44 protein-coding genes are annotated in these 46717 nt (G+C 64.0%); 22 read left to right on the top strand and 22 right to left on the bottom strand.

Annotated elements, in window-relative coordinates:
* A partial coding sequence (locus tag ACQKQA_RS17720) for a DEAD/DEAH box helicase (RefSeq protein WP_427560140.1) occupies window positions 1–424 on the bottom strand: 424 nt, incomplete at its 3' end.
* Between the two features lie 315 nt (window positions 425–739).
* On the opposite strand from ACQKQA_RS17720, the gene ACQKQA_RS17715 reads away from it, so the two are divergent.
* Entirely contained in the window at window positions 740–3628 is a 2889-nt protein-coding gene (locus ACQKQA_RS17715; protein ID WP_427560138.1) for a discoidin domain-containing protein, read from the top strand.
* Between the two features lie 58 nt (window positions 3629–3686).
* On the opposite strand, the gene yedA is transcribed toward ACQKQA_RS17715, so the two are convergent.
* Window positions 3687–4601 (bottom strand): drug/metabolite exporter YedA, encoded by a 915-nt coding sequence (yedA, locus tag ACQKQA_RS17710; RefSeq protein ID WP_427560135.1) that lies wholly within the window; start codon window positions 4599–4601, stop codon window positions 3687–3689.
* Between the two features lie 162 nt (window positions 4602–4763).
* On the opposite strand from yedA, the gene ACQKQA_RS17705 reads away from it, so the two are divergent.
* A complete protein-coding gene (locus ACQKQA_RS17705; RefSeq protein ID WP_427560132.1) occupies window positions 4764–5216 on the top strand; it encodes an Lrp/AsnC family transcriptional regulator in 453 nt (150 codons plus the stop codon).
* Between the two features lie 146 nt (window positions 5217–5362).
* Here ACQKQA_RS17705 and ACQKQA_RS17700 read toward each other — a convergent pair whose 3' ends face one another.
* The 3 genes from ACQKQA_RS17700 to ACQKQA_RS17690 all read right to left on the bottom strand — a co-directional run bounded on the left by ACQKQA_RS17700 (window position 5363) and on the right by ACQKQA_RS17690 (window position 7412).
* Entirely contained in the window at window positions 5363–5974 is a 612-nt protein-coding gene (locus ACQKQA_RS17700) for a 3'-5' exonuclease (RefSeq protein WP_427560129.1), read from the bottom strand.
* A gap of 32 nt (window positions 5975–6006) precedes the next feature.
* Window positions 6007–6486 carry an NYN domain-containing protein gene (locus tag ACQKQA_RS17695; RefSeq protein ID WP_427560126.1) on the bottom strand — a complete coding sequence of 160 codons (480 nt, stop codon included), beginning with the start codon at window positions 6484–6486 and terminating at the stop codon, window positions 6007–6009.
* Window positions 6487–6623: 137 nt separating this feature from the next.
* On the bottom strand, window positions 6624–7412 hold the full coding sequence (locus ACQKQA_RS17690; RefSeq protein ID WP_427560123.1) for a DUF2076 domain-containing protein: 789 nt from the start codon (window positions 7410–7412) through the stop codon (window positions 6624–6626).
* A 178-nt stretch (window positions 7413–7590) separates the two neighbouring features.
* Between ACQKQA_RS17690 and ACQKQA_RS17685 the strand changes: the two genes are divergently transcribed.
* Complete coding sequence (locus ACQKQA_RS17685) at window positions 7591–8250, top strand: YciC family protein (protein ID WP_427560121.1); 660 nt, start codon at window positions 7591–7593, stop codon at window positions 8248–8250.
* Window positions 8251–8340: 90 nt separating this feature from the next.
* Complete coding sequence (locus ACQKQA_RS17680; protein ID WP_427560118.1) at window positions 8341–9420, top strand: endonuclease/exonuclease/phosphatase family protein; 1080 nt, start codon at window positions 8341–8343, stop codon at window positions 9418–9420.
* A gap of 13 nt (window positions 9421–9433) precedes the next feature.
* Here ACQKQA_RS17680 and hrpB read toward each other — a convergent pair whose 3' ends face one another.
* Window positions 9434–11965 (bottom strand): ATP-dependent helicase HrpB, encoded by a 2532-nt coding sequence (hrpB, locus tag ACQKQA_RS17675; RefSeq protein WP_427560115.1) that lies wholly within the window; start codon window positions 11963–11965, stop codon window positions 9434–9436.
* A gap of 117 nt (window positions 11966–12082) precedes the next feature.
* Here hrpB and ACQKQA_RS17670 point away from each other — a divergent pair, with 117 nt between their 5' ends.
* Both ACQKQA_RS17670 and ACQKQA_RS17665 read left to right on the top strand, forming a co-directional pair.
* Complete coding sequence (locus ACQKQA_RS17670; RefSeq protein WP_427560112.1) at window positions 12083–12502, top strand: polyribonucleotide nucleotidyltransferase; 420 nt, start codon at window positions 12083–12085, stop codon at window positions 12500–12502.
* A 31-nt stretch (window positions 12503–12533) separates the two neighbouring features.
* A complete protein-coding gene (locus ACQKQA_RS17665) occupies window positions 12534–13430 on the top strand; it encodes a cation diffusion facilitator family transporter (RefSeq protein WP_427560109.1) in 897 nt (298 codons plus the stop codon).
* On the opposite strand, the gene ACQKQA_RS17660 is transcribed toward ACQKQA_RS17665, so the two are convergent.
* A complete protein-coding gene (locus tag ACQKQA_RS17660) occupies window positions 13424–14419 on the bottom strand; it encodes a DUF6515 family protein (protein WP_427560106.1) in 996 nt (331 codons plus the stop codon). The genes ACQKQA_RS17665 and ACQKQA_RS17660 overlap by 7 nt on opposite strands.
* A 449-nt stretch (window positions 14420–14868) precedes the next feature.
* On the opposite strand from ACQKQA_RS17660, the gene ACQKQA_RS17655 reads away from it, so the two are divergent.
* Window positions 14869–15348, top strand: a complete 480-nt coding sequence (locus ACQKQA_RS17655; protein WP_009045772.1) for an Lrp/AsnC family transcriptional regulator — start codon at window positions 14869–14871, stop codon at window positions 15346–15348.
* Between the two features lie 120 nt (window positions 15349–15468).
* The gene (locus tag ACQKQA_RS17650) at window positions 15469–15678 is read left to right on the top strand and encodes a DUF2788 domain-containing protein (RefSeq protein WP_007927060.1); all 210 of its coding nucleotides are present in this window, start codon (window positions 15469–15471) and stop codon (window positions 15676–15678) included.
* Here the strand turns inward: ACQKQA_RS17650 and ACQKQA_RS17645 are convergent.
* The 4 genes from ACQKQA_RS17645 to ACQKQA_RS17630 all read right to left on the bottom strand — a co-directional run bounded on the left by ACQKQA_RS17645 (window position 15673) and on the right by ACQKQA_RS17630 (window position 22053).
* A complete protein-coding gene (locus ACQKQA_RS17645) occupies window positions 15673–16239 on the bottom strand; it encodes a pseudouridine synthase (RefSeq protein ID WP_427560102.1) in 567 nt (188 codons plus the stop codon). The genes ACQKQA_RS17650 and ACQKQA_RS17645 overlap by 6 nt on opposite strands.
* A gap of 142 nt (window positions 16240–16381) precedes the next feature.
* Complete coding sequence (gene amn, locus ACQKQA_RS17640; RefSeq protein WP_427560100.1) at window positions 16382–17854, bottom strand: AMP nucleosidase; 1473 nt, start codon at window positions 17852–17854, stop codon at window positions 16382–16384.
* A 92-nt stretch (window positions 17855–17946) separates the two neighbouring features.
* A complete protein-coding gene (locus ACQKQA_RS17635) occupies window positions 17947–19596 on the bottom strand; it encodes an acyl-CoA dehydrogenase family protein (RefSeq protein ID WP_427560097.1) in 1650 nt (549 codons plus the stop codon).
* Window positions 19597–19671: 75 nt separating this feature from the next.
* The gene (locus ACQKQA_RS17630; protein WP_427560094.1) at window positions 19672–22053 is read right to left on the bottom strand and encodes a hybrid sensor histidine kinase/response regulator; all 2382 of its coding nucleotides are present in this window, start codon (window positions 22051–22053) and stop codon (window positions 19672–19674) included.
* A 291-nt stretch (window positions 22054–22344) separates the two neighbouring features.
* Here ACQKQA_RS17630 and ACQKQA_RS17625 point away from each other — a divergent pair, with 291 nt between their 5' ends.
* The 4 genes from ACQKQA_RS17625 to ACQKQA_RS17610 all read left to right on the top strand — a co-directional run bounded on the left by ACQKQA_RS17625 (window position 22345) and on the right by ACQKQA_RS17610 (window position 25857).
* On the top strand, window positions 22345–23142 hold the full coding sequence (locus ACQKQA_RS17625; RefSeq protein ID WP_427560092.1) for a hydroxymethylpyrimidine/phosphomethylpyrimidine kinase: 798 nt from the start codon (window positions 22345–22347) through the stop codon (window positions 23140–23142).
* 17 nt (window positions 23143–23159) lie between these two features.
* Window positions 23160–23777 (top strand): thiamine phosphate synthase, encoded by a 618-nt coding sequence (gene thiE / locus ACQKQA_RS17620; RefSeq protein WP_427560089.1) that lies wholly within the window; start codon window positions 23160–23162, stop codon window positions 23775–23777.
* A gap of 24 nt (window positions 23778–23801) precedes the next feature.
* Complete coding sequence (hemL, locus tag ACQKQA_RS17615; protein WP_427560086.1) at window positions 23802–25085, top strand: glutamate-1-semialdehyde 2,1-aminomutase; 1284 nt, start codon at window positions 23802–23804, stop codon at window positions 25083–25085.
* A 217-nt stretch (window positions 25086–25302) separates the two neighbouring features.
* Window positions 25303–25857, top strand: a complete 555-nt coding sequence (locus ACQKQA_RS17610) for a tetratricopeptide repeat protein (protein ID WP_427560084.1) — start codon at window positions 25303–25305, stop codon at window positions 25855–25857.
* Window positions 25858–25901: 44 nt separating this feature from the next.
* Here the strand turns inward: ACQKQA_RS17610 and ACQKQA_RS17605 are convergent, their stop codons facing one another.
* Window positions 25902–26228 carry a DUF1820 family protein gene (locus ACQKQA_RS17605; protein ID WP_007927079.1) on the bottom strand — a complete coding sequence of 109 codons (327 nt, stop codon included), beginning with the start codon at window positions 26226–26228 and terminating at the stop codon, window positions 25902–25904.
* A gap of 136 nt (window positions 26229–26364) precedes the next feature.
* On the opposite strand from ACQKQA_RS17605, the gene miaB reads away from it, so the two are divergent.
* From miaB to lnt, 5 genes are all read left to right on the top strand, one after another.
* Window positions 26365–27693 (top strand): tRNA (N6-isopentenyl adenosine(37)-C2)-methylthiotransferase MiaB, encoded by a 1329-nt coding sequence (gene miaB, locus ACQKQA_RS17600; protein ID WP_427560082.1) that lies wholly within the window; start codon window positions 26365–26367, stop codon window positions 27691–27693.
* Between the two features lie 152 nt (window positions 27694–27845).
* Window positions 27846–28865 carry a PhoH family protein gene (locus ACQKQA_RS17595; protein WP_427560080.1) on the top strand — a complete coding sequence of 340 codons (1020 nt, stop codon included), beginning with the start codon at window positions 27846–27848 and terminating at the stop codon, window positions 28863–28865.
* Window positions 28858–29352 carry an rRNA maturation RNase YbeY gene (ybeY, locus tag ACQKQA_RS17590; RefSeq protein WP_427560077.1) on the top strand — a complete coding sequence of 165 codons (495 nt, stop codon included), beginning with the start codon at window positions 28858–28860 and terminating at the stop codon, window positions 29350–29352. Before ACQKQA_RS17595 ends, ybeY begins: the two co-directional genes overlap by 8 nt.
* 5 nt (window positions 29353–29357) lie before the next feature.
* Window positions 29358–30197 carry an HlyC/CorC family transporter gene (locus tag ACQKQA_RS17585; RefSeq protein ID WP_427560074.1) on the top strand — a complete coding sequence of 280 codons (840 nt, stop codon included), beginning with the start codon at window positions 29358–29360 and terminating at the stop codon, window positions 30195–30197.
* Between the two features lie 8 nt (window positions 30198–30205).
* The gene (gene lnt, locus ACQKQA_RS17580; protein ID WP_427560071.1) at window positions 30206–31729 is read left to right on the top strand and encodes an apolipoprotein N-acyltransferase; all 1524 of its coding nucleotides are present in this window, start codon (window positions 30206–30208) and stop codon (window positions 31727–31729) included.
* Window positions 31730–31798: 69 nt separating this feature from the next.
* On the opposite strand, the gene ACQKQA_RS17575 is transcribed toward lnt, so the two are convergent.
* Window positions 31799–32569, bottom strand: a complete 771-nt coding sequence (locus ACQKQA_RS17575) for a YdcF family protein (protein WP_427560068.1) — start codon at window positions 32567–32569, stop codon at window positions 31799–31801.
* A gap of 127 nt (window positions 32570–32696) precedes the next feature.
* Window positions 32697–33017, bottom strand: a complete 321-nt coding sequence (locus tag ACQKQA_RS17570) for a hypothetical protein (RefSeq protein ID WP_427560066.1) — start codon at window positions 33015–33017, stop codon at window positions 32697–32699.
* 259 nt (window positions 33018–33276) lie between these two features.
* Between ACQKQA_RS17570 and leuS the strand changes: the two genes are divergently transcribed.
* From leuS to ACQKQA_RS17545, 5 genes are all read left to right on the top strand, one after another.
* Window positions 33277–35883 (top strand): leucine--tRNA ligase, encoded by a 2607-nt coding sequence (gene leuS / locus ACQKQA_RS17565; RefSeq protein WP_427560063.1) that lies wholly within the window; start codon window positions 33277–33279, stop codon window positions 35881–35883.
* 89 nt (window positions 35884–35972) lie between these two features.
* The gene (gene lptE / locus ACQKQA_RS17560; protein ID WP_427560060.1) at window positions 35973–36578 is read left to right on the top strand and encodes an LPS assembly lipoprotein LptE; all 606 of its coding nucleotides are present in this window, start codon (window positions 35973–35975) and stop codon (window positions 36576–36578) included.
* A gap of 39 nt (window positions 36579–36617) precedes the next feature.
* A complete protein-coding gene (gene holA / locus ACQKQA_RS17555; protein WP_427560057.1) occupies window positions 36618–37655 on the top strand; it encodes a DNA polymerase III subunit delta in 1038 nt (345 codons plus the stop codon).
* Between the two features lie 134 nt (window positions 37656–37789).
* Window positions 37790–37951, top strand: a complete 162-nt coding sequence (arfA, locus tag ACQKQA_RS17550) for an alternative ribosome rescue factor ArfA (protein ID WP_007927093.1) — start codon at window positions 37790–37792, stop codon at window positions 37949–37951.
* Between the two features lie 61 nt (window positions 37952–38012).
* Window positions 38013–39335 carry a lytic murein transglycosylase gene (locus ACQKQA_RS17545; protein ID WP_427560054.1) on the top strand — a complete coding sequence of 441 codons (1323 nt, stop codon included), beginning with the start codon at window positions 38013–38015 and terminating at the stop codon, window positions 39333–39335.
* 74 nt (window positions 39336–39409) lie between these two features.
* Here the strand turns inward: ACQKQA_RS17545 and ACQKQA_RS17540 are convergent, their stop codons facing one another.
* The 8 genes from ACQKQA_RS17540 to rodA form a co-directional block, all read right to left on the bottom strand.
* Complete coding sequence (locus ACQKQA_RS17540) at window positions 39410–40357, bottom strand: S66 peptidase family protein (RefSeq protein ID WP_427560051.1); 948 nt, start codon at window positions 40355–40357, stop codon at window positions 39410–39412.
* A 168-nt stretch (window positions 40358–40525) separates the two neighbouring features.
* A complete protein-coding gene (lipA, locus tag ACQKQA_RS17535; protein WP_427560049.1) occupies window positions 40526–41548 on the bottom strand; it encodes a lipoyl synthase in 1023 nt (340 codons plus the stop codon).
* 1 nt (window position 41549) lies between these two features.
* Window positions 41550–42197 carry a lipoyl(octanoyl) transferase LipB gene (lipB, locus tag ACQKQA_RS17530; protein WP_427560046.1) on the bottom strand — a complete coding sequence of 216 codons (648 nt, stop codon included), beginning with the start codon at window positions 42195–42197 and terminating at the stop codon, window positions 41550–41552.
* Window positions 42197–42472 (bottom strand): DUF493 domain-containing protein, encoded by a 276-nt coding sequence (locus ACQKQA_RS17525; RefSeq protein ID WP_427560043.1) that lies wholly within the window; start codon window positions 42470–42472, stop codon window positions 42197–42199. The genes lipB and ACQKQA_RS17525 overlap by 1 nt, the downstream gene beginning before the upstream one ends.
* Before the next feature lie 80 nt (window positions 42473–42552).
* On the bottom strand, window positions 42553–43710 hold the full coding sequence (locus ACQKQA_RS17520; RefSeq protein ID WP_427560040.1) for a D-alanyl-D-alanine carboxypeptidase family protein: 1158 nt from the start codon (window positions 43708–43710) through the stop codon (window positions 42553–42555).
* A 183-nt stretch (window positions 43711–43893) separates the two neighbouring features.
* The gene (locus ACQKQA_RS17515; RefSeq protein ID WP_427560037.1) at window positions 43894–44895 is read right to left on the bottom strand and encodes a septal ring lytic transglycosylase RlpA family protein; all 1002 of its coding nucleotides are present in this window, start codon (window positions 44893–44895) and stop codon (window positions 43894–43896) included.
* Window positions 44895–45908 carry a lytic murein transglycosylase B gene (gene mltB, locus ACQKQA_RS17510; RefSeq protein ID WP_427560034.1) on the bottom strand — a complete coding sequence of 338 codons (1014 nt, stop codon included), beginning with the start codon at window positions 45906–45908 and terminating at the stop codon, window positions 44895–44897. Before mltB ends, ACQKQA_RS17515 begins: the two co-directional genes overlap by 1 nt.
* Before the next feature lie 17 nt (window positions 45909–45925).
* Window positions 45926–46717: rod shape-determining protein RodA (gene rodA / locus ACQKQA_RS17505; RefSeq protein WP_427560031.1), on the bottom strand; the 792-nt coding region annotated here is incomplete at its 5' end.

The following is a 46717-nucleotide window of genomic DNA, read 5'->3' as shown; positions in this document are numbered from 1 at the left end:
GAGCTGGCCGCCGGTGTGGATCACCGTCACCTGCGGCGCTTCCATCAGCGCCTGGGCCGCGCAGCTTCATCATCTGCGGGTTGATGCTGACGCCGCCGTACACCGCATAAGTGCGCAATGGCAGGTTCGCAGCGTACTGGCGCACCGCTTCGTGCACCTGCTCGGCCAGTTCGCGGGTCGGCACCAGGATCAACGCCCGCACCGAGTTGGCCGCGACCTTCGGCCCTTCCATGGTCAGCAGTTGCAGCAGCGGCAAGGCGAAGCCGGCGGTCTTGCCGGTGCCGGTCTGCGCGGCGGCCATCAGGTCGCGACCGCCCAGCACCGCGGGAATGGCTTGCGCCTGCACCGGGGTCGGGGTCTGGTAGCCAAGCGTTTCGAGGGCGCGCAGCAAGGGTTCGATCAGGCCGAGAGTGGCGAATGTCATGGGGATACCGTAGGGAAAAGGTCAGCGCTGGTGTGCAATGCGCGGCAGTTTACCCTAATTTGCCCGGCTTTCTCCTCGGACAGCAGCCTTTCATCCGGCCGGACGGGCCGCTCCCACGGGCGCGAAAAAAGGCTGCGGGTCCCGAATTCACGGCGCCTCGTACGGGTACGAAAATCCGCCCGCTCGATGTACAGAGCAATGACCCACCGCCTATGATTTCGCCGCCGGCACACCTTCTCATTCATCACTTACCTGCGCATCCACCTTGTCGATCCTGATCGGCAGGGATACGGCTGCGCTGTTTCAGGAAAGGTTATGCCCAGCTTCAGATTGACCGCGCTTTCTCGCGCCCACCGCCTTTACTGCGCCGGCCTCACCGCAGCGCTGTTGCTGCCATTGAGCGGCGACCTGCTGGCCCAGCCAGCCCCTTCGTCGCCCCCTGCCACGCAAAATCAGAACGCCCTGAGCGGACATTTCATCAACCTCAACGCTGTCGCTTCGGGCGCTCGCAGTGCAGCCGAAGCCGGCACCGAACGCCTGCGCCAGGAAACCGGCCTGAGCATCGGCCCTGTCGCGCCGGCCCAGGGCGACGACTACAAGGACCTCAAGGTCCTGGTCGGCAAAAGCCTGAACCTCAGCCGCAGCCAGCAGGCCGAGGACGAAATGATTGTCGCCAGCCGTCCCGACGGCAGCTTCATTGCCCTGTTGCCGCAAGCCAACGCGATGATCCGCGGTAGCGCCGATGGCCAGCAGACGCTGCTGCGCTTCGACGGCCCCAACCGTCCCGCCCACGCTCCGGACGCTCTGGAAGCCCCGCAGCAGGCCATTTCCAACCTGCTCGAATCGGCTGCAGGCCAGCGCAGCTACCAGCTCGATCGCAACGCCGCGGGCGAGATTGTCATCGACCTGCTGGCAGGCTTCTCGGATCGATCCGCGGCGTTCGTCGGCGACGCTGAAGCCTATGCCCTGGCCCAGGTCGTGGCGATCAACCGAGCGGTGAAACAGTCGCTGATCCAGGGCGTGCGCGTACGCCTGGTCGGCACCCAGGTGGTGCGCGAGGACATGCCGATCACCACGGGCTCGCTGGCCCAGATCAGCACCCTGTTCGCCGAGGGCATCAAACAGTACAGCCCGGATCTGGTCACCAGCTTCGTGCGCGGCATCCCGGGCGAGGACACCGCCATCGGCTGGGCCTACGTCAATGGGCGCTACTCGATCAACTACATCAACAGCGCGGTCGCATTCCGCCATGAACTGGGGCACAACATCGGCGGCAGCCACTGCTCGGACGGCAAGAGCTATCGCTTCGGCTACAACAACGGCCGGGTCGGCACCATCCTCTGCGGCAACCATGTGCCGTACTACTCCAACCCCGATGTCAATGACAGCCGCGGAGTGCCGCTGGGCGACGCGCAAACCGCGAACATGGCCCGGGTCTGGCGCGAAAACGCGGCGAAGATCTCGGCTTACGCACCGGCCGTGGTGCCCCTGGCCGACGAGCAAGGCACCCAGCTGTTGCAACAGTCCGTCAACCTGGCCAAGGGCGAACTGCGCTACTTCCCTCTGGATGTGAAGCCCGGTACCCAGCGCCTGGCATTCAGCGTGACTCACGGTCCGCTGAACGAGCCGGCAGGCAAGGTCCAGTTGCTGCTCAAGCGTGGCGCCCAGCCAAGTGTCGACGACTATGACTACCGCTCGCTGGAGAACAACGGCGTGGCACTGGGGGTCAACGACCCGCAGCCCGGCCGTTGGTATCTGGCCGTGCGCGCGGAAAAGAACAAGACCGTGACCGATATGGTGGTCGAGGGTCATGCCTTCGCCCTCCTGAACGAAACCGTCAAGGCTCGCTACGTCCGCCTGGTGGCCAACTCCTCGGTGGATGGCAAGGAAAACGCCAGCATCGCCGAACTGCACCTGGCCGATGCCCGCGGCAAGTCACTGCCTCGCAGCTGGCGCATCCACTCGGCCAGCAGCACCCTGGCCGGCTCGCCGGGCAGCAATATCATCGACGGCAATCCCAAGACCTTCTGGGCCTCCGCCGCTGGCGCCGGCTATCCCCACCAGTTGGTGATCGACCTGGGCAGCGAGAGCAGCTTCTCCCAGTTGCACTACCTGCCGCGCCAGGACCAGGGCCTGAGCGGCAATATCAAGGCTTACCAGGTGTATGGTGGCGCCGGGCCGGACGGCCCGTGGACCTTGCTCGCCGACGGCGAATTCAGTGCCGACAACGAGGTCAAGTCGGCCTCGCTCAAACCCGTGGAGAACGTCCTGCCGCCCGTGGCGAAGATCAGCGGCAAGACCGAGGCCGAAGCCGGCCAGCAGGTGGTGCTGGATGCCTCGGCCTCCAGCGACCCGCAAGGCCATGCCCTGGACTTCGCCTGGGAAGCCACGCCGGCCCTGGACTTCGCCCTGGACGGTCCGCGCCTGAGCTTTATCGCCCCCGAGCTGGCCAGCGACACCCGCTATCGCTTCGACCTGAAGCTGAGCAACGGCAAGCAGAGCAGCAGCGCCAGCCATGAAGTGCTGGTCAAGGCCAACGGCAACGCGACCAGCTGCAAAGCCCCATGGGAGGCCGGCAAGGTCTACACGGAGAAAAACGAAGTGCAGCACAAGGGCCGCCAGTACATGGCCCGCTGGTGGGTCCAGGGCAGCGAGCCCGGCAACCCGGCCTTCACCGGCGCCGACGGCAGCGGCAAGGTCTGGAAAGACCTGGGCCCATGCGACGGCGACACGCCGGTCGAACCGCCGGTGGCGAACATCAACGGCGTCTCCCAGGCCAAGGCCGGTGAGCAGGTGCGGCTCGATGCCTCGGGCTCCAGCGATCCGGCGGGGCTGCCCCTGGAGTACCGCTGGAGCGTCAGCCCGAGCCTGAGTTTCCAGGCCAAGGGCCCGCAGCTGACGTTCATCGCACCGAAGAACGCCAAGGACACCCGTTACCGTTTCAGCCTCGAGCTGAGCAACGGTCATCGCAGCGTGCTCAGCGAGCACAGCGTGAAGGTCAGCGCCGACGGCGGCGGGCAACCCGGCCTGTGCCAGGGGCCGTGGAACGCCAGGAACGCCTACGTGACCGGTAACAAGGTCAGCCACAACGGCCACTTCTATACCGCGCGCTGGTGGACCCAGGGCAACGAGCCGGGCAACCCGGCCTACACCGGCGGCGAAGGCAGCGGCAAGGTCTGGCGCGACGACGGCGCCTGCAACTGATATCCCGGGCGAACGCGCCGCGTTCGCCCCGTATTGTTGAAAACCGCGACCGCCTGCCTCAGGCGGTCGTTTCCTCCGCCATGACCTTCACTTTCGGCTTTTGCCATTGCGGCAGGCCGATCAGCACCACGGCACTGATGATCACCACCATCGCCATGGCCTCTTCCAGGCCAATGGTCTCGCCGACGAACACGATCCCCAGCAGCACTGCCACCGCCGGATTGACGTAGGCGTAACTGGTGGCCGCCGCCGGACGCACATGCTTGAGCAGGTACATGTAGGCATTGAAAGCGATGATCGAACCGAAGGCCGTCAGGTAGGCCAGGGCCGCCCATCCTTCCAGGGGCGGGACCTCCACCAGCCGCTCGCCACTCAGCCAGCTGCCAATCAGCAGCACCACGCCGCCCACCAGCATTTCGGCGGCGCTGGCCATCGCCCCCTGGGGCAACGGCAAGTGTTTGCTCCACACCGAACCGAAGGCCCAGGCCGCCGCCGCGAACACCAACAGGGCCGCGCCCGTCGGGCTCGCCTGCAGGTTGGAACCGAGGTTGAGCATGGCGATGCCGATCAGCCCGAGGGCGATCCCGGCCCATTCCAGGCGGGTGTTGCGCGCGCCCCAGAAATAACCGCACAGCAGGGTGAACAGCGGCACCGTGGCCACCGCCAGCGCCGCCACTCCGGACGCCACGCCCATGTGTTCGGCGACGGTGACCGCGCCATTGCCGCAGCTCAGCAGCAGGATGCCGATCATCCCCGCCGCCCGCCATTGCGCCCAGGTCGGCGCCGGCACCCCGCGCCAGCGCAGGAAGCCATACATCAGGCTACCGGCGATGACGAAACGGATGCCGCCGAGCATCAGCGGCGGCCAGTACTCGACCCCGATGCGGATCACCAGGTAGGTCGACCCCCAGATCACGTACAACGCAAAAAAAGCGGCAATCAACGGCAAGGGAAAACGGCGGAGGCCAGACATGGGCAAGGCTCGGAGACAGGCAAGGGAGAGCGATATTTTAGAAAGCCGGCAGCCGGAACTTAAGTTACAAAACCTGTTTAAAGCATCGGTACACTTTTCAATACACGGAGATTCTGGCTATAAACCATACTTTCGAAAGTCGCTGCGTTTGGAAGCCTCGCCATGGACAAATATGACCGCATGCTCCTCGCCGCCCTGCTGGAAAACGGCCGGGCGAGCTACGCCGAACTGGCGCGCAAAGTGAATCTCTCCGCCCCGGCCGTGGCCGAACGGGTGACCAAGCTGGAAGCCAGCGGGGTCATCACCGGCTACCAGGCCAAGGTCGACCTGGCCAAGCTCGGGCTACCGATCCAGTGCGTGATCGAGTTGCGCATGGCCCAGCACGGCAACCTGAAGGTCTACGACGAATTGAGCCGGATCCCGCAACTGACCGAATGCCACCGGGTCACCGGCGATCCGTGCGTGATCATGCGCGCCGCCGTCGGCTCGATGACGGAACTGGAGGAGCTGATCAACCGCGTCGCCCAGTTCGGTTTCAGCAAGACCTCGATCGTGCTCTCCAGCGCCATCGAACAGCGCGTACCGCTGGGACACCTGGAAAGCAACGGCAAATAAACCAACCACCGCCCTGTAGCCGCTGCCGAGCCCTGGCGAGGCTGCGATCGGCTCCGCAGGAGACGCGCTCTTGAGGCCCCCGGAAGGCTCTTCGAGCCTTATCGCAGCCTCGCCAAGGCTCGGCAGCGGCTACAAGGATTGAGGGGTCAGACGCCGCGCTGGCGCTTGAGGTGTTCGCCGATCTTGGCCGCCGGCACTTTCTGCAGCTTGCACAAAAAGTCGTGGGACAGCTCCCGCACCCCGTGTTTCTGCCGCAGTTCCTGCAACAGATGCGCGGTGAGGTTGGCGGCCATTTCCGCATCGGCCATGGCCCGGTGAGCCTGGCCGGTATGGGGCAGGCTGGCGAAGGTGGTGAGGGTGCCGAGCTTGTGATTGGGCGCCGCCGGCATCAGGCGCCGGGCCAGCAATAGGGAACAGGCGAAGTTCTGCAGGCGGGTGCGCTTGATCCGACCCAGCTCGAAATCCCAGAACTTCTGGTCGAACGCGGCGTTGTGCGCCAGCAGCGGCGTGGTGCCGACGAACTCGTTGACCTCGTTCATCACCTGCTCGGCCGGCGGCGCGCCGCGCAGCATGGCGTTGCTGATGCCGGTCAACTGCTCGATAAAGGCCGGCACCCGCACGCCGGCATTCATCAGGCTCTGGTAACGCTCGACGATGCGCCCCTGTTCGAGAATCACCACGGCGATTTCCGTGGCCCGGCAACTGCTGCTCGGGGCGATCCCGGTGGTTTCAAAGTCGATGACGGCGATGCGTTCCAAACCTGTCCAGCTCCGTACAAAAAATAGTCAGCTCAGTTTTTGAGCAATAGCGCGCCTTCGATCGGCACATAGCGCGTGGCGGCGCGGATCAGCGAATTGGCGGTCAGCCCCGGCACGCCGTAAGCCACCGCTTCGACGCCGTGCTTGCTGATGATCCGTTCGAGCAACAGGTCGAAATCGCCGTCGCCCGAGGCCAGCACCACTTCGTCGACATGGGCGGCGGCATCCATGATGTCAATGGTGATGCCAACGTCCCAGTCGCCCTTGGCCGAGCCGTCGCTGCGCTGGATATAGGGTTTGAGTTTTACCGTGAAGCCCAGGTTGCGCAGGATCTGCTGGAACTGCTGCTGCTTGCTGTCACCCCGGTCGATGGCATAGGCATAGGCTTCGACTATCTGCCCCTGCTTGCTGATATCGGCCCACAGGGCGGCATAGTTGAAGTGACAGCCATAGACCTGACGCACGGTGTAATAGAGATTCTGGACATCGGCGAACACAGCGATTTTTTTCACCGCTCATCCTCATGGCGCTCACGCGCGCGAACTGGGCCGGGGCTCAAACCCTGAAAAGTCGCCCAGTATGCCAGCCAGAAGGAAGGTTCCGCGAATAATCGGTCCGGGACGCCCAGGCGTTCCGGACCGATGGCGGGTCAGACGAAGGAATCGTCGTCGGAAAAGAACGAACTGTCGTCGCTGCCGTAGTCGGCATCGCTGAAGCCGCCCTGGTCGTTGTTGCCCCAGGAATCGTTGTTGGCCACGCGCTGCTCGTCGTTGCCCCAGCCGCCGCTGTTATCGCTGGCCGGCGCCGGTTCTTCCTTGATCACCTCGACGATTTCCTGCGGCTGCTGGTTGCCGTGGAACAAGCTGCTCAGGCCCTGGGCCAGCATCACGCCACCGGCCACGCCGGCCGCGGTCTTCAACGCGCCGCCGAGAAAGCTGCTGCCTGCCGCCTGTTGTGGCGCGGCATAGTTCTGCTGGGGATAACCCTGTGGTGGGTAATTCGGTGGCGCAGCGCCGAAGTTCTGCTGCGGCTGCGGGTTGAACGCCGGGCGTGCCGGTTCGCGCCAGCCACCGCCGGACGACACCGGAGCGCTTTGGGTCGGCGCCGGCTGCGGATCGCGGGACGCGCCGCCAAAGATGCTCGAAAGGAACCCGCCGCCGCTGGGCGCCGGTGCCGCGGCCTGGGCCTTGGCCTGTTGCAGTTCGGCCTGCAGTTGCTGGACCTGCTGGGCGAGTTGTTTGTTCTGCTCGTCGAGGCTCTTGAGCGCGGCCTCTTGCACCAGGATCGCCTGGGTCATGAAATACCCGGCGCCAGGCTGCCGGGCCAGATGCTCCTTGATCCGCGTCTCCGCCTGGGCGTCGCGCGGGGCTGAATCCTTCTCGGCTTGCTGCAACCGTGAAAACAGTCCATCGATCAGGGTTTGCTCTTCGCTGTTCATGGCGACCTCTTTAGATTGCCGGTAAAAAACGGGGCCTTGCCGTCATGCACAAGGTGCAACCAGTAATGGGGCTGCCGCGCGGGCTTTCAATGGCCTTTACCTAACGTTTACGTTTGCTCGCCCCGGGGCTGCATCGGTTAAAGTGTCCAACCGCTTTTTCGATCTGCGATAACCATTGATGAATCCGTTAACCGTTCTGCGCGACTCCCTGTACTTCTGCCAGCGCAACCTGGGGCGTATCGTCCAGCTGTGCCTGCCGCTGGTGGTCCTCGAAGCGCTGCTGCAGCAAGCCGTGGACAGCTCGCTGGGCCCCGAGGCCTTTCCCGGCTACAGCGTGGTCGTCGGCCTGCTGATCTACCCGCTGTACACCGGGGTGCTGATCCTGTTCCTCGACGCCCGCAGCCGCGGCGAATCGCCCATGGCCCGCGACCTGCTGGCCGCGGCCGTGAGCCTGTGGCCGCGCTTCGCCCTGCTGACCGCCATCAACACCCTGCTGATCCTGCTGGGCCTGTCGCTGTATTTCCTGCCCGGCCTGTGGCTGATGGTGACCCTGGCCTTCGCCGAATACCTGCTGGTGCTCCGGGGCCTGCAACCTTTGGCCGCGATCCGCGAAAGCTTCCGCCTGACCCGCGGGCACTTCCTGCGGATCCTGGTGTGCATCCTGGCGGTGATGGCCCCGCTGTGGCTGCTCAAGGGCGCCAGCATGGCCGCCTACCCCGACCCCAGCCCGCTGCTGTCGCTGCTGATCGAAAGCGCCCACAGCTTCCTGCAGTTGTTCACCAGCGTGGTGGTGTTCCGCCTGTTCATGCTGATCGGCGATGCCCCCGCCAACGACTGATCCCCCGGGGCCGACCGCTCTACCTCTTGGGTGGCGGCCCTGCTCTCGGTTATGCTCGGGCTCCATCCCGCAACGCCATAAGCCGAGCCGATGCCCCGACTATTGCGCTCCATCCTCCTGGGCCTGCTGATCAGCGCGGGCCTGTTGTCCGCCATGGTCTACAGCCTGACCTGGCGCCCAGCCCCCAAGGAGTCGCTGCCGGTCGCCTGCACCGGCAAGGCGCCCAGCCTCGTCCCCGGCCAGGCGCTGAAGGTGATGACCTGGAACGTGCAGTACCTGGCGGGCAAGCGCTATGTGTTCTGGAACGACCAGGCCCAGGGGCCGGACGAGCGCCCGACCCGGGAAGACATGGCGTTCAGCCTGGACGAAGTGGCCCGGGTGATTCGCGACGAGCAGCCGGACATCCTGCTGCTGCAGGAACTGGACGACGGCGCCAAGGCCAGCGACTACCAGGACCAGCTCAAGCTACTGCAGGAACGCCTGGCCGACCTCTACCCCTGCAGCACCCAGGCTTTCGACTGGAAGGCCGACTTCGTCCCCTCCCCGCATATCTTCGGCAGCGTCGGCCGGCAACTGGCGACCCTGAGCCGCCTGCGCATCGACCACGCCGAACGCCTGCAATTGCCGGTGCCTGCGGCCAATCTGGTGAGCCGCCAGTTCCAGCCGAAAAACGCCGTGCTGGTGAGCTACCTGCCCCTGAGCGACGGCGGGCAGGTGGCCGTGCTCAACACCCACCTGGACCGCGCGACACGACACCCTGAAGCACTGCAGGCCCAGGTGAACGCAGTGACCAAGGTGCTGGACCGTTTCGAGGCCCGGGGTACGCCCTGGCTGATCGGCGGCGACTTCAACCTGCTGCCCCTGGGACAGTACCAGCGGCTCGCCCCCGAACAGCGCGCGCCCTACCTCGCCGACAGCGCGCTGCACACGCTCTGGGACAAGTACCCGATGATCCCCACCAACAACGAGGCCAGCGGCATCGACCGCGCCCTGTGGCTGACCCACTACCCCAACGACCCGGCCCTTGACGGCCCGGACCGCACCGTCGACTACCTGTTCCACAGCCCGCGGATCAAGCGGGTCCAGGCCCAGGTCCGGCAGGACGACACCCTGCGCATCTCCGACCACCTGCCGCTGATCGCCCGTTTCCTGCTGCCTGCCGCGCTGTAACCGTGGCCCAGGGTTACTTGCGCGGCTTGGCCCGGGCCGTGGCTTCGGCTACCAGCGGGTCATCCGGCCAGTAATGTTTCGGGTAACGGCCCTTGAGGTCCTTCTTCACCTCGGCGTAGGTACTGCGCCAGAAGTTCGCCAAGTCCTGGGTGACCTGCACCGGGCGCCGCGCCGGGGACAGCAGGTGCAGCTTGACCACTTGCCGGCCGCCGGCGATCCGTGGCGTTTCGGCGAGGCCGAACAGCTCCTGCAGACGCACCGCAAGAATCGGCGGCTGTTCGCTGTAATCGAGGCGGATCGACGAGCCGGACGGCACCGTCAAATGGTGCGGCGCCAGCTCGTCCAGGCATTGTGGCAGCGGCCAGGGCAGCAGGTTGTGGACAATGCCGGCCAGTTCCAGGTTGGCGAAGTGACTGAGCCGCGACACCTTGCCCAGGTACGGCAGCAGCCAGTTTTCCAGGCCCTTGAGCAAGGCCGCGTCACTGACATCCGGCCACTCGCTTTCGCCCTTGGCCTGCAGATCGAGCTGGCGCAACAGGGCCACCCGGGCCTGCCACTGGCGCAGCTCCGGGGTCCAGGGCAACATTTCCAGGCCCTTGCGCCGCACCAGGTTGACCAGGGCCTGGCTACGCGCCGCCTCGTCCAGCCCGGTCAACGGTTCGCGGCTGAGCACCAGTTCGCCCACCTTGCGCTGACGCTCGGCACGCAACACGCCTTCGCGCTCGTCCCAATCCAGTTGGTCGACACTGCGTACCTGCTCGGCCAGGACCGAGTCGAACAGCGCCGGGTCGAAATCCGCTGCCAGATAGATGCGTTCTTCGCGCTGTCCCTGGCGGCTGCCCAGGTCGGCGACCACCAGCCAGGGCTGTTTCATCAAGCTGTCGGTCTCGCTGAACAGCGCCGCCCGGCCGTTGGCCAGCCGGTACTCGGCGCCGCCGGGGCGGCGTTGCTGGGCGACCCGGTCCGGATAGGCCAACGCCAGCAAGGCGCCCAGCCAGCGCGGATGGTCCGGGTCCGCCACCGCCTCACCGGGCTGCCCGCGCAGATAACCGCGGTACTGCCGAGCCAGCTGGCGAGCGCGCTGCACCCCACCCTGCGCGCCGCGGGCCGCGCGTTCTTCGCCAGACAGCAGCACCAGGCGACTGTGCAGGTCGGCACCGCCGCCCCGCAGGATGTCGCGCTCGCCGAGCAAGGCGGCGACGTCGCAGGCCATGTTCGCCAGCCCCAGGGCTTGGCCGCGCAGCAGCAGGTGGGCAATGCGCGGATGCGCCGGCAACTCGGCCATGGCCTGGCCGTGGGGTGTCAGCTTCCAGTCCTCGCCGGCCTGGGCCATCAGGGCGCCGAGGCGTTCGAGCAGGTCCTGGGCCTGGGCATAGGCCGCGCTGGGCGGCACATCCAGCCACACCAGCTGCGCCGGCGCCACGCCCCAGCGCGCCAGCTGCAGGGCCAGGCCCGCCAGGTCGGCCTGGAGAATCTCCGCGCTGCCGTAGGCCGCCAGTTGCTCGTGCTGGTCCTGGGACCACAGGCGATAGCACACCCCCGGCTCCAGGCGCCCGGCCCGGCCGGCGCGCTGGGTGGCGCTGGCCCGGGAGATACGCTGGGTGTCGAGACGGGTCATGCCGCTGCCCGGATCGAAGCGCGGCACCCGCGCCAGCCCGGCGTCGACCACCACTCGCACACCGTCGATGGTCAGGCTGGTCTCGGCAATGTTCGTGGCCAGCACCACCTTGCGCTTGCCAACGGGCGCTGGCTCGATGGCCGCGCGCTGCGCCGCCAGGTCCAGCTCGCCATGCAGCGGGCAGAGCAGAATATCCGAGCGCTCGCCCAGGGCATCGGCCAATTGCTGATGCACCCGGCGGATCTCCGCCTGCCCCGGCAGGAACACCAGGACGCTGCCGCTTTCATCGTTCAGCGCCTCAAGAAGGGTCTGCACCAGCCGCGGCTCGATGAACTCGCCCGGCTGGAAAGGCCGCCCCCAACGCACATCGACCGGGAACATTCGGCCCTGGCTGCGCAGGATCGGCGCATCGTCCAGCAGCCCGGCCAGGCGTTCGCCCTCCAGGGTCGCCGACATCAGGAGGATTTTCAGCGGCTGCTCGTCGCGGAACAGATCACGACCGTTCAGGCTCAGGGCCAGGGCCAGATCGGCATCGAGACTGCGTTCGTGGAATTCGTCGAAGATCAGCAGGCCGACGCCTTCCAGCGCCGGGTCGTCCTGCAGGCGGCGGGTCAGAATGCCCTCGGTGACCACCTCGATCCGGGTGTTCGGGCCGACCTTGCTGTCGAGGCGGATCCGGTAGCCCACGGTTTCGCCGACCTTCTCCCCCAGCTCGCTGGCCAGCCGTTCGGCCGCCGCCCGCGCCGCCAGGCGCCGGGGTTCGAGTATGAGAATGCGTTGTCCGGCCAGCCAGGGTTCGTTCAACAGGGCCAAAGGCACGCGGGTGGTCTTACCGGCGCCGGGCGGTGCTTCGAGCACAGCCTCATGGCGTGTCGCCAGGGCTTCACGCAGGGCGGGTAAAACTTCATCAATTGGCAAAGAATTCATACTGGCTCCCAAACAGAGGCGCGAGTATAACGGCGAACTGCCCGGCGTTAATCACGGTCTGAATAGGGACCGACAACGCTTCATCCTTGCTCTTTCGTGTCTGCTCAGGAGATTCACATGCGCACTCCCTCCCGCATCATCGGCGGCGTCCTGGTTGCCACCCTGCTGACTCAGCTCACCGCCTGCGGTTCGATCTTCTTCCCCGACCGGCGCGGCCAGATCGACGGCAAGATCGACCCGGTGGTGGCCGTGCTCGACGCCGTGGGCCTGCTGTTCTATGTGATTCCGGGGCTGATCGCCTTCGGCATCGACTTCGCCACCGGCGCCATCTACCTGGAGCCGGGCAAGACCGCCCAGGTCGATCCACAGAAACTGCGGCAAGCCATAGGCGCCGACGGCCAGGTCGATAACCACAAGTTGCAGGCTATTCTCGAAAGCGAGCTGGGCCGCAGCTTCCCCCTGGACGACCCGCGCCTGATCCAGCACAAGGGCAACGTGCAGCAACTAGCCTTGTACGGTCTGCAGCCAGCCGCCTGACCCTCGCGCTTTCTGAAGGAACCAGCCTTGTATGAGCAGTAGCCCGGAACACGCGCGCCTGTTGCGCCTGGCGACCCGCGCCTCACTGGCGGTGGCCAGTATCCTGATCGTGGCCAAAGCCATCGCCTGGTGGCTGAGCGGCTCGGTCAGCCTGCTGGCCGGCCTGACCGATTCGCTGCTCGATGGCGCCGCGTCGTTCCTCAACCTGCTGGCAGTGCATTACGCCCTGCGCCCGGCCGACGACGATCACCGCTACGGCCACGGCAAGGCCGAGTCGCTGTCGGGCATGGCCCAGGCGCTGTTCATCGCCGTGAGCGCGGTGCTGATCGGGGTGCAGGCCATCGAACGCCTGCAGAACCCGGAACCCCTGGGCGCGCCCTGGGTCGGTATCGGCGTGATGCTGCTGTCGCTGGTGCTGACCATGGCGCTGCTGATGGTGCAGTACCGGGTGATCCGCGAAACCGGCTCCACCGCGGTGCGCGCCGACTCGCTGCACTATCGCTCCGACCTGCTGCTCAACGGCAGCATCCTGCTGGCGCTGCTGCTGGCCAGTTTCGGCTGGCAGCAACTGGACGCCTGGTTCGGCCTGGCGATCGCCGTCTATATCCTGTGGAGCGCGATCCAGATCGCCCGCGAAAGCGTGGCGGTGCTGATGGATGAGGAGCTGCCGCCCGAGGTCAGCCAGCACATGCTGGAACTGGCGTGCAGCGTTCCCGGGGTCCTCGGCGCCCATGACTTGCGCACGCGGATTTCCGGCAGCCGCTGGTTCGTGCAACTGCATCTGGAACTGCCGGGGGAACTGACCCTGTCAGTGGCCCACGGCCTCACCGACCAGGCCGCCGAGGCGATTCAGGCGGTCTACCCGAAGGCCGAGGTGCTGGTGCACGCCGACCCACAAGAAGTGGTATTGGCCGCCCGGGCTCAGTAAGTCACTTGATAACCGCGCGAGCTCAGGCAACTGCCCTGGGCCTGGCGGTAGGTCTGGACGACCTCCGGCGCCGGTGGATAAGTCATGTTCGCCGGGTCGAAGCCGCTCTGCTGCCCCCCCCAGCGATAACAGTCATAGCGGTCCTGATTGATCTGCTGCGGGCTCTGCCCCCTGACCGGGTACGCCAGCACGTTGTAATCATTGCCGGCCTGCTGCGGTGGCGGGCTGGCCACGGGCGGCTCGACCACCACGTATTGCTGGGTACTGGCCTCGTAGCTGTAATAGGCGCCCGCGGCCAGGAAGAACAGCGCGCTGCCGATCCACACCTCCCGCGCATAGTCCGGCAGGTAGGTCACGCGAATCCCGTAGGGCGGGCGCACCACCACATAACGCGGCCCCTGCGGGCGGTACCAGTAGCCACCGGAGAAGAAATAGTCCTGGCCGCGATACGGCACGCGGTAATGGTGGTCCGGGAAGCGATCGATCACATAGCCCGGCCGATATTGCGGACCTGGCCCCCAGCCGTTGCCACGCCCGTCCGGACGGCCCGGCCAGCGGTGATCGTCGTGACGTGAACCGGGGCCGCCGGCCTGCCAGTACGGGTTGTAGTCGTTACGCCGGGGGATGTCCTGGTAATAGCCCTGGCGCGGTTCCTGGGTCTGGCGAACGGTATCGGGACGGCCCTGGATCGGCAGGTTGGCGGACGGTTGTGCCGGACGCCCCTGATCGTTCGGCCCGTGGTTCTGCCAGCGCCCGTTCTGGACGTTGCGCTCGAACTGCTGGCTGTTGTCGCCGCGAATGATTTCATTCTGCTGGTGCGATTGATGGCCTTCGCCTCGCCCCTGGCTGTTGCCCGGATACCCGTCATCACCGCGCTGGCCGCCGTTGGACCAGCCACGGCCGTCATTGCGGTCCTCGGCGAGCAGTGGCGCACTGACGCACACACACAGCAAACCAACACCTGCCAAACGCCAGATGCGCGATTTCATGCTATTCCTCACTGCGGATGGGGGCCTGTAAATTAAGACTGGAAAAGCCCAGGCCGGTTCTGCCACAGGTTATCAGTCGCGACACTTATTTATTGAACGCCCCACGGGGATATTTCCCGCCTTTCGCGCAGGCAATAAAAAAGGGGGACCCGTCGGCCCCCCTTTGGAATTTCGTCCGTGCTCGACGCTTATGACGCCGGCTCACCTCACGCCGTCTTCTGGACAGTGTGCAGCCCGGGGGCCGGCTCAACCCTGTGGGATTGGCGGCCGCGGCAGGCCTGATTCGGCGGGCCGCAGTGGACTCTATGTCCGGGCAGTGATTCTGGTGATAAGAATAGGCCTGGCGCGCCGACAAATGATTGCTAAGATTGCTCAATCAAACATCACTTGCGCAATTTTTAACCCTAGACAGATAATATCGCGCAATAGTTACGAAAAAGGCCCGATCCATGAGCAAACTTGACCGATACGACCTCAGCATTTTGGCGGAACTGCAGCGCGACGCCCGCATCTCCAACCAGGAACTGGCCGAACGCATCGGCCTGTCGCCTTCGCCGTGCTCGCGTCGGGTCAAGCAACTGGAAGACGACGGCTACATTTCCCGCCAGGTCGCCCTGCTGGACCGCAAAATGCTCGGCCTGAGCCTGACCGCCTATGTGCTGATCGGCATGGACCGTCACACCCCCGAACGTTTCGAGAACTTCGAGGCGGCGATCCGCAGCCTGCCGCAAGTCCTCGAATGCAGCCTGGTGACCGGAATGGACGCCGACTACCAGCTCAAGGTGGTGGTGCCGGACATGGATCACTACCAGAAGCTGCTGCTCGGCCACCTGACCCGCATCGAAGGCGTGACCAGCGTGCGCTCCAGCTTCGTGCTCAACCAGGTGCTCAACAGCACCGAATTGCCGCTGACTCACCTGCGCAACTGATCGGTTCCTACAGGTAAGGCGGCCTGTGACGACGAAGCGCACCTGGGTCAATGCCGCGCCGCGCGCCCTTGGCGTATACTCGCCCCCGCCTTTTAGCCTTGCCCGCGCTGGAGATGTTCAATGGATCCTGCAGTATTCGAAGAGTGGATGATGACTGGCCTTGTGACCATCCTGATCATTTTCATGGCCTTCATCGTCTGGGATCTGGCGAAGAAGTCCAAGGCCGGGCGTTTCGGCTCGTTCATTCTGTTCTTCGTCCTCGGCCTGGGCGTGGCCGCGTTCATCATCAAGAGCGTGGTGATCGGCCTGATCGAGTCCGGCGCCTTATAAGCGCGCCGGCACTTCCTTCCACTGGCCCTGATCGAGCCCATCGATCGTCCAGTCGCCGATCCTCACCCGCACCAGACGCAGGGTCGGCAAGCCCACCGCGGCGGTCATGCGCCGCACCTGGCGGTTGCGCCCCTCACGAATGATCAACTCCAGCCAGCTGGTGGGCACGCTCTTGCGAAAGCGCACTGGCGGGTTGCGCGGCCACAGCTCTGGCTCTTCCAGCTGCCGGGCCTGGGCCGGCAGGGTCATGCCGTCATTCAATTCCACACCATCACGCAGACGCTGCAATTGTTCGATCGTGGGCTCTCCCTCCACCTGCACCCAGTAGGTCTTGGCCAGTTTGTGCTTGGGGTCGGCGATGCGCGCCTGCAACTGGCCATCGTTGGTCAGCAGCAACAGACCTTCGCTGTCGCGGTCCAGGCGGCCGGCCGGGTAGATGCCGGGGATCGCGATGAAATCCTTGAGGGTCGCCCGCCCTTCGCCGTCGCTGAACTGGGTCAGCACATCGAAGGGTTTGTTGAACAGGATCAGCTTCGGTTCGGCCGGTGGCGCTTTCGCCACACGACGCGGCGCGGAAGACGAAGGACGCTTCGCGCCAGGATGGCGGGAAGCGGGACGAGGAGGACGAGACATGGCGAAAGGAACATCTAACGGTCAGGACCGCTCATGCTAGTGGCCTGACCGTCAAATGACCATCCCGCGATCAGCGGAACGGCGGTTCGTCGAAGCTGCGCAGTTTGCGCGAGTGCAGCGAATTGAGCTCGGTACGCAGCAGGTCCACCGCGGCGATGCCGATCTTCAGGTGCTGGCTGACCGCGCGCTCATAAAACGCGTTGGCCGAACCCGGCAGCTTGATTTCGCTGTGCAGCGGCTTGTCCGACACGCAGAGCAAGGTGCCGTACGGCACCCGCAGGCGATAACCCTGGGCGGCGATGGTGCCGCTTTCCATGTCCACCGCCACCGCGCGGGACAGGTTGATCAGCGGCCGCTCCTGGGCCCAGCGCAGCTCCCAGTTGCGGTCGTCGTAAGTCAGCACGGTGCCAGTGCGCAGGCGTTTTTTCAGGTCGTCGCCCTTCTCCCCGGTCACGTTGGCGGCGGCCTGCTGCAGCGCCAGCTGCACTTCGGCCAGGGCCGGGATCGGAATGTTCGGCGGCACCACCCGATCGAGAATGCCGTCGCGACGCATGTAGGCGTGGGCCAGCACGTAGTCGCCGATGGTCTGCGACTGCCGCAGGCCGCCGCAGTGGCCGATCATCAGCCAGCAATGCGGACGCAATACTGCCAGGTGGTCGGTGATGTTCTTCGCGTTGGACGGGCCGACACCGATGTTCACCAGGGTCACGCCATGGCCGTCGCTGGCCAGCAGGTGATAAGCCGGCATCTGGTAACGGTGCCACACCACTCCTGCGGCGATCGCCGAGGCTTCGCCGTGGTCCATACCCTTCTCGATGATCACGTTGCCCGGCAGGACCATGCGCACAAAGCGCGGATCGCTGCGCAGTTGCTCAAGGCCATGGGTGATGAACTGGTCGACATAGCGGTGGTAGTTGGTCAGCAGGATCCATGGCTGCACATGGCGCCAGTCGCTGCCGGTGTAATGCACCAGGCGGCGCAGGGAGAAGTCCACCCGCGCGGCATCGAACAGCGCCAGGGGCAAGGGATCGGTATTTTCCCAATCGTACAGGCCGTCGGCGATGCCGTCGGTGGCGGCGGACAGGTCGGTGCTGGGGAACACCCGCGCCAGCACCGCGGCGGTGACACCGGAGCCGGCCAGCTCATCGCCCTGCTCGACCACATAGGGATACGGGATGTTCTGCTCGCTGACACCCACTTCCACGGTCACGGTGAAGTCGTGCATCAGTGGCACCAGCTGTTCCAGCAGGTATTTGCGGAAGGCCGCGGGCTGCGTGACGGTGACGCTGTAGGTGCCCGGCAACTGGACCTTGGCGTAAGCGCGGGTGGTCTGTGGGACCTCGCCCTGGCAGTGATAGGTCAGGCGCAACTCCGGGTAGCGGAACAGGGCGCGCTGCTCGGCGTCCGGCTCGACACGATCCTTGAGGTAACGCTTGAGCGCCTGGCTCAGCGCCGTGGTGGCCCGCTCATGCAAAGCGGCAAGCCGGTCCACGGCTTGCTCGGCGGTTTGAACGACAATAAAAGCTTCGGTCACGGTAAGCATCCTGTGTTCTGATCTTGCAGGCGTTCATCTTGCCTGCAACACCGGCTCACGGGAACAACGGAATATCCGCCAGGAATGAGCCTGCCCCTTGGTCAGAAACCTGTCGGCGTGGAACGCGCGACAATCGCCTCCACCTCCAGGCCCCGCTGCAAGGTGCCGTAGACCCTTCCTGCCGAACCCAGGCGACTGACAATAAAAGCATCGCTGACCGCCGCGTTGCCGGCCTCCAGCAACAGCTTGGCCTGCAGTCCCAAGGCGATGTCTTCGGTCAGCTGGCGGGCGCGGTACTGAATGTCGTCGGTGTCCCGGAAGGCATCTTTCAGGCGGGCGATATGCTCGGCCAGACGCTTGTCGCCATGGCCATCGCCCAGCTCGGCGAACAGCGCGTCGAGCACCCCCGGCTCCTTCGACAAGGCCCGCAGCACGTCCAGGCACTGCACGTTGCCGGAGCCTTCCCAGGTCGAGTTGACCGGGGCTTCGCGATACAGCCGCGGCAGGATGCTCTCCTCGACATACCCCGCGCCGCCCATGCACTCCGCAGCCTCGTTGATCATCGCCGGGGCCCGCTTGCAGATCCAGTATTTGCCCACCGCTGTCACCAGCCGCGAGAACAGCACCTCCTGCGGGTCGTCCTGATGGTCCAGCGCCCGGCCCATGCGCAGGCTCAAGGCCAGCGCCGCCTCGCTTTCCAGCGCCAGGTCGGCCAGCACGTTCTGCATCAGCGGCTGCTCGCCGAGCACCCGGCCGCCCACCGTCCGATGGGCGCAGTGGTGGCTGGCCTGGGTCAGGGCCTGGCGCATCAGGGAGCTGGAGCCGACCATGCAGTCGAAGCGGGTCATGGCGACCATCTCGATGATGGTCGGTACACCGCGCCCTTCCTCGCCGATCATCCACGCCAGGGCGCCACGGAACTCCACTTCGCTGGACGCGTTGGAGCAATTGCCGAGCTTGTTTTTCAGGCGCTGGATATAGAACTGATTGCGACTGTCGTCCGGGCGGTGCCGCGGCAGCAGGAAGCAGGTCAGGCCTTTGTCGGTCTGGGCCAGGGTCAGGAAGGCATCGCACATCGGCGCCGAACAGAACCATTTGTGGCCCACCAGTTCATAGGCCTGCCCCGGCCCGGTGGCGCCCACCGGGTAGGCACGGGTGGTATTGGCCCGCACATCGGTACCGCCCTGCTTCTCGGTCATCGCCATGCCGATGGTCACGCCCGCCTTATGGGCCATACCGACATTGCGTGGGTCATATTCGGTGGCCAGCACCTTGGGCAGCCACTGTTCGGCGAGATCCGCCTGCAACTTCAGCGCCGGGACACAGGCAAAGGTCATGGTCAGCGGGCAACCGCTGCCGGCCTCGGCCTGGCTGTGCAGGTAACTCATGGCGGCGCGGGCGACATGCGCTCCATCCTGGGGATGAGCCCAGGGCAACGACGTCAGGCCGTGTTCGATGGCGGTGCGCATCAGTTGGTGATACGCCGGGTGAAACTCCACCAGGTCGAGGCGATGACCGTAACGGTCATGGCTGGTGAACACCGGCTTGTTCTGGTTGGCCAGGAACCCTGCTTCCATCAGCGGCCCGCCGGCCAGGGCACCATAGGCGTCGATCCGCGATTCGGCCCATCCGGCACCGAAACGCCGCGCCCATTCCTGCAACGGCAGATCGATTCGATAGAGGTTGGTACCGTCCAGGGAAGGGGGCTGATTGGTGACTTCGTGGGTCTCGGCGAACTGGTGCAGGTTCATGTCGGGGCTCCTTCAGGGGTGTGCCAGAACCTCAGTTAAGCACCCCCTCCCCGGCGAACAAAGTGGCATACCCGCCTAAATGCCGGCGCTTTCACCCTGCTCCGGGGCGAGCACACGACGCGCCAGAACGCTTTGCAACTCCTCGAATTTCACCGGCCTGGACAGGTGCTCCAGCAGACGGCGCTCAGCCTCCAGCCCCTGTGCTGCGGCCGACACCAGCAGCACTGGCAACCTGGCGCAACCCGGCAGGCCGTGGACCTGATCGTAGAGCTTGAGTGCCTCGGCCCGCTCGATCTGGCAATCGAGCAGCAGCGCATCCACCGACTCCCGGCGCAACAACGCCAGCGCCCCGCGGGCGTTCTCGGCGGTGCGCACCTGATACCCCAGCTTGAGCAACATGCCGCGGATCACCAACTGATTGATGCTGTTGTCGTCCACCAGCAGCACGCTGCAATCCTGCGGCATGCGCCGGGCGCAGCGGACCGGCGAAGCCGGCGGGATCGCCTGGGGCTGCGCGCCGTCCAGGTCGAACGTCACCTCCAGGCGGAAACAGCTGCCGCGCCCCGGCTCCGATTCGTGGGTCAGGTGGCCGCCCAGCAGCTCCACCAGTTGCCGACAGATCGCCAGCCCCACACCCAGCCCGCCATATTCACGGGTCATCGAACCATCGAGCTGGAAGAAGCGCTGATACAGCGAGGCCTCATCCAGATTGACGAAACCGATGCCGGTGTCGATCACCGCGAAGCTCATCGCTACCCTTCCTGCCGCCACAGGCTTGCCGGTCACCCGCAGGACCAGGCCGCCCACCCGGGTGAACTTGATGGCGTTATCCAGCAGGCACTCCAGGCACTGGTTCAACTTGCCGCGATCGCCCGACAGCCGGTCGGGCAAGCCGGCGGCCAGGTCGACATCGAAACCCAACCCCTTGGCCGAGGCATTGGCCCACAGGTGGCTGTGCAAGGCATCGAGCATCGAGCGCAGGCTGAACGTCTCGCGCTGGGCCTTGAGCTTGCCGGCCTGCAACTCGGTCAGGGTCAGGATCCCGTTGACCATGCGCATCATGTCCCGCGCCGAACTGGCGGCGGTCTGCTGGTACTGCTCCAGTTCCGGATCGAGATCGACGGTCTGCATCAGTTCCAGGGAACCGATCACCCCGTTCATTGGCGTGCGCAGTTCATGGGTCAGGGTGGCGAGGAATTCGTCCTTGAGCCGGTTGCTGTGGGCCAGCTGCTGGTTGAGCACTTCGAGCTTCTGCCCGGCATCGAGCAGGGTCTGCGCCTGTTGCTCGCGCATCGAGTTGATACGGTCGGCCAGGGCCAGCGACAACAGCGCCACTTCGATGGCCGAACCGATCTGGCTGGAATACATGGTCAGGAACATATTGGGCAGATAGCCCAGCACCATCAGGGTATTGACGATCCCGCCCAGCAGGAACGCCGACCAGGCGATGATGAAATAACGCGCCACCCGCATGCCGCGGCACCAGGCGACGATGCCGGAAGCGAAGATCACCACGGTGAAGATCAGCGCCAGGGCCGTGGCCAGGCGCAACGCCAGGGCATAGCTGGTCATCAGCGACAGGACCACCACCACGGCGCTGCACAGGATCAGCACCAGCAGCAGGCGGTCGACCCAGCGGCTGTGACGGGCGGTCTGCAGGAAGCTGCGGGCGAACTGGCTGCCGAACAAGGCCGCCGCACCAATGAAAAACGGCGTCGCGGCGTTGGCCCACCAGGGGTTGTTCGGCCAGAAGTACTCCACCGCGGCACCGTTCACCGACAGCTGATACAGCCCGAACGAGGCGATGTAGACGATGTAATAGAGGTAACTGGTGTCGCGCACGCTCAGGTAGATGAACAGGTTGTAGACCAGCATCCCCAGCAAGACGCCATAGATCAGGCCAAGCACATACAGGCGCACCGGCTGTGCTTCCAGGTAGGCCGTGCTGGACCAGAGCGTCATCGGCGCCTGGACCGAGCCCTGGCTCTGCAGGCGCAGGAACAGGGTCTTTTGCTCGTAGGGCGCAAAGCTCAGGTCGAACAGGTAATTGTTCTGGCGGATCTGTCGGCTGTCGAACGGCAAGGCATCGCCGGTGCGCTCGGCCAGGCGGTAGCCACCGGCTCCGTCGGGCACATACAGGTCCAGATGATCGAGCGGCGGATAGGCCAGTTCCAGCAGCCAGCTCTGGCGTATGGAGGGATTGGCGGGGCGGTAGCTGAGGTCGATCTTCAGCCAGAATGCCGAGCGGGAATAACCGGCGTTGAGGGTGTCCTGGTCATGGCGCTTGAAGCTGCCGGCCATGGCCGGTGCGCTGACGTCCGCGATCGTTGCCTGACCACCCACGTCTTCGAATACCTGCATCACCCGGCCCAAGGGAAGGCTTCGGGTGAACTCGTCGAACTCGGCCGCGCCAACCAGCATCGGCAAGCTCAACAGCAACATCAGCAAATAGCGCATAAAGCCCCAGCGTGGCTTGTCCGGTTGTGTCAGGAGCCCCCCATTTCCCTTTGAGTAGACGTAAAACCGGCATTACCTGTTATTGGTTTGGATCCACTCTAGCATAGCCGTTGGTGGCCAATGAACACCACGAAAAATTTTAGTCTAAAGGCTCTAGAACGGGCGTTTCAGCGCTATCCATTGATCTAGAGCTGTTGCTTCGGTCAGGTTGTCGCCAAGGTGGAAAAACCGGTCCCGGCCAACACGCGAGGAGCCGTGCAAAAAAGACGTTTGGTGGTAAGCTCGCGCACCATGAATATCTACAGCTCTCGCCCCGTTGTCCTCTGTCTCTCCGGCCACGACCCCAGTGGTGGCGCCGGCCTGCAGGCAGATATCGAAGCCCTGCTCGCCCAGGGTTGCCATGCCGCTCCCGCGGTGACCGCGCTGACCGTGCAGGACACGGTCAACGTCAGCGACTTCCGCGTGCTGGATCGCGAGTGGGTATTGGCCCAGGCCAACGCCGTGCTCAACGACTCCACCGTTGCGGCAGTCAAGCTGGGCATGCTCGGCTCGCTGGAAATGGTCGACACCGTGGTCGAACTGCTGCAGGCGCACCCGCACCTGCCGATGGTCTGCGATCCGGTATTGCGGGCCGGCGGCGGCGGACGCCTGGGCAAGGACGAGGTCGGCTACGCCATGCGCGAACGCCTGCTGCCCCTGGCCACCATCGCCACGCCTAATCTTCCGGAAGCGCGGATCCTTGCCGAATTGCCCGAAGGCAGCGCGGACCAGTGTGCGGAAAAACTCCTGCCGTTCGTCAAGCACCTGCTGATCACCGGCGGCCATGGCGACGAGCATGAAGTGCACAATCGCCTGTACAGCCGCGACGGCAGCCGCCACACCTACACCTGCCAGCGCCTGCCGGGCAGCTATCACGGCTCCGGTTGCACCCTGGCCAGCGCCCTGGCCGGACGCCTGGCCCACGGCGAACACCTTGCCAGCGCCGTGAAGTCGGCCCTCGATTACACCTGGCGCACCCTGCGCGACGCCGAGCAACTGGGCCAAGGCCAGTTCGTCCCGCGCCGCCTGCCGCTGGATTTCTGCTCGTAAGCCATGAGGCCCGCTCGATGAAACTACGTGGTCTGTATGCCATTACCGACAGCCAACTGTTGGCCGGCAAGTTCTTGCAGTACGTGGAGGCGGCGCTCGAAGGTGGCGTCACCCTCCTGCAATACCGCGACAAGAGCGACGACGAGGCCCGTCGCCTGCGCGAAGCCGAAGCCCTGCAAGGCTTGTGCGAACGCTACAAGACCCAGCTGATCATCAACGACGACGCCGAGCTGGCCGCGCGCATCGGCGCCGGCGTGCACCTGGGCCAGACCGACGGTCCGCTGACCCCGGCCCGGGCCCTGCTCGGCCGCCAGGCGATCATCGGCTCGACCTGCCACGCCCGGTTGGAGCTGGCCGAACAGGCCGCCAACGAAGGCGCCAGCTATGTCGCCTTCGGTCGCTTCTTCAATTCCACCACCAAGCCCGGCGCACCGACCGCCAGCCTGGAGCTGCTGGACCAGGCCCGCTCCCGGCTGCAACTGCCGATCTGCGCGATCGGCGGCATCACCCTGGAGAACGCCGCACCGCTGGTGGCCCATGGCGCCGACCTGCTGGCGGTGATCCATGGCCTGTTCGGCGCCGACAGCGCCCAGGAAGTGACCCGCCGCGCCCGTGCCTTCAACGCCCTCTTCTAACCGCTGATTTCAGAGAGCCCGATCATGTCTCGTTCCGAAACCCTGTTTGCCAATGCCCAGAAGCACATCCCCGGTGGCGTGAACTCGCCCGTGCGCGCGTTCAAGAGCGTGGGTGGCACGCCATTGTTCTTCAAACACGCCGAAGGCGCCTACGTCACTGACGAAGACGACAAGCGCTATGTGGACTATGTCGGCTCCTGGGGCCCGATGATCCTCGGCCACAGCCATCCGGACGTGCTGGACGCGGTACGCAAGCAGCTGGAGCACGGCCTGTCCTACGGCGCCCCGACCGCCATGGAAACCGAGATGGCCGACCTGGTCTGCTCCATCGTGCCGTCCATGGAGATGGTGCGCATGGTCAGCTCGGGCACCGAAGCGACCATGAGCGCGATCCGCCTGGCCCGTGGCTACACCGGCCGCGACAGCATCATCAAGTTCGAAGGCTGCTACCACGGCCACTCCGACAGCCTGCTGGTCAAGGCTGGCTCCGGCGCCCTGACCCAGGGCGTGCCCAGCTCGGCCGGCGTACCGGCGGCCTTTGCCAAACACACCCTGACCCTGCCGTTCAACGACATCGACGCGGTCGAGCAGATGCTCGCTGAGGTCGGCCAGGAAGTGGCCTGCATCATCGTCGAGCCGGTGGCCGGCAACATGAACTGCGTGCCACCGGCCCCGGGCTTCCTCGAAGGCCTGCGCAGCCTGTGCGACAAACACGGCGTGGTGCTGATTTTCGACGAAGTCATGACCGGCTTCCGCGTTGCCCTCGGCGGTGCCCAGGCGCACTACGGCGTGACCCCGGACCTCTCCACCTTCGGCAAGATCATCGGCGGCGGCATGCCTGTGGGCTGCTTCGGCGGCAAACGCAAGATCATGGAACACATCGCCCCGCTGGGCCCGGTCTACCAGGCCGGCACCCTGTCGGGCAATCCGCTGGCCATGGCCGCCGGCCTGACCACCCTGCGCCTGATCAGCCGTCCGGGCTTCCATGCCGAGCTGAGCGACTACACCAGCCGCCTGCTCGACGGCCTGCAGCAACGCGCGGACGCCGCGGGCATCCCGTTCGTGACCACCCAGGCGGGCGGCATGTTCGGCCTGTACTTCAGCGGCGCCGATGACATCGTCACCTTCGACGACGTGATGGCCAGCGATGCTAACCTGTTCAAACGCTTCTTCCACCTGATGCTCGAAGGCGGCGTCTATCTGGCCCCGAGTGCCTTCGAAGCCGGCTTCACCTCGATCGCCCACGGCGAAACCGAGCTGAAACTGACCCTGGACGCAGCCGAACGCGCGTTCGCCGCCCTGAAGTAACCCTCCCCGCAAAACCGGCGTCCCGCACTTGCTGACGCCGGCTTTACGCCGTATTTCCACCTCGCACCTCGAAACCGCGCCGAATGCGGCGGATATCGCGGCCGCGCAGCAGAAAAACGAGTAAAGACTTTGTAAGGTTGGCCCTGCTTATTTCATAATGCGCGCTTATTGGATCCCTCGATGGGTCCGCGCGCCCTTCAGAGGTAAGTCGATTCCCATGAACCGCACCGGCCGCGCCCTTGCACTGGGCTGCCTGTTGCTCCTTCAGCCCCTGCTCGCGGATGCACAAGCAGGCGGCAACTCGTTGTTGATCCCAGCGATGGGTCGCTGCACCCTCAATACTCAGTCACAGGATCAGTCCGAGGCCCTGGCGGTCTGCCAGAAGGCCGCTGACGAAGGGGATGCGCAAGCGCAATACGAGTTGGGCGAGTTCTACTACGAAGGTAAAAACACCCCGCGCGATCTCAATCAGGCCCTGAGCTACTTTGAAAAGGCCTCGCTGCAGGGCCACGCCCAAGCGCAGTTCAAGCTCGGCACCATGTTCTTCCACGGTGAAGGCGTGCCGGCCAACAACGTTCAGGCCTATATCGTGCTGAAGATGGCGGCGGTCAACGGCGCCGAGGATGCACTGGACACAGCCGACGAAGTGGCCGAACACATGCGGCGTGACGAGCTGGAAGTCGCCACCCAGGTGCTGGGGCAGATTTTCCGCAAGTACCTGATGGAACTGCAGAGCGCCGACGGGCGTTCGCCCTTTTCACCCCTGCCTTGAAAACCGGCTCGCGATAGAGCGCGGCGCCCTGCTCGATACCGCCCTTACTTCTCCGGCATCGGCATCGGAAACGGCATCACATTGCTCACGCCGCGGGCCTCGCTGATCTTCGGCGTCCCCAGGCGCTCGACCTCGTCGATGCGCACGATCGAATGCATCGGTACAAAGCTGCGCACCACACCTTCGAACTGGGCCTTGAGCTTCTCTTCGCTCGGGTCGACGACCACCTGCGTGCGCTCGCCAAAGACGAACTCTTCCACTTCCAGGAAGCCCCACAGATCGCTCTGGTAGATCTGCTTGGCGTACATTTCGAACACCTGTCCCTGGTTGAGGAAAATCACCTTGTAGATTGGAGCTTCGCGTTTGGTCATGGTGGGCGGGTAACACATCGGGGGGATATAAAAGAGGGCGCGTACTATAGCACAGCCACCGGACGCGCAGCGGTAGGAACCGTGGGCCATGTTCCCTATAATGCGCGGTTCTTCGAATCACGTGATGACCCTCTCCATGGCCAAGAAGCTTTACATAGAAACCCACGGTTGCCAGATGAACGAGTACGACAGCTCGCGCATGGTCGATCTGCTGGGTGAACACCAGGCCCTGGAAGTCACTGCCCGCGCCGAAGACGCGGACGTCATCCTGCTCAACACCTGCTCGATCCGCGAACGGGCCCAGGACCGGGTGTACTCCCAGCTGGGCCGCTGGCGCGAGTTGAAGCTGGCCAACCCGGAGATGGTCATTGCCGTCGGTGGTTGCGTGGCCAGCCAGGAAGGCGCGGCCATCCGTGACCGGGCCCCCTACGTCGACGTGGTCTTCGGCCCGCAGACCCTGCACCGCCTGCCGGAAATGATCGATGCGGCCCGCGTCAGCAAGCTGCCGCAGGTCGACGTCTCGTTCCCGGAGATCGAAAAGTTCGACCATCTGCCGGAGCCGCGCATCGATGGCCCGAGCGCCTATGTCTCGGTGATGGAAGGCTGCAGCAAGTACTGCACCTTCTGCGTGGTGCCTTACACCCGCGGCGAGGAAGTCAGCCGGCCGTTCGACGACGTGATCTCGGAAATCATCCACCTGGCGGAAAACGGCGTACGCGAAGTCACCCTGCTGGGGCAGAACGTCAACGGCTATCGCGGCCAGACCCACGACGGACGCCTGGCCGACCTGGCCGAACTGATCCGCGTGGTCGCGGCGGTCGAGGGCATCGAGCGCATCCGCTACACCACCTCCCATCCGCTGGAATTCTCCGACAGCCTGATCCAGGCCCACGCCGAAGTCCCGCAGTTGGTGAAGCACCTGCACTTGCCGGTGCAATCCGGTTCCGACCGGATCCTGGCGGCCATGAAGCGCAACCACACTGCGCTGGAGTACAAGTCCAAGCTGCGCAAACTGCGCGCCGCCGTGCCGGGCATTTGCATCAGCTCGGACTTCATCGTCGGTTTCCCCGGCGAGACCGAAAAAGACTTCGAGCAGACCATGAAACTGATCGCCGACGTCGGCTTCGACTTCTCCTACTCCTTCGTCTATAGCCAGCGCCCGGGCACCCCGGCGGCCGACCTGGCGGACGACACCCCGGAAGAGGTGAAAAAGGAACGCCTGAACGCGCTGCAGCACCGGCTGAACCAGCAAGGGTTCGAAATCAGCCGACAAATGGTCGGTTCGATCCAGCGCATCCTGGTTACCGACTACTCGAAGAAAGACCCGGGCGAGTTGCAGGGGCGGACCGAGAACAACCGTATCGTCAACTTCCGCTGCGATAATCCGACCCTGATCGGCCAGTTCGCCGACGTGCACATCGACTCCGCCCAGCCTCACTCGCTACGCGGATCGCTGCTGCAATGACGCCTGCGCAAGCCGGTCTGCCAGCGCTTGGCAGCCGGCTTCCCTGGAAAATGGGATGAAAGACATTGCTTCGTATAAGAGCTTTCGCACCCAGGCCACTGGCGTTATCCTTGAATTCATCCTTATTGCCGTTGGGCGGCTAAAAAAAAACCTTGAACGCACCCATAGAACCCCATCGTTTTATCCTCGAGCCCTTTGAGGCTCGCCGCTTCGCCAATCTGTGCGGGCAGTTCGACGAGCATTTGCGCTTGATCGAACAGCGCCTGACCATCGAGATCCGCAACCGCGGCAATCAGTTCGAACTGATCGGCGAACCCAAGCACACCACCTCCGCGGAAAACCTCCTGCGCCGCCTGTACCGGGAAACCAAAGGCACCGAGCTGTCGCCGGACATGGTGCACCTGTTCCTCCAGGAATCGGCCGTCGAGGAGCTGAACAATCACCCGGTTGCCGAAGCGTCCGTGGCCCTGCGTACCAAGAAAGGCATGATTCGCCCACGGGGCTTGAATCAGCAGCGCTACGTCAAGGAAATCCTCGGCAACGACATCAACTTCGGCATCGGCCCGGCCGGCACCGGCAAGACCTACCTGGCCGTGGCCTGTGCGGTAGACGCCCTGGAGCGCGAGCAGGTACGGCGCATCCTGCTGGTGCGTCCGGCGGTCGAAGCCGGCGAGAAACTCGGCTTCCTGCCCGGCGACCTGGCCCAGAAGATCGACCCGTACCTGCGCCCACTGTATGACGCGCTGTATGAAATGCTTGGCTTCGAACAGGTGGCCAAACTGATCGAGCGCCAGGTCATCGAGATCGCTCCACTGGCGTACATGCGCGGCCGCACCCTGAACAACAGCTTCATCATCCTCGACGAGAGCCAGAACACCACCGTCGAACAGATGAAGATGTTCCTGACCCGGATCGGCTTCGGCTCCACCGCCGTGATCACGGGGGACATCACCCAGGTCGACCTGCCCAAGGGCACCAAGTCCGGCCTGGCCCATGTGATCAATGTGCTCAAGGACGTTCCGGGCATCAGCTTCACCCACTTCATGCCCAAGGACGTAGTCCGTCATCCGCTGGTGCAACGCATCGTCGAAGCCTACGAGCGCTTCGAGCAGCGCCTGGCCGACGAGTCCACCCAGCCCTCCGCGGAAAAAGGCAATCGCCACGATGCTTGAGCTTGATCTGCAACTGGCAAGCGCCAAGCCAGCGCCCAGCGAAGCCCTGTTCCGCCAATGGTGTGAACTGGCCCTGCGCCAGCGCACGGCCGACTCGGAACTGACCATTCGTCTGGTGGACGAACCCGAAGGCCGCGAACTGAACCGCACCTGGCGGCAGAAGGATTACGCCACCAACGTCCTGTCGTTCCCCGCCGATGTGCCAGACGATCTGCTGGACATTCCGTTGCTCGGCGACCTGGTGATCTGCACCGAAGTGGTCGAGCGCGAAGCCGCCGAACAAGGCAAGGACCTCCAGGCCCACTGGGCCCATCTGGTGATTCACGGCTGCTTGCATCTATTGGGCTATGACCATATAGATGACGACGAAGCCGAAGAAATGGAAGCACTGGAACGAACGTTGCTTGCAGAACTGGGTCATCCCGACCCTTATGCGGACGACGAAACCGAAGAACATCCATCTGTAACAACCAAGGATTTAGAGTAATCGCTATGAGCGAAGACCGATCGAGCAGCGGGCAAAAGTCGTGGCTGGGTAAACTGACCCAGGCTTTTGCCCATGAGCCGAAAAACCGCCAGGAGCTGCTGGAGCTGCTGCGTGAAGCCCATCAGAACAAGTTGCTGGACAGCGAAGCGCTGGCCATCGTCGAAGGCGCCATCCAGGTCGCTGACCTGCAGGTACGGGACATCATGGTTCCGCGCTCGCAGATGATCAGCATCAAGGCGACCCAGACCCCCCGCGAATTCCTGCCGTCCGTCCTCGATTCCGCGCACTCGCGTTATCCGGTGATCGGCGAAAGCCATGACGACGTGATGGGCGTCCTGCTGGCCAAGGACCTGCTGCCGCTGATCCTCAAGGAGAACGGTGACAGCTTCAACATCAAGGACCTGCTGCGTCCGGCGACCTTCGTCCCCGAGTCCAAGCGCCTGAACGTGCTGCTGCGCGAGTTCCGCGCCAACCATAACCACATGGCTATCGTCATCGACGAATATGGCGGCGTGGCGGGCCTGGTGACCATCGAGGACGTGCTGGAGCAGATCGTCGGCGACATCGAAGACGAGCACGACGTCGAGGAAGACAGCTACATCAAGCCCCTGCCGAGCGGCGACTTCCTGATCAAGGCGCTGACGCCGATCGAGAACTTCAACGACTTCTTCGACAGCGAGTTCTCCGACGATGAGTTCGACACCGTCGGCGGCTTGGTGATGAGCGCGTTCGGGCACCTGCCCAAACGCAACGAAATCACGGAAATCGGTGCCTATCGCTTCCGCATCCTGAATGCCGACAGCCGCCGCATCCACCTGCTGCGACTCACGCCTATTCCGCGTTAAGGACCGACATGCTGCGCTTAACCCGCCCCGGCTGGCCCGGTAACCTGCTGGCCATGGCGGCTGGCGCAATCACCACCCTGGCCCTGGCGCCGTACGACATCTGGCCGCTGGCACTGCTGGCGGTCGGCTTCTTTTATGCCGGCCTGCGTCAGCTGACACCGCGTCAGGCGCTGTGGCGCGGCTGGAGCTTCGGCTTCGGCCTGTTCGGCGCCGGCACCAGCTGGATCTACGTCAGTATCCATACCTACGGCGGCGCCTCGGCGCTGCTGGCCGGTTTGCTGATGCTGGCCTTCATTGCCGCCATCGCCTGGTTCTTCGCCCTGCCGGCCTGGCTCTGGGCGCGCTGGCTGCGCCGCAATGAAGCGCCCCTGGCCGACGCCCTGGCCTTCGCCGCCCTGTGGGTGGGCCAGGAAGCTTTCCGCGGCTGGTTCCTGACGGGCTTCCCCTGGCTTTATTCCGGCTACAGCCAACTCGACGGCCCCTTGGCCGGCCTGGCCCCGCTGGGCGGCATGTGGCTGATCTCCTTCAGCCTGGCGCTGACCGCGGCCCTGCTCTACAACCTGCCGAGCCTGATCCGCGCCGGACGCAAAGCCTTCATCGCCGCCGGCCTGGTGTTGCTGGTCGCGCCCTGGGTGATCGGCATGGCTCTCAAAGGGCATGCCTGGACCAGCCCGGCGGGCGAGCCACTGAGCGTCGCGGCGATCCAGGGCAATATCGAACAGAGCCTGAAATGGGACCCCGCGCAACTCAACTCCCAGCTGGCGCTGTACCGCGACATGAGCTTCAGCTCCAAGCGCGTGGACCTGCTGGTGTGGCCGGAAACCGCGGTACCCGTGCTCAAGGAGTCGGCCGAAGGCTACCTGCAGATGATGGGCAGTTTTGCCGCCGACCGGCATTCGGCGCTGATCACCGGCGTCCCGATCCGCGAGGTGGTGCATCACCAGAAGCGCTACTTCAACGGCATTACCGTGGTCGGCGAAGGCGACGGCGAGTACCTCAAGCAGAAACTCGTGCCCTTCGGTGAGTACGTCCCCCTGCAGGACCTGCTGCGAGGCCTGATCGCCTTCTTCGACCTGCCCATGTCGGACTTCGCCCGCGGCCCTGCCGACCAGCCCTTGCTGCAAGCCAAGGGCTATCAGATCGCGCCGTTCATCTGCTACGAAGTGGTTTACCCGGAATTCGCCGCGGGCCTGTCGGCGCGCAGCGACCTGTTGCTGACCATCAGCAACGACACCTGGTTCGGCACCTCGATCGGCCCGCTGCAACACCTGCAGATGGCCCAGATGCGCGCCCTGGAAGCCGGCCGCTGGATGATCCGCGCGACCAACAACGGGGTCACCGGCCTGATCGATCCGTTCGGCAAGATCACCGTACAGATCCCCCAGTTCGAACGCGGGATTCTCTACGGCGAGGTGGTGCCAATGCACAACCTGACGCCTTACCTGCAATGGCGCTCCTGGCCACTGCTCATCCTGTGCGCCCTGCTGTTCGGCTGGGCCTTGCTGGCCAGCCGGATCGCCAAGACCGTCTGAGCCCGTCGCGAGCCAGCTCGCTCCTGCAGCCGTTAACCTCCTGCAGAAGCGAGCTGGCTCGCGATAGACCTAGGGCTCTGCGCGATAGAACAGCTTGTACCCCACCAGACCCACCGCCTCGTTCAGCAACTGGCCGCTCTGCCAGATCGACTTGAACTCCGGCATCCAGCCGCCCAGCGGCCTGGCATTATCCACCCCGAGGAACCCCACGGGCGCCGGCACCACCGTGAAACCTGCCTGTTCGAAGCTCCAGACCGCACGTTGCATATGCCAGGCCTGGGTCACCAGCACCACACGCTTGACGCCCTGCGGCTCCAGCACTTGCGCGGTGAATTGGGCGTTTTCCCAGGTCGTGCGGCTGCGCCCTTCCTGCCAGCGCACCGTCACGTCGAAATCATTGAGCAATGACTCGGCCATCAACGCCGCTTCCGTGGGCGGCGTACCGTAATGCAAGCCACCGCTGGTCAGGATCGGCAGTCCGGAAGCCTTGGCCAGGCGCGCCGCATAACGCTGGCGCTCCAGTCCGACACCGGTCGGCTGGTCGGTACCCCAGGCCGGGTCGCCACGCTCGCGCCCGGAGCCCAGCACCACGATCGCATCGGCGTGCTCGGCGAGGGTCGACCACTGGCTTTGCGTCAGCGCCGGTTTGTTCTCCAGGGCACTCGCGCCCCACTCCACCATGACCGGCAGGCTCATCAGCCAGAACCCACCCAGGCCCAGGGCAAAGCACACCGCGGCAAGCCGCGGCCTGGAACGGCGAAACCACCAGGCAAGCAAAAGCAGAAGCAATAGAAGGCCTGGCGGCAGGAGCAGTTGTTTGACGAAATAACGAAAAGGCATCGAGCATCTCCAAAGATGCTCGAAGCCTAAGTGGGTAAAAGCAATGCAACAACAGATACGAAACAGATTTCACGCACAAGGTAGGCGACATTGACGCTACGCAGTTGCCCGAACGGGCTGCGCAGGCTCATTTGAAATGCAGGGACCGGACCTTTACCGCATCCCCGGCGGGTACCTTGTCTTTCAACCAGATGATATTGGCCGGAGGTGGAGTCACTTCATGCCTGAGGCATTCGAGCACGCTCAATCGCGTTTCACGCTCGCTACGATCCAGATAGGCCTTGATCATCTCGAATTCGGCATGACTCAGGCCACGCAACTCCAATTCCACAGGTCGCTCATTACGCAAGCTTCCTGCTGTTTTCGCTGCATCCAGGGCCAAAGCCAGACGATCTATCAGTCGTTCGTACAACTCGGGTTTTGTAGCTTTTCGCTGCGACTCAACCATCCACTCACCTCATGAAAGTAAGACTCACTCCCCTTTTTGAGCTTAGTCGCGCTGCCGAAACCGTCCCGGTGCCGCGACCAACGGCCCAAGGCGCGTAATCAGGGTTTCCCTCGGTAGAGCGCGGTCATGTATGCTACGGCGCTTCCTGTAACTCCACTTCCAGCTCGCCTGGGTAGCGAAAACGCCACATCTGGCGCCATCACCGCCCAACGTTGCATTGAAGAGGATTAGGCCACCCCTATTCAGTTCAAAAGTAGCCATGCACGAACACTATCAGCCCCGTGAGATCGAAGCCGCCGCCCAGTCGTTCTGGGATGAGCAAAAGTCCTTTGAAGTCAGCGAACAGCCAGGCAAGGAAACGTACTACTGCCTGTCGATGTTCCCTTACCCCAGCGGCAAGCTACACATGGGGCACGTGCGTAACTACACCATCGGCGACGTGATTTCCCGCTACCAGCGCATGCAAGGCAAGAACGTGCTGCAACCCATGGGTTGGGACGCCTTCGGCATGCCGGCGGAAAACGCCGCGATGAAGAACAACGTCGCACCGGCCAAGTGGACCTACGAAAACATCGCCTATATGAAGTCCCAGCTGCGCAGCCTGGGCCTGGCAGTGGACTGGTCCCGCGAAGTCACGACCTGCAAGCCGGACTACTACCGCTGGGAACAATGGCTGTTCACCCGCCTGTTCGAAAAAGGCGTGATCTACCGCAAGAACGGCACCGTGAACTGGGACCCGGTCGACCAGACCGTCCTGGCCAACGAGCAGGTGATCGACGGTCGCGGCTGGCGCTCCGGCGCGCTGATCGAAAAACGCGAAATCCCGATGTACTACTTCAAGATCACCGCCTACGCGGATGAACTGCTGGAGAGTCTCGACGAGCTGCCGGGCTGGCCTGAGCAGGTCAAGACCATGCAACGCAACTGGATCGGCAAATCCCGTGGCATGGAAGTGCAATTCCCCTACGACCTGGCCTCCATCGGCGAAGCGGGCGCACTGAAAGTCTTCACCACCCGTCCTGACACCCTGATGGGCGCGACCTATGTCGCCGTGGCCGCCGAGCACCCGCTGGCTACCCTGGCGGCGCAGAACGATCCAGCGCTGCAAGCCTTCATCGCCGAGTGCAAGGGCGGCAGCGTCGCCGAAGCCGACATCGCCACTCAAGAGAAGAAAGGCCTGCCGACCTCGCTGTTCGTCGAGCACCCGCTGACCGGCGAAAAGCTGCCGGTATGGGTCGCCAACTACGTGCTGATGCACTACGGCGATGGCGCGGTGATGGCTGTTCCGGCCCACGACGAGCGCGACTACGAGTTCGCCAGCAAGTACAACCTGCCGATCAAGAACGTGGTGCGCACCAGCGCCGGCGACAAAACGCCTGCGCCTTGGCAGGACGCCTACGGCGAGCACGGCGAACTGATCAACTCCGGTGAATTCGACGGCCTGGACTTCGCCGGCGCCTTCGACGCCATCGAAGTGGCCCTGCTGAAGAAGAACCTCGGCCAATCCCGCACCCAGTTCCGCCTGCGTGACTGGGGCATCAGCCGCCAGCGCTACTGGGGCTGCCCGATCCCGATCATCCACTGCGACAGCTGCGGCGATGTACCGGTACCGGAAGACCAGCTGCCCGTAGTACTGCCGGAAGACGTGGTGCCGGACGGCGCCGGCTCGCCTCTGGCGCGCATGCCCGAGTTCTACGAGTGCAACTGCCCGAAATGCGGCAAGCCTGCCAAGCGCGAAACCGACACCATGGACACCTTCGTCGAGTCCTCGTGGTACTACGCGCGCTACGCTTCGCCAAAATATGAAGGTGGCCTGGTCGACCCGGCCGCGGCCAACCACTGGCTGCCGGTGGACCAGTACATCGGCGGTATCGAACACGCGATCCTGCACCTGCTCTACGCCCGCTTCTTCCACAAGCTGATGCGCGACGAAGGCCTGGTCAACTCCAACGAGCCGTTCAAGAACCTGCTGACCCAGGGCATGGTGGTCGCCGAGACCTACTACCGCCGCGAAGCCAACGGTGCCTACACCTGGTACAACCCAGCCGACGTCGAGCTGGAGCGTGACAGCAAGGCCAAGATCGTTGGCGCCAAGCTGATCAGCGACGGCCTGCCGGTGGAAATCGGCGGTACCGAGAAAATGGCCAAGTCGAAGAACAACGGCGTCGACCCTCAGTCGATGATCGAACAATACGGCGCAGACACCTGCCGCCTGTTCATGATGTTCGCTTCGCCACCTGACATGAGCCTGGAATGGTCCGACTCCGGCGTCGAAGGCTCCCACCGCTTCCTCAAGCGCGTCTGGCGCCTGGCCCAGGCCCACGTGGCCCAGGGTCTGCCGGGCACACTGGACCTGACGGCACTGAACGACGAACAGAAAGTCATTCGTCGCGCCATCCACCTGGCGATCAAGCAAGCCAGCCAGGACGTCGGCCAGCACCATAAATTCAACACCGCCATCGCTCAGGTCATGACGCTGATGAACGTGCTGGAAAAAGCCCCGCAAGCCACCGCGCAGGATCGTGCCCTGCTGCAGGAAGGCCTGGAAACCGTGGCCCTGCTGCTGGCGCCGATCACTCCGCACATCAGCCACGAGCTGTGGAGCCGGCTGGGGCGCAGCGGCGCCATCATCGACGCCGGCTGGCCACAACTGGACGAGAACGCACTGGTACAGGACAGCCTGCAACTGGTGGTCCAGGTCAACGGCAAACTGCGTGGGCAGATCGAAATGCCGGCCAGCGCCAGCCGCGAAGAGGTCGAAGCCGCCGCTCGAACCAACGAGAACGTGCTGCGCTTCACCGAAGGCCTGACGATTCGCAAAGTGATCGTCGTGCCCGGCAAGCTGGTCAATATCGTCGCTAGCTAATTGGATCAGGCGCCAGCCCGGAGGCCGGCGCCGCATAAAACCTCCAGGGCCGCCCTGTCGGCCCACATGGTTTCAAGGGGAGCAACAAGATGATCAAACGCAATCTGCTGGTGATGGGCCTGGCTGTACTGCTGAGCGCCTGCGGTTTTCACCTGCGCGGCACCGGCACCACCGAACTGGCGATCAAGGAACTCGACCTGAACGCCCGTGATGCCTACGGCGATACCGTGACCCAACTGCGCCAGGTCCTGCAGAACAGCGGCGTCAAGGTCTACGCCGGCGCGCCCTACAAGCTGGTACTGACTCGCGAACAGGAATCCCAGCGCAGCCTCAGCTACGCCGGCGCCGGTCGTTCGGCCGAGTATGAAATGACCACCGCGCTGAACTACGAAATCCTGGGTCAGAACAACCTGAGCCTGCTCAGCGACAAGCTGCAAGTGCAGAAGGTCTACATCCACGACGGCAACAACCTGGTGGGCTCCGACCAGGAATCGCTGGAAGTGCGCAAGGAAATGCGTCGCGACCTCGTGCAGAACATGATGCTGCGCCTGCAACTGCTGACTCCAGCCCAGCTGGATAAACTGCAGCAGACCGCGAAAGCCCGCGCCAAAGCCGAGGCTGAAGCCCTGGAAGCCGCACAGAAGGCTGAGGCGGAAACACCGCAACAGTCGCCTATGCAGCTGCCGAACCAGTAAGCCTTGTGGGGCGCTCAAGCGCCCCGCTTGCCCCTTCTTATGAAACTCGCCCCCGCTCAACTCGGCAAACACCTGCAAGGTCCGCTCGCACCGGTCTACGTCATCAGTGGCGATGATCCGTTGCTGTGCCAGGAAGCCGCCGACGCCATTCGCACCGCAGCCCGCCAACAGGGCTTCGATGAACGCCAGGTCTTCAGCGCCGACGCCAATTTCGATTGGGGCACGCTGCTGCAGGCCGGCGCGAGCATGTCGCTGTTCGCCGAAAAGCGCCTGCTGGAGCTGCGCCTGCCTTCCGGCAAGCCCGGCGACAAAGGCGCCGCGGCCTTTATCGAATACTGTTCCCGGCCGGCCGAAGACACCCTGCTGCTGGTCAGCCTGCCCAAGCTCGACGGCAGTGCGCAAAAGACCAAATGGGGCAAGGCGCTGATCGAGGGCGAGCAGACCCAGTTCATCCAGATCTGGCCGGTGGATGCCAACCAACTGCCACAGTGGATTCGCCAGCGCCTGTCCCAGGCCGGACTTTCTGCCAGCCAGGACGCCGTGGAACTGATCGCGGCCAGGGTGGAAGGCAACCTGCTGGCCGCCGCCCAGGAAATCGAAAAGCTCAAGCTGATGGCCGAAGGCGGCCAGATCACGGTGGAGACCGTGCAGGCGGCTGTGGCCGACAGCGCTCGCTTCGACGTTTTCGGGCTGGTGGACGCCATCCTCAACGGCGAGGCGGCCCATGCCCTGCGCATGCTCGAAGGGTTGCGCGGCGAAGGTGTCGAGCCGCCCGTGATTCTCTGGGCGCTGGCCCGGGAGCTACGGGCGCTGGCCAACATGTCGCTGCAGTACAGCCAGGGCACGCCGCTGGACAAGGTGTTCAGCCAGGCCCGCCCGCCCGTCTGGGACAAACGCAAGCCGCTGATGAGCAAAGCCCTGCAGCGCTATTCGGCGCCGCGCTGGGCGCAACTGTTGCTCGATGCCCAGCGTATCGATGCGCAGATCAAGGGACAGGCCACCGGCTCGCCCTGGAGCAGCCTCAGTCGCCTGTCGCTGCTGATGGCTGGGCAACGCCTGCCCCTTCCCGCCGAGTAAACCCGGCGCCTCCCCACAGGAAATAGCGGGATACGCGAACGTTGCTGAAAAGCCCTACATATCACAGGGCTGGACAGCCGGGCAAAGCTGGCCGATCATCTGCGGCGCATCACCCACCTCAAGAGAGTATCCCCATGAGCAAGCCATCCAAGCATGGCCCCAACAAGGCCAAATCCATCATCGCCCAGCCACTGTTCCGCAGCCGTCAGGAACGACCCGCCAAGGGCAAAGGCAGCTACCGCCGCGAAGCCTTCCAGTCTAAAAGCTGGGAGGCTTCTTACTTTCTGGCCGCCTGAAGCGGAGAACCCCGCTGGCGTGATAAGGTCTGTACCTGATTCGTATTCTCTGGACCTGTGCATGCCCTTTTGTCTTTCCCGTCGTTGGCACCTGCGCCAACTGATCGCTGCCTCCAGCCTTGCCCTGCTCGTCGCCTGCGCGGAAAAACCCACCGCCGCCGATGCCCAGCCGCTCCCCAGTATTCAAGCCGCCCCTCTCGCCGCGCCTGCAACCGCCACTCCGCTGGCTGTCGACAACCTGGATATCCAGCCGACCCAGACCTTTGCCCAATGGCAGGCCGGATTCCGCATCGAAGCCCTGAACGCCGGGATCCGCGCCGATCTTTTCGACCGGGTGTTCGCCGGCATCACCCCGGACATGAGCGTGATCAAGGCCGACCGCAGCCAGCCTGAATTCGCCCGCCCCGTGTGGGAATACCTCGACGGCGCCCTGTCGCCGCTGCGCGTGCGCAAGGGCCAGGCACTGATCAATCAGTACGCCGACATCCTGCAGCAGATCGAACAGCGCTATGGCGTCGATCGCCAGGCCCTGGTGGCGGTCTGGGGCATGGAAAGCAATTTTGGTGAGTTCCAGGGCAATAAATCGGTGATCCGCTCCCTCGCGACCCTGGCCTACGAAGGCCGGCGCCCGGCCTTCGCCAACAGCCAGTTGCTGGCCGCCCTGCAGATTCTCCAGCACGGTGATATTCAACCCGAGAAGATGCTCGGTTCCTGGGCGGGTGCCATGGGCCAGACCCAGTTCATTCCGACCACCTACAACACCCACGCCGTGGATTTCGACGGCGATGGCCGCCGCGATATCTGGAACAGCCCGGCCGATGCCCTGGCCTCGACCGCGCACTATCTGCAAAGCTCTGGCTGGCAGAAAGGCCAACCGTGGGGCTTCGAGGTGCAGCTGGCGAACGGTTTCGACTACGCACTGGCTGACGGCGCGATCCGCAAACCGGTGGCCGAATGGCTGCGCCTGGGCATGAAGCTGCCCAACGGTGCCAGCGTTCCGCCCGGCTCCGAACAGCTTTCCGCGGCCTTGCTGCTGCCGGCGGGCTATCGCGGCCCGGCGTTCCTGATCCTCGACAACTTCCGCGCCGTTCTGAAGTACAACAACTCTTCGTCCTACGCCCTGGCAGTGAACCTGTTGTCGCAACGCTTCAACGGTTCGGGCCTGATCAACGGCCTCTGGCCGAAAGACGACATGCCCCTCAGCCGAACCGAACGTATCGAGTTGCAGAACCTGCTCAGCGCCAACAATTACGACGCCGGAAACCCGGACGGCATTATCGGCGCCAATACCCGCAAGGCGATTCGCAGCGCGCAGCAATCCCTGGGCTGGCCCGCCGACGGCTATCCGACCCACAAGCTGCTGGAGAGCCTGCGTTCCCGTTGAGGCCTATCTGAAAGGGGTGCTATCGCGAGCAAGCTCGCTCCAGGGGAGCGGGCTGCTCGCGATAGCCGGGTGAATCAGCCGAAGACCACATCCTGCTCGAGGATCAACCGCTGCTCCCCCGCGTCCAGCCTGACCATGGCCCCCAACGGCAGCGTCAGGTTCGGATCGCAATGCCCGCTGCGCCACCCGCTCAGCACCGGGATGCCCAGGGGCTCGAAGGTTTGCTTGAGCAGCCCGCCAAGCGCCTCGGGCTCGACGCCCGCCACATCCCCCACCAGCACGCCACGCAACCTGTCGAGCTTGCCCGCCAGGCGCAGGTGCGTGAGCAGACGGTCAATCCGGTACAACGGCTCGTTGATGTCTTCGATAAACAGAATGATGCCGTCGGCATCGATCTCGAACGGCGTACCCATGGTCGCGGCAATCAGCGACAGATTGCCTCCCAACAACTGGCCACAGCCAATGCCAGGCTCGATGGTGGCCAAGGGATAAGCCGCCGGATGTGCCAGCAGGCTGCCGGCCTTCAATTGCCCCCCAAGCAGGTTGAACAACGAGGACTCGGTCGGCGGCTGCTTGTCTCCCAGCAGGTCGGCATTGAGCATCGGCCCATGGAAGGTCACGAAGCCCGCATAACGATTGATGGCCAGGTGCAGCGCGGTGATGTCGCTATAACCGACAAACGGCTTGGCGTGGCGACGCAGCAGGTCGAAATCGATCCGGTCGAGCAGCCGTGGGCTGCCGTAACCACCGCGCAGGCAGAGGATCGCGTCGACCTCCTCATCGGCGAAGGCGGCATGCAGATCGTTCAGGCGGACCTCGTCGCTACCTGCCAGATAGCCATCCTTCTGTTCGACCCCAGGGTAGATCCGCAGCGAATAACCGCGCGCGCGCATCCACTGGATGGCTTTTTCCTGATCCAGGGCCGCGGGGCCGGCGGGGGCAATCAAGCCGATCAGCCCTTGCGCAGGCAGCGCCGGTACTGGCCGCTGGGCACAAGGGACATCAGTCGGGTGAAGGGTCATCCAATGGTTCTCCCTGGGTGGATTCTCTGATGCACAGTAGCCATGAACGCGGGTAAACAGAAGCGTTGAAACGCCACGGTGCTTGCGGGAAAGGTCTTTGCAGGAGGAGAGACGCGGGTGTAACGGCGGATGACGCCCGCAAGGCGAGGACCTTGCGGGCGCATTACATCAGGAAACCAGGCCTTCTTTGGCCAGCTTGGCCTGCTCGTCGGCGTGGTAGGAAGAACGTACCAGCGGGCCCGAAGCGACGTTCTTGAAGCCCATCTTGTAACCTTCCTCGGCGAACCAGGCGAAGGTGTCCGGGTGTACGAAACGCTGCACCGGCAAGTGGCTGCGGGACGGCTGCAGGTACTGGCCGAGGGTCAGCATGTCGATGTCGTGTTCGCGCATGCGCTTCATGACTTCGATGACTTCGTCGTCGGTCTCGCCCAGGCCCAGCATCAGGCCGGACTTGGTCGGTACGTGGGGCACCAGTTGCTTGAACTTCTGCAGCAGGGTCAGCGACCACTGGTAATCCGAACCCGGACGCGCGGCCTTGTACAGACGCGGCACGGTTTCCAGGTTGTGGTTGAACACATCCGGCGGCTCGGCAGCGGTGATTTCCAGCGCGACATCCATGCGGCCACGGTAGTCCGGGACCAGGGTTTCCAGCTGCACGTTCGGCGACAGCTTGCGGATTTCGCGGATGCAGTCGGCGAAGTGCTGGGCACCGCCGTCACGCAGGTCGTCGCGGTCGACCGAGGTGATCACCACGTACTTCAGGCGCAGGTCGGCGATGGCTACCGCCAGGTTCAGCGGCTCGTCGACATCCAGTGGCTTCGGACGACCATGGCCAACGTCGCAGAACGGGCAGCGACGGGTGCAGATGTCACCCATGATCATGAAGGTCGCGGTACCGCCGGAGAAGCACTCGCCCAGGTTCGGGCAGGATGCCTCTTCGCAGACGCTGTGCAGTTTGTGCTTGCGCAGCAATTGCTTGATCCGGTCGACTTCCGGGGAAACCGGAATACGCACGCGAATCCAGTCCGGTTTCTTCGGCAGTTCGGTGGTCGGAATGATCTTCACCGGGATACGCGCGACCTTCTCGGCACCGCGCAATTTAACGCCGGCTTCAACTTTCGCACGGGCCGGGCGCTCGGAAACATCCAGCGTCGGGATCAGGGTTTGCACAGCGTCTTGCGCAGTAGTCATATCAGTCGATTCCGCCCGTTAGGGTCGTCTGCTCAGCATAGTCGAGGTGTTTGACGAGCTGCGCGCGCAGCCGGGCACTTACCTCGGCAAATTCAATCGGTCCTGTGTGGTCGCTCAACTGGGTCATCGCCAGCCCGGCATAGCCACAGGGGTTAATCCGTAGAAACGGCTGCAGATCCATGTCCACGTTCAAGGCCAGGCCATGAAAGGAACAACCATGGCGGATCCGCAGGCCCAGGGAGGCGATTTTCGCGCCATCGACGTAGACACCGGGAGCATCCGGCTTGGCGGCCGCGGTCACGCCGTAACTGGCCAGCAACTCGACCAGGCATTGCTCCATCCGGCTGACCAGGTCACGCACGCCAAAACCCAGGCGACGAACATCCAGCAGCAGATAGGCCACCAGTTGGCCGGGGCCGTGATAAGTCACCTGACCACCCCGGTCGACCTGCACCACCGGGATATCCCCGGGCAGCAACAGGTGTTCGGCCTTGCCCGCCTGCCCCTGGGTAAAGACCGGCGGGTGCTGCACCAGCCAGACTTCATCGGGGGCGTCGGTGCCGCGTTCGTTGGTAAAGCGTTGCATGGCCTGCCAGACCGGCTCGTAGGCCATCTGGCCGAGCTCGCGAAAGCCCAGCGTTTGCGACATCACAACACCATGTGTACGAAGCCGGTGGCCCGCAATTCGCTGTTGATGTCGTACAGCTGCTCCTGGCCGGTGGCGAGGATGTGCAACTGGATGGTCGTGTACTTGCCGTTGGTGCTCTGGCGCTCGGCCAGGGTCTTGTGGTCAACGGTCGCGTGTTTTTCAAGGATCGCGATGATCTTGTCCTTGAAACCCACGCCGGTGTCGCCGATTACCTTAATCGGGTAATCCGCGCAGGGGAATTCGATCTTTGGCGCCTTTACTTCGGTGTCTGTCATGGCGTAACGGCCTCGTAAGCCGTGGCGACGGACGAGGCCCCCACTCTACTTCAGAGGGAGGGCCGCGCGGGTCGACAATATCAGTTGAACAAGCCGTAGAAGAATAGACGGATGCTATCCCACATGCGGCGGAAGATACCACCTTCGTCGACCGCGTCCAGAGCGATCAGATCGGCGCTGTGCACCACCTTGTCGTCCAGTTTCACTTCGACTTTACCGATCACGTCGCCCTTGGCGATAGGCGCGACCAGCTGTGGATTCATGGTCATGCTGGCAGCGAGTTTCTTCAGCTGGCCTTTTGGCATGGTCATGGTCAGGTCCTCAGCCAGACCGGCCTTGACCTGGGAGGTCGTGCCTTTCCAGACCGGGGCCTGAGCCAGCTCGGTGCCCTTCTGGTAGAAGGTCTGGGTTTCGAAGAAGCGGAAACCGTAGGTCAGCAGCTTCTGGGTCTCGGCCGCGCGAGCCTGCTCGCTGTTGGTGCCGAATACCACGGCGATCAGACGCATGCCATCACGAACGGCCGAAGACACCATGCAGTAGCCGGCTTCGTCGGTGTGACCGGTTTTCAGACCGTCGACGGTCTTGTCACGCCACAGCAACAGGTTGCGGTTGGGCTGCTTGATGCCGTTCCAGAAGAACTCTTTCTGCGAGTAGATCGCGTAGTGAGCCGGGTCTTCGTGAATGATCGCGCGAGCCAGTACCGCCATGTCGTGCGCCGACGAGTAGTGCTCGGGGTTCGGCAGGCCGGTCGGGTTCATGAAGTGGCTGTTGCTCATGCCCAGGTCGCCGGCGGTCTTGTTCATTATGTCGGCGAAGGCGTCTTCGCTGCCGGCGATATGCTCGGAAACCGCGACGCTGGCGTCGTTACCCGACTGAATGATGATGCCGTGCAGCAGGTCGCTGACGGTGACCTGCGAACCCACCTTGATGAACATCCGCGAACCGCCGGTACGCCAGGCGTTTTCGCTGACGGTCACCGGGTCGTTCTCGCCGATCTGGCCGCGACGGATTTCCAGGGTCGCGATATAGGCTGTCATCAGCTTGGTCAGGCTGGCTGGCGGCAGACGCTGGTCACCGTTGTTCTCCACCAGCACGTTACCGCTGCTGGCATCCATGAGCACATAGGACTTGGCGGCCAGCTGCGGCGGTGACGGCATCACTTCTACCGCCCAGGCGGCAGGCGTGATGATCAGCGGGACAAGCAGGCACAGGCGTTTGGCAAAGGTGGTGATGTTCATCCGTCTCTCGAAATTGCTAATGGAAACTTGTCCTTGCGGACAAAACTATTCAGACAGCCTTCTAAAGGGCTGTCGCGTGTTCAGTTGTTCACTCACTGACCCTTGCCGGGTTTTTGTTGTACGACGAGCCAACAACCTGGTTCCCCCCCAATGACCGCAGGCGAACCATGAATCAGTAGCCGCTTACTCGGCGGTTACCAGGCTCGGCTGCCCCAGATTGGCCAGCCGGACACTGTTCTGCACTTGCTGGATCTCACCCGGCGAGCCGATCGGCCCCAGGCGTACCCGGTGCAGGGTCTGTTGATTGCGCACGATCGAGCTGATGAACACCGGAGCGCTCACCATCCCGCTCAGCTTCGAGCGCAGGAGCTCGGCAGCGTCCGGGTTGGCGAAGGCGCCCACCTGCAGATACTGGCCAGAGGCTTGCGCAGAAGCGTTTTTTTTTGCATCCACCTGCACCGGCACCATGGCCGCGGCGTGCTGCTGCGGAGGCGGAGTCCACTGCTCGACGGTTCCGGCGGACGCCGTCATCACCGGCGCAGCCTTGGGTTCGTTGAGCATCAACGGCGCCGGCCGGCCACGCTGGGCCCACCACTCCTGCGGGTCGATGCCTTCGACCTTGACCCGGGCGGTGCCGATCTCGGCGTAACCGAGCTTCTTGGCCGCAGCGTAGGACAAATCGATGATCCGGTCCGAATAGAACGGCCCACGGTCGTTGACCCGCAAGATCACGCTCTTGTTGTTGTCCAGGTTGGTCACCCGGACATAACTCGGCAGCGGCAGGGTCTTGTGCGCGGCACTCATGCCGTACAGGTCATACACCTCGCCATTGGCGGTGTTCTGCCCGTGGAACTTGGTGCCGTACCAGGACGCCGTGCCCGAAGCGACGTAGCGCTTGGATTCGGCCATCGGGAAATAGGTCTTGCCCAGCACCGTATAAGGGTTGGCCTTGTACGGGCCGGTGTGCAGGGTCGGCGTGGCGTCGGGGATGCGCGATACATCGACATCCCACCAGGGCGCGCCGTCTTTGTGGGCGCGGTTGATGTCCAGGCCTGGCGTCGAACGTACGACCGAAGGGCCGCCTTTCTGCTTCGGCGCCTGGGTCGACGAACAACTGGCCACCAGCAAGGACAATGCGGCAAGCGCCACCAGCTTCAGGGGTTTGCGGTTTGGCGATGCCAGCATTACTTGACGCCCCGTGCTTGGACCAGCTGTTCAGAGAGCTGATGTACGGCCATGGCGTACATCACGCTGCGGTTATAACGCGTGATCGCGTAGAAATTCTTCAGGCCCATCCAGTATTCGGGGCCATTGTCGCCTTCCAGGCGAAAAGCCGTGACCGGCATATCGTCGCGCAGCGCATCATGACTCGACCACCCCAGCGCCCGCAACTCCCCGACGGTTTTCGTCGGCTCGATACCGCTGGTCAGGCCTTCGTCGACCCGATCGCCGCGCACGTCGGCCCGGCTGACCACCGGCTGCCCGGCCTCCCAGCCGTGACGCTTGAAATAGCTGGCGACGCTGCCGATGGCATCGTCCGGATTGTTCCAGATATTGATGTGGCCATCGCCGTCGAAATCCACAGCATAGGCGCGAAAACTGCTCGGCATGAACTGCGGCAGCCCCATGGCACCGGCGTAGGAACCCTTCAGGGTCAGCGGATCGACCTGTTCCTCGCGAGCCAGCAGCAGGAACTCGCGCAATTCCTTGCGGAAGAACTCGGCACGCGGCGGGTAATCGAAGCCCAGGGTCGACAGCGCGTCGATCACCCGGTAGTTGCCGGTATTACGGCCAAAGAAGGTCTCGACGCCAATGATCGACACGATCACCTGGGCCGGCACGCCGTATTCCTGCTCGGCACGGGCCAGTACCGCCTCGTGCTGGCGCCAGAAGTCCACGCCCCGGGCGATACGGGCGTCGGTGATGAACATCGGCCGGTACTCTTTCCACTGTTTGACCCGCTCGGCAGGCCGGGAAATGGCGTCGAGGATCGACTGCTTGCGCTCGGCCTCGCGGAACACACCCATCAACTGTTCGCCCGCAAAACCGTAGTCACGGGTCATTTCGCCCACGAATTCGGCCACTTGGGGCGAGCCCTCGTATTCGCCGCCGGCCAGCGCTTCCTGCGCCGCGCCAAGGATGCCTACCAGACCGACCCACGGTGCGTACCGAGCGGTCCAGCCACGCATTGCTTGCATTGAATTCTTCACCTTATTCAAACCTGTGCGATCCACTTGCGATGGGTATGGATCGACATCAAAACCCCAAACGCTGACAGCAGCGTCACCAGCGAAGTTCCTCCGTAGCTAATGAACGGCAACGGCACCCCCACGACCGGCAACAGGCCACTGACCATACCGATGTTGACGAAAACGTAAACAAAAAACGTCATGGTCAGGGCGCCGGCGAGCAACTTGCCGAACAGCGTCTGCGCCTGGGCGGTAATCACCAGACCCCGACCGATCAACAGCAGGTAGATCAGCAGCAAGGCGCAAATGCCCACCAGGCCGAACTCCTCGCCCATGACCGCGATAATAAAGTCGGTGTGGCTCTCGGGCAAAAAGTCCAGGTGGGACTGGGTGCCCAGCAACCAGCCCTTGCCGAAGACGCCGCCGGAACCGATGGCCGCCTTGGACTGGATGATGTTCCAGCCAGTGCCCAGCGGATCGCTTTCCGGGTCGAGGAAGGTCAGGATCCGCTGCTTCTGGTAGTCGTGCATGATGAAGAACCACATGGCGATCGCCACCGGCACCGCAGCGGCCAGCACGCTGAGGATCCAGCGCCAACGCAGGCCGCCCATGAACAGCACGAAGGCGCCACCGGCAAGAATCAGCAGCGAGGTGCCGAGGTCCGGCTGGCGCACGATCAGGATGAACGGAATACCGATCAGGACCAGGCTGATGCCCACATGCTTGAGCTGCGGCGGCAAGGTGCGCTTGGCCAGGTACCAGGCGATGGTCGCCGGCATGATGATCTTCATGAACTCCGAGGGCTGGAAGCGGATCAC

It is taken from the genome of Pseudomonas sp. NPDC089530 (assembly GCF_050280705.1).
Taxonomy (GTDB): Bacteria; Pseudomonadota; Gammaproteobacteria; order Pseudomonadales; family Pseudomonadaceae; genus Aquipseudomonas.
This window is presented reverse-complemented; position numbering and strand designations above follow the sequence as displayed.

Coding starts and splice junctions, on each gene's coding strand:
- ACQKQA_RS17585 (WP_427560074.1), top strand. CDS start 29,358: ATGAGCGAAGACCGATCGAGCAGCGGGCAAAAGTCGTGGCTGGGTAAA.
- ACQKQA_RS17660 (WP_427560106.1), bottom strand. CDS start 14,419: ATGAAATCGCGCATCTGGCGTTTGGCAGGTGTTGGTTTGCTGTGTGTG.
- lipA (WP_427560049.1), bottom strand. CDS start 41,548: ATGACTACTGCGCAAGACGCTGTGCAAACCCTGATCCCGACGCTGGAT.
- lipB (WP_427560046.1), bottom strand. CDS start 42,197: ATGTCGCAAACGCTGGGCTTTCGCGAGCTCGGCCAGATGGCCTACGAG.
- lnt (WP_427560071.1), top strand. CDS start 30,206: ATGCTGCGCTTAACCCGCCCCGGCTGGCCCGGTAACCTGCTGGCCATG.
- arfA (WP_007927093.1), top strand. CDS start 37,790: ATGAGCAAGCCATCCAAGCATGGCCCCAACAAGGCCAAATCCATCATC.
- ACQKQA_RS17635 (WP_427560097.1), bottom strand. CDS start 19,596: ATGAACCTGCACCAGTTCGCCGAGACCCACGAAGTCACCAATCAGCCC.
- ACQKQA_RS17525 (WP_427560043.1), bottom strand. CDS start 42,472: ATGACAGACACCGAAGTAAAGGCGCCAAAGATCGAATTCCCCTGCGCG.
- lptE (WP_427560060.1), top strand. CDS start 35,973: ATGATCAAACGCAATCTGCTGGTGATGGGCCTGGCTGTACTGCTGAGC.
- ACQKQA_RS17625 (WP_427560092.1), top strand. CDS start 22,345: ATGAATATCTACAGCTCTCGCCCCGTTGTCCTCTGTCTCTCCGGCCAC.
- ACQKQA_RS17630 (WP_427560094.1), bottom strand. CDS start 22,053: ATGCGCTATTTGCTGATGTTGCTGTTGAGCTTGCCGATGCTGGTTGGC.
- yedA (WP_427560135.1), bottom strand. CDS start 4,601: ATGTCTGGCCTCCGCCGTTTTCCCTTGCCGTTGATTGCCGCTTTTTTT.
- ACQKQA_RS17680 (WP_427560118.1), top strand. CDS start 8,341: ATGCCCCGACTATTGCGCTCCATCCTCCTGGGCCTGCTGATCAGCGCG.
- mltB (WP_427560034.1), bottom strand. CDS start 45,908: ATGCAAGCAATGCGTGGCTGGACCGCTCGGTACGCACCGTGGGTCGGT.
- ACQKQA_RS17665 (WP_427560109.1), top strand. CDS start 12,534: ATGAGCAGTAGCCCGGAACACGCGCGCCTGTTGCGCCTGGCGACCCGC.
- ACQKQA_RS17545 (WP_427560054.1), top strand. CDS start 38,013: ATGCCCTTTTGTCTTTCCCGTCGTTGGCACCTGCGCCAACTGATCGCT.
- ACQKQA_RS17690 (WP_427560123.1), bottom strand. CDS start 7,412: ATGAACAGCGAAGAGCAAACCCTGATCGATGGACTGTTTTCACGGTTG.
- ACQKQA_RS17540 (WP_427560051.1), bottom strand. CDS start 40,357: ATGACCCTTCACCCGACTGATGTCCCTTGTGCCCAGCGGCCAGTACCG.
- ACQKQA_RS17610 (WP_427560084.1), top strand. CDS start 25,303: ATGAACCGCACCGGCCGCGCCCTTGCACTGGGCTGCCTGTTGCTCCTT.
- ACQKQA_RS17570 (WP_427560066.1), bottom strand. CDS start 33,017: ATGGTTGAGTCGCAGCGAAAAGCTACAAAACCCGAGTTGTACGAACGA.
- ACQKQA_RS17520 (WP_427560040.1), bottom strand. CDS start 43,710: ATGAACATCACCACCTTTGCCAAACGCCTGTGCCTGCTTGTCCCGCTG.
- holA (WP_427560057.1), top strand. CDS start 36,618: ATGAAACTCGCCCCCGCTCAACTCGGCAAACACCTGCAAGGTCCGCTC.
- ACQKQA_RS17670 (WP_427560112.1), top strand. CDS start 12,083: ATGCGCACTCCCTCCCGCATCATCGGCGGCGTCCTGGTTGCCACCCTG.
- ACQKQA_RS17705 (WP_427560132.1), top strand. CDS start 4,764: ATGGACAAATATGACCGCATGCTCCTCGCCGCCCTGCTGGAAAACGGC.
- ACQKQA_RS17685 (WP_427560121.1), top strand. CDS start 7,591: ATGAATCCGTTAACCGTTCTGCGCGACTCCCTGTACTTCTGCCAGCGC.
- ACQKQA_RS17575 (WP_427560068.1), bottom strand. CDS start 32,569: ATGCCTTTTCGTTATTTCGTCAAACAACTGCTCCTGCCGCCAGGCCTT.
- hemL (WP_427560086.1), top strand. CDS start 23,802: ATGTCTCGTTCCGAAACCCTGTTTGCCAATGCCCAGAAGCACATCCCC.
- ACQKQA_RS17655 (WP_009045772.1), top strand. CDS start 14,869: ATGAGCAAACTTGACCGATACGACCTCAGCATTTTGGCGGAACTGCAG.
- leuS (WP_427560063.1), top strand. CDS start 33,277: ATGCACGAACACTATCAGCCCCGTGAGATCGAAGCCGCCGCCCAGTCG.
- ACQKQA_RS17715 (WP_427560138.1), top strand. CDS start 740: ATGCCCAGCTTCAGATTGACCGCGCTTTCTCGCGCCCACCGCCTTTAC.
- thiE (WP_427560089.1), top strand. CDS start 23,160: ATGAAACTACGTGGTCTGTATGCCATTACCGACAGCCAACTGTTGGCC.
- hrpB (WP_427560115.1), bottom strand. CDS start 11,965: ATGAATTCTTTGCCAATTGATGAAGTTTTACCCGCCCTGCGTGAAGCC.
- miaB (WP_427560082.1), top strand. CDS start 26,365: ATGGCCAAGAAGCTTTACATAGAAACCCACGGTTGCCAGATGAACGAG.
- ACQKQA_RS17605 (WP_007927079.1), bottom strand. CDS start 26,228: ATGACCAAACGCGAAGCTCCAATCTACAAGGTGATTTTCCTCAACCAG.
- ACQKQA_RS17515 (WP_427560037.1), bottom strand. CDS start 44,895: ATGCTGGCATCGCCAAACCGCAAACCCCTGAAGCTGGTGGCGCTTGCC.
- ACQKQA_RS17650 (WP_007927060.1), top strand. CDS start 15,469: ATGGATCCTGCAGTATTCGAAGAGTGGATGATGACTGGCCTTGTGACC.
- amn (WP_427560100.1), bottom strand. CDS start 17,854: ATGCTTACCGTGACCGAAGCTTTTATTGTCGTTCAAACCGCCGAGCAA.
- ybeY (WP_427560077.1), top strand. CDS start 28,858: ATGCTTGAGCTTGATCTGCAACTGGCAAGCGCCAAGCCAGCGCCCAGC.